Source organism: Pseudokineococcus sp. 1T1Z-3 (genome assembly GCF_037482365.1).
Classification (GTDB): domain Bacteria; phylum Actinomycetota; class Actinomycetes; order Actinomycetales; family Quadrisphaeraceae; genus Pseudokineococcus.
In genome coordinates this window covers 36,810-94,480 of the sequence record NZ_JBBHZF010000004.1, presented here as the reverse complement: position 1 = coordinate 94,480, position 57,671 = coordinate 36,810, and the positions used below count along the sequence as shown (strand labels likewise).

The following is a 57,671-nucleotide window of genomic DNA, read 5'->3' as shown; positions in this document are numbered from 1 at the left end:
GCCAAGGACGTCGCCGTCCGGCGCGAGGTCGACGGCACCGTCCGCGAGGTGCGCGTGCCCGTCGAGGAGCTGGCCGTCGGCGAGCACTTCGTCGTCCGGCCGGGGGAGAAGGTCGCCGCCGACGGCGTCGTCGTCGACGGCTCCTCCGCCGTCGACGTCTCCGCCCTGACCGGCGAGCCGGTCCCGGCCGAGGTGGGTCCGGGCGACGAGGTCGCGGGCGGCGGCGTCAACGCCGGCGGCCGGCTCGTCGTGCGCGCCGAGAAGGTCGGGGCCGACACCCAGCTCGCGCAGACCGCCGCCCTCGTCGAGCGCGCCCAGGAGGGCAAGGCCGACGTCCAGCGGCTCGCGGACCGCGTCTCCTCGATCTTCGTCCCGGTCGTCGTCGGGCTCGCCGTCGCCGTCCTGGGCTTCTGGCTCGGCGCGGGCGCGGGGTGGGCGACGGCGCTGACCGCCGCGGTCGCCGTCCTCATCATCGCCTGCCCGTGCGCCCTCGGGCTGGCGACGCCGACGGCGCTCATGGTGGGCACCGGGCGTGGCGCGTCGATGGGGATCGTGGTCCGCGGGCCCGAGGTGCTGGAGCAGACCCGCCGCGTCGACGTCGTCGTGCTCGACAAGACCGGCACGGTGACCACCGGCCGGATGTCGCTCGCCGACGTCGCCCCGGCGCCGGGGCAGGACGCCGGCGAGGTGCTCCGCCTGGCCGGCGCGCTGGAGGCCGCCTCCGAGCACCCGATCGCCCGCGCGATCACCGCTGCGGCGCAGGAGGCCGCGGCGCAGGAGGGCCTCCCGGACGTCACCGGGTTCGCCTCGCGCGACGGGCTCGGCGTCGAGGGCTCGGTCGAGGGCCGCGCCGTCGTCGTGGGACGGCCGCGGCTCCTGGCCGAGCGGGGGCTCGCCGTCGACGCGCTGGACGCGGCGCGGGCCGAGGCCGAGGCGAGCGGGCGGACGGTCGTCGCCGTGGGGTGGGACGGCGCCGTGCGAGGGCTGCTCGTCGTCGCCGACACGCTCAAGCCGACGTCGGCCGACGCCGTCCGCCAGCTGCGCGCCCTCGGGCTGCGGCCCCTGCTGGTGACCGGGGACCACGAGGCGGCCGCCCGCGCGGTGGCCGCCGAGGTGGGCGTCGAGGAGGTCGTCGCCGGCGTGCTGCCCGCCGGCAAGGTCGACGTCGTGCGCCGGCTGCAGGAGCAGGGGCACGTCGTCGCGGTCGTCGGGGACGGCGTCAACGACGCCGCGGCGCTGGCGCAGGCCGACCTGGGCCTGGCGATCGGCACCGGCACCGACGTCGCCGTCGAGGCCTCCGACCTCACGCTCGTGCGCGGAGACCTGCGCTCGGCCGCCGACGCCGTCCGGCTCTCCCGGGCGACCCTGCGGACGATCAGGGGCAACCTGCGGTGGGCCTTCGCCTACAACGTCGCGGCGATCCCACTGGCGGCGGCGGGCGTGCTGACGCCGATGGTCGCCGGCGCCGCGATGGCGCTGTCGTCGGTGTTCGTGGTGACGAACAGCCTGCGGCTGCGCCGCTTCCGCTCCCGCTCCGGCGCGGTCTGAGCCGGCCTCGGCCTGGGGACGGGCGGTGGAGAACCGGTGGGTGGGCGGGGGACGCGCGGGGGACGGCGTGTGGACGACGTCCGACACGCCCGACACGACATCTGGGGGTCCTTGCGCTGGTCGGCCCCGGATGTAGTGTCGGGGGCGCTGGAGGTCAGGCCGGTCCCCGCCGCTGGACGAGGGGTCGACCGAGGCAGCAGGAGCCTCGGGAGGCTCCGTGACCTGCCTCTGGTGCACGCGCCGGCCGGCGCGTGCGTCCGGGCCCCGCAGGCGGTCCGCGACGGCGCAGCGCACCCTGGTGCGAGGGCGTCGACGCGCCCTGCGGCCCAGGCACCCGGTCCGCGAGGAGGAGCCCGAATGACCCAGACCACCGACCGGCCGGCGGCCGCGACGAGCGGCCCGGCAGGCACGCACCCGACCCGTATCGCCGTGCTCAAGCGCGACGGCGGCGTCGCCCCCTTCGAGCCCGCGAAGATCTCCGCGGCGATGCGTGCGGCCTTCCTCGCCGTCGAGGGCCAGGGCGCCGGCGGCAGCAGCCGGGTGCGCGAGCTCGTCGACGTCCTCACCGGCCAGGTGGTCACGTCCCTCGAGCGTCGCTACGGCGCGGGCCGGTCGGTCGACGTCGAGGAGATCCAGGACCAGGTGGAGCTGGCGCTCATGCGCTCGGGCGAGCACCGCGTCGCCCGCTCCTACGTCCTCTACCGCGAGGAGCACGCCCGCCTGCGCGCGGCGGCGGCCTCCCTGCCGGAGCCCGACGACGCGGTGCGCTCCGGCGCCGAGCTGCCCCAGCTGCCGGGTGGTGCGCGGATCCCCGACCTGCAGGTCACCGCCGCCGACGGCACCCGCAGCCCGCTGGACGCCGACCGGCTGCGCCTGGTCGTCGGCGAGGCGTGCGCGGACCTCGACCCGGCCGTCGACGCCTCGGCCGTGCTCGCCGAGACCGTCCGCAGCCTCTACGACGGCATCACCGCCGCCGAGCTGGCCCAGGCGCCCGTCCTCGCCGCCCGCTCGATGGTCGAGACCGAGCCTGACTACAGCCGCGTCAGCGCCCGGCTGCTCCTGGACGTCCTGCGCGCCGAGGTGCTCACGCTGCTCGCCGGGCAGCCGCAGCAGGCCAGCCAGGCCGAGATGGCCGAGCGCTACCCGGCGTACTTCGCCGACTACGTGCGGCACGGCGTCGCCGACGAGCGCCTCGACCCGAAGCTGCTCGAGTTCGACCTCGAGCGCCTCGGGGCCGCCATCCGCCCCGAGCGGGACCTGAACTTCACCTACCTCGGGCTGCAGACGCTCTTCGACCGCTACTTCCTGCACACCCGCGGCGTGCGCTTCGAGCTGCCGCAGGCCTTCTTCCTGCGCGTGGCCATGGGGCTGGCGCTGGAGGAGGACGACCGCGAGGCCCGCGCGATCGAGTTCTACGAGAAGCTCTCCAGCTTCGACGTCATGTGCTCGACGCCGACGCTCTTCAACGCGGGCACCGTGCGCCCGCAGCTGTCCTCGTGCTTCCTCACGACCGTCGAGGACGACCTGGACTCCATCTACTCCGGCATCCGCGACAACGCGCTGCTCGCCAAGTTCTCCGGCGGCCTCGGCAACGACTGGACGCCGGTGCGCGGCACGGGCGCCCACATCAAGGGCACCAACGGGGAGAGCTCGGGCATCGTCCCGTTCCTCAAGGTCGCCAACGACACGGCCATCGCCGTCAACCAGGGCGGCAAGCGCAAGGGCGCCGTGTGCGCCTACCTCGAGACGTGGCACATCGACGTCGAGCAGTTCCTCGACCTGCGCAAGAACACCGGCGACGACCGGCGCCGCACGCACGACATGAACACGGCCAACTGGGTGCCGGACCTCTTCCTCCAGCGGGTCGAGGCCGACGGGCGCTGGACGCTGTTCTCCCCCGACGAGGTGCCCGACCTGCACGACCTCTACGGCACCGCCTTCGCTGAGCGCTACGAGCACTACGAGGCCGAGGCCGACGCCGGCCGGATCAGCGTCTCGCGCACCGTGCGGGCCAAGGACCTCTGGCGCCGGATGCTCACGATGCTCTTCGAGACCGGGCACCCGTGGATCACCTTCAAGGACGCCTGCAACCTGCGCTCGCCGCAGCAGCACGCCGGTGTCGTGCACTCCTCGAACCTGTGCACGGAGATCACGCTCAACACGAGCAAGGACGAGGTGGCCGTCTGCAACCTCGCGTCGATCAACCTGGCCCAGCACGTCACGCCCGAGGGGCTCGACGTCGAGAAGCTGCGCCGCACCGTCCGCACCGCGGTGCGGATGCTCGACGACGTCATCGACATCAACCTCTACACGATCCCGCAGGCGGAGAACAGCAACCGCCAGCACCGCCCGGTCGGCCTGGGCCTGATGGGCTTCCAGGACGCGTTGTTCACCCTCGGCCTGCCGTACGCCAGCGAGGGGGCCGTCGACTTCGCCGACACGAGCATGGAGGCGATCAGCCACGCGGCGATCAGCGCCTCGGCCGACCTCGCCGAGGAGCGGGGCGCCTACGCCTCCTTCCCCGGGTCGCTGTGGAGCCAGGGCGTGCTGCCGCACGACTCCGTCGCCCGCGTCGCGCAGGCCCGCGGCGGCGACCTCGACCAGCCCGTCACCGAGCGGCTGGACTGGGGCTCGCTGCGCGAGCGGGTCAAGCGCGTCGGCGTCCGCAACAGCAACATCATGGCCATCGCGCCGACGGCGACCATCAGCAACATCGTCGGCGTCAGCCAGTCGATCGAGCCGCAGTACCGCAACCTCTACGTCAAGGCGAACATGAGCGGCGACTTCACCGTCGTCTCCACCTCGCTCGTGCGGGCCCTGAAGGAGCGCGGGCTCTGGGACGACGTGATGGTCAGCGACCTGAAGTACTACGACGGCAGCCTCGGCGCCGTCGACCGGGTGCCGGCCGACCTCAAGGCGCTGTACGCCACCGCCTTCGAGGTGGACCCGCACTGGCTGGTGCGGGCCGGCTCGCGCCGCCAGGTGTGGATCGACCAGGCGCAGTCGCTCAACCTGTACGTGCTGGAGCCCAACGGCCGCACCCTCGACGAGCTGTACCGGGCGGCGTGGCGCAACGGGCTCAAGACGACGTACTACCTGCGCAGCTCCAGCCGCACGCACGTCGAGAAGTCGACGCTGCAGGGCACCGACGGCCGGCTCAACGCCGTCGCCGTGGCGCCGGCGGCCCCGGCGGCCGTCCCGACGCCCAGCCCGGCGCCGCCCGTGGTGGCCGCCCCGACGACGGTCTCCGCCGTCGTCCCGACCGGCGCGCCGCAGCCCGCGGCGTGCTCCATCGACGACCCCGAGTGCGAGGCCTGCCAGTGACTCTCGACTGGGACGACGCTCCCGCCCCCCAGCCCTTCGCCCCGACGACGACGCCCGTCCGGCCCTCCGTGCCCGGGGCGCGGACGTCCGGGGACGTCACCGCGACGCCGGCCGACCTGCCGGGCGTGCCGCAGCCGTCCGTGCCCGCCTCGGGCGAGACCGCGAGCAGCGGCCTCGGTGAGATCGACCGCAACGGCGGCCGGGTCGAGGTCTCCGAGAAGCGGATGATCAACGGCCGCGCCGACGTCAACCAGCTCCTGCCCATGAAGTACACGTGGGCGTGGGACAAGTACCTCGCCGGGTGCGGCAACCACTGGATGCCCACCGAGGTGTCCATGCAGGCCGACATCGCGCTGTGGAACAGCCCGGGCGGGCTCACCGAGGACGAGCGGCTCATGCTCAAGCGCAACCTCGGCTTCTTCGCCACGGCCGAGTCGCTCGTCGCCAACAACATCGTGCTCGCGGTCTACCGGCACCTCACCAACCCCGAGTGCCGCCAGTACCTGCTGCGGCAGGCCTTCGAGGAGGCCGTGCACACCCACACCTTCCAGTACATCTGCGAGAGCCTCGGCCTGGAGGAGGGCGAGCTCTTCAACATGTACCGCGAGGTGCCCTCCATCGCGGAGAAGGACGCCTGGGCGCTGCAGTACACCCAGGCGCTGGAGGACCCGGACTTCCGCACCGGGACGCCGGAGACCGACACGCAGTTCCTGCGCGACCTCATCGCCTTCTACGTCATCTTCGAGGGCATGTGGTTCTACACCGGCTTCGCGCAGATCCTCTCGCTCGGCCGGCGCAACAAGATGGTCGGCATCGCCGAGCAGTACCAGTACATCCTGCGCGACGAGTCGATCCACCTGAACTTCGGCATCGACACGATCAACCAGATCAAGGCGGAGAACCCCCACCTCTGGAGCGCGGAGTTCCAGGAGGAGGTCCGCGGGATGCTGACGACGGCGTGCGAGCTGGAGGTCGCCTACGGCCGCTCGACGATGCCGCGGGGCCTGCTCGGCCTCAACGCCGACCTGTGCGAGCAGTACATGCACTTCATCACCAACCGCCGTTGCGGCCAGCTGGGCCTCGCGCCCGTCTACCCGGCCGTCGACAACCCGTTCCCGTGGATGAGCGAGGTGATGGACCTGGGCAAGGAGAAGAACTTCTTCGAGACCCGGGTCATCGAGTACCAGACCGGCGGCGGGCTCAGCTGGGACTGACCCCTTCCCGAGCACCGACGACGACGGCCCGCCTCCCGAGGGAGGCGGGCCGTCGTCGTCCGCGGCGAGGCGGTGCGCAGACCCGGCCGTGCACGGTCGGGTCTGCGCACCGCTGCCGCATCAGGGCAGCTGGGCGAGCACCTGCGCCGTCGTCGGCGTCGCCGCGCCGCAGTTGTGGGGCAGCAGCGCCAGCGCCCGGGCCATCGGGCACGTGTTCGTCAGCGCCGAGACCGTCAGGCCCGCGGCGACGCCGCCGGCGAGCAGCCGCGCGGCCGGGACCGCGAGGCCGACCAGCATCCCGGTGAGCACGAGGGAGCCGGCGGCCAGGCGCACCTGGCGGTCCATCGCCCAGCGGGCGCGGCCCTCGACGACCGTGCCCCCCGCCGACGCGACGTCGGCCGTCCCACCGCCGAGGACCTGCAGCGTCGCCCCGGTGCCGGCGGCGACCAGCAGCTGCCGGGCGCGCTCAGCCCGCGCGCCTGCGGCGCACATCACCACGACGTCTCCGCGCAGCCGGGCGGCGACCGGGCCGGCGTCCCGGGTCAGCAGGTCCAGCGGCACGTTGACGGCGCCCTCGACGTGCGCGCTCTCGAACTCCGCCGCGGACCGGACGTCGAGCAGCGTCACCGGTCGCTGCCGACGCAGGTCCGCGACCAGCCGGGCGGCGTCGGTCCGCGTCGCGCCGGGGGTGCGGGCGGCCGGGACGGTGGCGGTCATGGGGTTGGCGGTCAGGGGGTTGGCGGTCAGGGGGCTGGCGGTCATGGGGGTGACGGTCGTCATGGTTCTCCTCGCTCGGGATCTGACGTGAGGAACGAGGCGTGGCGGGGCGCCCTTCCGCCGTCCCGCAGGGCGGGACGACCGTGCCGTCAGCGGCCGGGCCGCCGGCGACGGCTGAGCACGGCCGCCACGACGGCGCCGGCCACCAGGGCGGCGGCGACGACGAGCACGACCGGCAGCCACGGGACGTCGCCGCCCGCGGCGGTCTGCTCGGTCTCCTCGACGGTCGCGCCGCTCTGGGTCGGCGTCGGCGTGGCGGACGGCGTCGCCTCCTCCGTCGGGCTCGCCGACCCGGGCTCCGTGGGCGCCGGTGCAGGCTCGGTCGTCGGCACCGCGGCGTCGGCGGTGTCCACCGAGAAGGGCACCTCGCCGCTGATGGGGTGCCCGTCGGAGGAGGTCACGCGGTAGACCACGCGGTACTCACCGCTGGCGAGGTCGGTCGTCACCGGCAGGACGACGTCCCGCCCCTCGACGGCGGTCTGCGCCTCGGCGACGACGTCACCGCCGGCGTCCTGCAGGGCCAGGACGGTGCCGATCTCCTGCACCTCGGCGGAGAAGGTGAGCACCACCTGGGAGGGGGCGGCGTCCAGCACCGCACCGGCCTCGGGGTCGGAGCCGACGAGCCGGTCGTGCGCGGAGGCGCTGGGGGCGCCCACGAGCAGGAGGCCGGCGAGCAGCGCGAGCACCGCGGCGGCCGGGGCGGCCAGGCCCGCCCGGCGAGCGGTGCGGGTGGGCGTGGTCGGGGTGGTCATGGGTCCTCCGGAGGTGCGGTGGCGGGTGCAGGGCGGTGCGGGCTGGGTGGTGCGTGGGCCGGCGTGCTCAAGCCCCGAAGAGCCTCTCCCCGAGGACCTCGCCGGGCCGGGCGCCGCCGGGGACGGCGAAGACGGCCGAGCCGACCGCCGTCGTCCACTGGTTGAGCCGGTCCGCCTCGTCCAGCCTGCGCTGGACGGGCACGAGCTGGCGCACGGGGTCGGCCTGGTAGGTGACGAAGAGGAGCCCCGAGTCGCTGAGCTGCCCGGGCGGGGGCGCCTCGTCGTAGTTGTACGCCCGGCGCAGGAAGCGCTCGGCCGGGTCGTCGGTGCGGGCCCGGCGGACGTGCGCGGCGACGTCGATGACGGGCAGCCCCAGGTCGTCGGTGGCCTCGAGGTCGGGCTCGTCGTGCTCGCGCGTCCCCGTGAGGGGGGAGCCGTCGGACTGCCGCCGGCCCATGACGACGTCGCGGGCGTGGGGGTCCAGCTCGTCCCACGTGTCCAGGTGCATGGCGATCCGCCGGACGACGACCGAGGTGCCGCCCGCGAGCCACGCCGGGGCGTCCTCCCCGTGCCAGACGAGCGCGTCGTCCCGTCCGGGGACGAGGTTGGTGGTGCCGTCGACCTGGCCCATGAGGTTGCGCATCGTCGTCCCGGGCGCCGTCGTACCCGGCGCCCGGCGGAACCCGCGCTGCACCCAGCGGACCCGGGTGTAGGCCCGCGCCTCCTTGACGAGCAGGCGGACGGCGTGGCTCACGGCCACCTCGTCGTCGGCGCAGACCTGCAGCAGCAGGTCCCCGCCGGACCAGGTCTCCTCGAGCCGGTCGTGGGTGAAGGACGGCAGCGGCGCCAGCCAGGTGGGCCGCTGGTCCTCCAGCCCGGCGGCGGTGAAGACGCCGGGCCCGTACCCCACGGTGACGGTGAGGGCGGCGGGGACGGCGGCCAGCTCGGGCTCGGTGTCGGTGAGGCCCGGCCTGCCGTCCATGAGCCGCTCGACGTCGTCGGTCCAGACGGCCATGAGGCGCCGTAGGGCGACGCGGTCGACGCCGCCCGCCAGGTCGAGCGCGACGAAGGCGGCCGCGGACGGCGGCGGCGTGGCCACCCCGGGCTGCCGCTCGCCGCGGAAGGTGGTGCGCACCTGGCCGACGGCGTCCGGGGCGGGCGGCTGCTCCTCGGGGCGGGTGCTCGCCCACGCGGCTCGGCCGCCGAGCGCGGCGACCGCGCCGCCGGCGGCCGCCGCGCCCCCCGAGAGGAAGGCGCGGCGGCCGAGCCGGTCGCGCGAGGTCACTGGTCTGCCTCGCCGCCGCCGTCCATGTCGCCGCCGTCCATGCCGCTCATGCCGCCGGAGTGGTCGTCACCGCCGACGTACTCCTCCTGCGCCCCCGAGAAGGAGCGGGCGGGGGCCGTGACGTCGAGGGTCGAGCCGTCCTCGGCGGTCAGCGTGAGCGTGACCTCCTGGCCGGGCTGCAGGGGCTCGAGCAGGTCCATGAGCATGAGGTGGTCGCCGCCGGGCTCCAGGACGTGCGAGCCGCCGGCGGGGACGACGAAGCCGCCGTCCTTCTCGCGCATGACCATCGCGCCGTCGGCCATCGCCATCTCGTGCAGCTCGGAGACGCTGCTCGCGGGGGAGGAGACGGCGGTGATGCGCACGTCGGCGTCGCCGGTGTTCTCCAGCGTGCCGAACGCGGCGGTCATGCCCTCGTCGGCGGCGACGACCCACGGGTCGAGCACCTCGAGGACCTCGGCGGAGCCGCTGGCCCCGTCGTCCTGGGTGGCGTCGTCCTGGGTGCCGTCGTCCTGGGTGGTGGCGGGGGTCGGGTCGGTCGCCGGCTCGTCGGCGCCGCAGCCGGCGAGCAGGCCCGCTGCGCCCAGGGCGAGGGCGGCGGGCAGGGCGAGGCAGCGGCGAGTGGTGCGGGGCAGGGAGGGGCGAAGGGTGCGCATGGGGTCTCCAGGGCGAGGAAGGGGTGCCCGCGGCGGCCGGTGCTCGTGCCGGCGAGCCCGGTGACGCGCCGTCGGGGCGGGGGGAGGGAGGTGTCTGCGGCAGCGGGCACGTCGACGTCCGACGACCGGGTCCCGGCCGCGAGAGCGGAGGGACGCACGGGCCGCACGAGGCAGAGCCGCGGGCGGGTCTCGTCAGAGGGCGTCGTGGGGGTCGGTCAGGCCGCTGCGGCGGCGACCGGCGGGCCGCGGTGCGGCCGGGTCGCGACGACGTCCGCGAGCCCCGCGGGCAGGCGCCGGCGCGGTGTCGCGCGCACGCCCGGTCGCCGGCCGAGGACGGGGAGGTGGAGCAGGACGGCGAGCCCGGGGAAGAGCCGCACGAGCCAGGCGACCGCACGGGCCCACGCACGGTCGGCGTGGACCGCGGCGAGCGCCGTCACGAGCGTCGCGACGGCGTGGGCGGCGAGCATGAGCGGCGAGGCCAGGTCCGTCGACGCGTGCGCCGCACCGGTCGAGACCGTGCCCACCAGGACGCCGCCGTGCACGTGGCCGGCCGGCACCTGCCCCGTGGCCGTCGGGACGGCGAGCACGGCGAAGGCGCTGTGCAGCGCCACCTGCCCGAGGGCGAGCGCCGGGACGAGAGTCCGCAGGCGCAGCCGCCGGCGTCCGAGGGCGCTCGCGGCCGCGAGGGTGACCGACGTCAGCAGCAGGAGCACCAGCGGCGCGGGCAGCGCGCCCCCGCCGAGCACGTGCGCGCCGGCGGCGAGCGACAGGACGAGGCCGGCGAGCAGGACGGCGCGCACCCGCGCCAGCGCCCGCTCGTGCCGCTCGTCCACCCCGTCAGGCTACTGGGGCGTCCGAGGCCAGGGTGCTCGGTCCTCCACCCACCAGGGGCGAGCCCGCGGGAGTCCCCGGGCCGGCGTCTCCCGTGCGGCCCCGCCGGGTCCCTAGCCTTCGTCGGTGACCCCGACCCCCGCCGCCGCCGCGGCCACCACCCGCCCGTCGGTGCCGCTGAGGGTCGTCAACGCCCTCCTGGGCGTGCTCTCCCGCCCCCCGCGGGACGCGGCGGCGGCCGAGCGCTCACGCCTGGTCAGCCAGCGGCGGGGCCCGGCCCGGCCGGGGTGGGCCGTCCGTCGGGCCTGCGACATCTCCCGCTCGACCCTGGCTGGGCTGCCCGTCGTGACCGTCGCCCCGCGTGGGCGCACCCCCTCCTCCGTCCTGGTGTACGTGCACGGCGGTGCCTACGTCGGGCCGCCGCTGTCGCAGCACTGGGACCTCATGGCGGCGCTGGCGAAGGAGGCCGACGCCACGGTCCTCGCCCCGCTGTACCCCCTGGCGCCGCAGGGGACGGCGGCCCCGGTGGTCGCCGCGATGGTCGAGCTGCACCGGGAGCTGCTCGCCCGCGACGGCGTCGCCCCAGCCTGGGCGGGCGACTCCGCCGGCGGCGGTCTCGCCCTGGCGACCGCCCTGGCCCTGCGCGCGGCGGGGGAGCCGCTGCCCCCGCACCTCGCGCTGCTCGCGCCCTGGGTCGACCTCTCGCTGCGCAACCCGGGCATCGCCGCCTTCGCCGGCCGGGACCGCCTGCTCGACGTCGCGGCCCTGCGGCACGACGGCGACCTGTGGCGGGCGGGGCTGCCCGTCGACGACCCCCGGGTCAGCCCGGTGGTCGCGGACCTGCAGGGGCTGCCGCCGCTGACGGTCGTCGTGGGCACCCGCGACCTCTTCACCCCGGACTGCCGCCTCCTGGCGGAGAGGGCCCGGGCCGCCGGGGTCGACGTCGTGCTGGAGGAGTACGCCGAGGGCTTCCACGTCTTCCCCGCCGTGACGTGGCTCCCGGAGTCCCGTGCCGCGCGCCGGACCGTCGTGCGGCGGCTCACGGCGAGGACCTGACGGCCGCTCGGGTGGGCCGTCCCTGCTGCACGTGCGCGTCGAGGCACTCGACAGTGGCCGACGGCAGCCCTCTCTCATGCCACTGTCGAGCCGTCCACGTCGTCCACCTGGGAGGCCCGTCATGACGAGGGCTGGCTCCCGAGGACGCTGGGAGGACCACCGCGAGCGTCGCCGCGACAACCGGCGGGCGAGACGGGAGGAGCGGCGGGCGGGCCGCCCCCGGCACGCCGGTCCACCGAGCGGGTCCGAGCTGCTCGGCTGGCGTCTGGGCGACCTCTCGGACACGCCGTGGTGCCGGGGGGCGTTGGTCGCGGCTGCTCTCTACGTCTTCCTGGTCGGCGCCTCCGGCCTCGACTTCTACGGGTACCGGGGAGAGCCGGTCGAGACGACGGTCGTGGTGTCGGTCGAGATCTCCGGCACGGAGCGGGTCTCCTGCGGGCGGTCCTTCGAGGACGGGTGGGCCGAGGTCGTCACGTACGAGTCGCTGACGACGCGTCCGGGCTACCCCGACGTCTTCCGGTCCGTGACGTGCCCGGGGACGGAGGAGCAGCCCGGCGACGAGGTCACCGTGGTGCGGACGGGCGTCGGCGACGAGTACGTGTTCCCGGACCCGCTCGTCACCTACTGGCAGTGGCTCACCTGGCCGATCCCCTTCGCCCTCGTCGTCGGGCTCGTGGTCACGCTCGGCTTCGTCGTCCGAGAGGAGTGGTACGCGACGAGGTGGGCCGTGCGGCTGGCGGACGAGCGGGCGACGGAGGCGGCGGAGGAGCGCTCCGTCGAGGCGGCCGTCCGCCGGGTCGAGCTGAGGCGGCGAGGGGCTCGCATCCCACGTCCGCGCGCGTGAGCCGTCCCCCAGGGGGCGTCCGCCGGCGGCGTGCGGGTCGAGGACGCGTCCGACGGCGTCGTCGACCCACACGCCTCCGGCGCTCCGACGGGCGGCGCTCAGCCGAGCAGTGACGTCGTCGCCGGGTCCTCCTCGCCGTCGTAGTACTGCGCCAGGACGGCGCGGAAGACGCCGGCGTCCTCCCCGGAGGCGTCGGCGGCACGGGCGAAGAGGGTCGTCGACGAGCGGACCTTGAGGGCGTCGACCGGGCCGACGACCGCGACGGGGTCGGTGCCGGGCAGGGCGGCGAGGGCTGCGGCGCAGGCCCGCAGGCGCGGCCCGAGGAGCGGGTGGGCGAGGTAGGCCTGAGCCTCGTCCAGCCCGGAGATCGCGTAGTGCTGCGCCGTGGGCGAGGAGCCGAGGCCGAGCTGTGGCAGGACGAACCAGATCCAGTGCCCGCGCTTGCGGCCGGCCCGCAGCTCGGCGAGGGCCTGCTCGTAGGTCCCGCCGTCCTGGGCGTCGAGGAAGCGCTGCAGGTCCGCCATGGCTCGATGCTGGCGCACGCAGCCACCTCGGGGGCTACGCCGCGACGTCCCGCTCGGGCGCCGGCGCCATGAGGACGGCGACGCCCGTCGTGACCGGGATGGCCAGGACGAGGCCGATGGCGCCGACGAGGGTCCGCACGACCTCGGTGCCGACCTCGTCGGTCGTGGCCACCTCCAGCAGCGGACGGCCGTAGACGCTGACGAGCAGCAGCAGCGTCAGCGCCGAGCCGGCGTAGGCGAAGATCAGCGTGTACATGCTGGAGGCCACGTGGTCGCGGCCGACCCGCATGGCCGAGGCGAACAGCCGGCCCCGCCCGGCCTCGGGGCTCGTCTCGCGCAGCTCCCACACGAGGCTGGACTGCGTCACCGTCACGTCGTTGAGCACGCCCAGGCCGGCGATGACGAGGCTGGCCAGGACGACCCCCGACAGCGAGATCTCCGGCGCGAGCACGGACAGCGAGACGTCGTCCTCGAAGGCCGTCCCGGTCAGCCGCGCGCCGCCGGTCGCCCAGACGCCGATGCCCGCGGTGAGCACGAGGCCCACGAGGGTCCCCAGCAGGGCCGACGTCGTGCGGACCGAGATCCCATGCGCGAGGTACAGGACGACGACCGCGACGGCGGCCGACCCGACGACCGCCACGGCGAGGGCGTCCTCGCCGGCCAGCAGCGCGGGGACGACGAAGCGCAGGAGCACGAGGAGGCTGATGAGCGCGCCGAGCACGGCGGCGACCCCGCGCCACCGGGCGACGGCGACGACCAGCAGCACCAGGACGACGCCGAGCAGCGCCAGCGGGACGCCACGCTCGTAGTCGACGAAGACGTAGGAAGGCACGCCGCCCTCCCCGGGCCCCTCGAGCAGCTGGACGCCGTCGCCCGCGCCGATGCCCGTCTCGTAGACGGTGGGGCTGACCTGCACGCCGACGACGACCCCGCCGGCCAGCCGCACGGACACGTCGCCGCACGGACCGACGGGGATGGGGTTGCCGTCCTCGTCGAAGGCCTGCGCGTCGCAGTCGAACGGCTCGACGGCGGTGACGGTGCCACTGACGAGCTCGGCCGCCGCCGGCTCGCCCGCCGCCGGCACACCCGCGCCCTGCGTCGGCCACAGCACGACCAGGCCCGCGAGGACGGAGGCGGTGACGAGACCGACGAGCACCGCGGAGACGGCGACGACGCGCCGGCTGCTGCGCAGCGCCTGCTCGTGCCTCGGGGCAGGGGTGGGGGGTGGGGTCGACGTGGTCGGGGTCGTCTCGGGCTTGGGCACCTCCCCATCCTGGGCGCGGCCGGTGGTAGGTGCGGAACCCCCCGACGGCATCACACCTCCTCCGCTCGTGATGAGGTAATGCTCTATCTCATAATCTCGCGGCGGGCTCTTCTGGGCTTCCCCGGTCGATGCCGGTCCCCGTGCTCAGACCGGCGCGCGGTTGCCCGCGTGCCGGGCGTAGACCACGGAGCCGACGAGGAAGAGCCCGCTGCCGGCCATGAGGACGGCGGTGAGACGGGTGAGGCCGGGGGCCTGCACGCCGGCGAGCCCGAGCGCGGCGACGAGCAGCAGCGCGGCGGCGCAGCCGAGCGCCCACAGCGCCGAGGCGCGGCGTCGCGCGACCTGGCGCATGCCCGCCTCGGCGCGGTTACGGGCGAAGCCGAGCGGCCGCTTGGCCCACGCGAAGCGGCTGGACAGCACCGCGAGGCCGGCCGCGACGAGGATCATTCCGGGGCCCGGCAGCACGAGCAGGGCGACGCCCGTGAGGGCGAGCACGCCGCCGACGACGGCGACGACGACGGTGGGCATCGTGACCTCCCTCAGGGCGCGGACGCCGTCGGCGCCCGGTCCGCACAGCCTGCCAGCCCGACGCCCGGCGTCCCCCGGCCGCCGCCCGGTCCCGGCGGCGCCCGCACAGCGAGCGCACAGGACCTGCACGGACAGCGGAGAGCCGGAGGGTCCACAGTTCACCCATGGCCACAGCGACAGCCCGCGGGACCCTGCAGCGCCGGGACGGCAGCCCCCTGCGCGTCCTCGTCGTCGACGACGAGCGCAACCTCTGCGACCTGCTCTCCATGGCGCTCAAGTACGAGGGCTGGGCGGTGCAGACCGAGGGCGACGGGCTCGGCGCCGTCCGCGCCGCCCGCTCGTGGCGCCCGGACGCCGTCGTGCTCGACGTCATGCTCCCCGACATCGACGGGCTGGAGGTGCTCCGCCGGATGCGCGCCGACGGCGCCGACGTGCCCGTCCTCTTCCTCACCGCCAAGGACGCCGTCGAGGACCGCGTGGCGGGGCTGACGGCCGGCGGGGACGACTACGTCACCAAGCCCTTCAGCCTCGAGGAGGTCGTCGCGCGCGTTCGGGGGCTGCTCCGGCGGACCGCGGCGGTGGGCGCCGAGCCCGACAGCGTCCTCGTCGTGGGCGACCTCACGCTCGACGAGGACAGCCACGAGGTCACCCGTGCCGGGCAGGAGATCCGCCTGACGGCCACCGAGTTCGAGCTGCTGCGCTACCTCATGCGCAACCCCCGGCGGGTGCTGTCGAAGGCGCAGATCCTCGACCGGGTGTGGAACTACGACTTCGGCGGCCAGGCGAACGTCGTCGAGCTCTACATCTCCTACCTGCGCCGCAAGATCGACGCCGGCCGCGCCCCGATGATCCACACCATGCGTGGCGCCGGGTACGTGCTCAAGCCCGCGGCGGTGGACGCCGGCCCCGCGTGATCAGCGAGAGGGCCCGCGGGGGCCGCCTCCTCACCCGCGGCCGCCCCGGCCGGGCCGACGGCGGCGTCCCGGCGACGACGACGCGCGGCCGCGCCCGGACCCTGCGTGGCCAGCTGCTCCTGGGGCTGAGCGCCGTCCTCGTCGTCGTCCTGCTCGTCACCGGGGCGGTGACCCTGCTCGTGGTCGACCGCGTCCTCGTCGGGCAGGTCGACCAGCAGGTGCAGCAGGACGCCGCGCAGATCGCCCGCGCCCTCGACGCGACGGGCGGCGGCCCGGGAGCCGGGCCCGGGGGCGACGACGACGGCGACGTCGACCCGTCGGGCCCCGCGTCCTCCGGCACGTCCTCGGGGGCCGGCCCGGGTGGTCCCCGCGGCCCTGGCGCGCGCGAGGGGCTCAACTTCCTGCTGTTCGGCCTGCCCGTCGGGTCGCTGGGCGCGCGCGTGCAGGACGGCGCCGTCACGGCCGCGACGCTGGACGAGAGCTCGCAGGGCTTCCCCGACGTCGACGCCTGGTCGGCCGCGGAGGCCTCCGCGCTCGCGGACGTCGGGGCGGCGCCCGGCGGGGGGCCCGTGACCGTCGACGTCCCCGGCCGCGGCGACTACCGCGTGGTCGCGACCTCGGCCGGCGGGGACCAGGTCCTCGTCGGCCAGCCGCTCTCCGAGACGACCGGCGTCGTGCGCCAGCTCGCCGTCGCGGTGGTGCTGCTGGCCGCCATGGGCTTCGTCGTCGCGGTGGTCGCCAGCCGGGTCGTGCTCGACCGGGGGCTGCGTCCCCTGCGCAGGGTCGCGGCGACGGCGACGCGCGTGTCCCGGCTGCCGCTCGACCGCGGCGAGGTCGACCTGTCCGTCCGCGTCCCTGTGCGTGACACCGACGCCCGGACCGAGGTCGGCCAGGTCGGGGCCGCCCTCGACCGCCTGCTGCTGCACGTGGGGGCGGCGCTCGCGGCCCGGCACCGCAGCGAGACGCAGGTGCGGCAGTTCGTCGCCGACGCCAGCCACGAGCTGCGCACGCCGCTCGCCTCGATCCGCGGGTACGCCGAGCTGGCCGGGCGCCGCCGCGCGGAGGTCCCCGAGGAGGTGGCCCACGCCGTGGAGCGCGTGCAGTCCCAGGCGCTGCGGATGACCGGGCTCGTCGAGGACCTGCTGCTGCTCGCCCGCCTGGACGCCGGCCGCCCGCTCGACCGCGAGGAGGTCGAGCTGCCGCTGCTCGTCGTCGAGGCGGTCAGCGACGCGCAGGTCACCTCGCCCGACCACCGCTGGGTGCTCGACCTGCCCGGGGGCGACGACGACGGGCGCGAGGAGGCGGTCGGGGAGCGCGCCCCCGACGGCCAGGACGGCGAGGAGCCGCTCGTGGTGCCCGGCGACGCGGCCCGGCTGCACCAGGTGCTGGCGGGGCTGCTCGCCAACGCGCGCACCCACACCCCGCCCGGCACGACGGTGACGACGCGGCTGCGGGCCACCCCCGCCGGCGCCGAGGTGGTGGTCGAGGACGACGGCCCGGGCATCGACCCGGGCGTGCTGCCGACGGTCTTCGAGCGCTTCGCCCGCGCCGACACCTCCCGCTCGCGCGCCGCCGGCAGCACGGGCCTCGGGCTCGCCATCGCCCACGCCGTCGTCGAGGCGCACGGCGGGGTCGTCGACGTCGAGTCCCGTCCCGGCCGCACCGCCTTCCGCGTCCTCCTGCCCTGGGAGGGGACGCCCAGACCGACGCACCCGTAGTTGTCGCGTCGACCAGAAGTGACGTAGGCTCGTCGCGTCAGTAAGGGTCGCGTCGACCACAAGGGGGCGCCGTGGTGCAGGGTGGACCGGTCGCGGTCTCCGTCGCCGTGTCGACGGTGATCTTCACCCTGCTCGAGCACGACGGCGCCCTGCGGCTGCACCTGCCGCTGGTGCGGCGCACCCGCGACCCCTTCGACGGCGCCTGGGCCCTGCCCGGCGGCTGGATCGGCGAGGGCGAGGACCTCTCCCTGGCCGCCCGGCGCACCCTCGCGGAGACGACGGGCCTGCGCCCCAGCTACGTCGAGCAGCTGTACACCTTCGGCCGCGCCGACCGCTCGCCCACGGGGCGCGTCGTCTCCGTCATCTACTCGGCGCTGGTCCGCAGCCCCGAGGCCGCGCGCGTGGCCGAGGTGCACAACGTGCGCTGGGTCCCCGTCGACAAGGCGTGCGGCCTGGCGTTCGACCACGACGACGTCGTCGCGTACGCGCTGTTCCGGCTGCGCGCCAAGGTCGGCTACGCGCAGGTGGCGGTGCACCTGCTGGGGGAGTGCTTCACCCTCGGCCAGCTGCGCGAGGTGCACGAGGCCGTGCTCGGGCGCGAGCTCGACCCGGCCAACTTCCGCCGCCGCGTCGTCGCCTCCGGGGCGGTCGAGGCGACCGACGAGCACCTGACCGGCGGACGGCACCGACCGCCGCGGCTCTACCGCGCCGTCGTCCCCGAGGGCGCCGCGGGCCCGTTCGAGACGACGGAGGGGCCGGCCGCCTAGACCACCGCCGCCCGCCCCCGGCAGCCGGCGCAGGCCCCGCGCAGCACTGCCAGCACGCACGACGAGCACCAGCCAGCACCACGAGACGCGGCCGACACCGCGTCGAGGAGGACCGATGACCACCACGCCGCTGCAGCTCCGCCCCCTCCCGCGCACGTCCGACGAGTCCACCGCCCGCCTGGGCGCCGCGGGCGAGAGCCTGTGCGACCCCGCGCTCGCCGAGGGGCCCTGGGCGATGGACGCCGTCCCGGGCCTGCCCGAGCCCGAGCCCGTCTACGGGCCGGGCAGCTCGAACCACGACGTCGCGCCGCCGAGCACGCCGGTGCAGCGCCGCATCCCGCAGGAGTACCGCAGCGCGCCGGTGGCCGAGCTGGAGGCGCGGATCGCGGCGGCCAAGGAGGCGCTGGGGGACCGGCTGGTCGTCCTCGGGCACTACTACCAGCGCGACGAGGTCGTGCAGTTCGCCGACTTCGTCGGCGACAGCTACCAGCTCGCGCGGCAGGCCAGCACGACGTCGGCCGACCACGTCGTCTTCTGCGGCGTGCACTTCATGGCCGAGACGGCCGACCTGCTGACCTCGCCCGAGCAGAGCGTCGTCCTGCCCAACCTCGCCGCGGGCTGCTCGATGGCCGACATGGCCGACCTCGACAGCGTCACCGCCTGCTGGGAGCAGTTGGAGGCGGTCTACGGCACCGAGCCCGACGCCGAGGGCCGCGTGCCGGTCGTGCCGGTGACGTACATGAACTCCTCGGCGGCGCTCAAGGCCTTCTGCGGCGACCACGGCGGCATCGTCTGCACCTCCTCCAACGCCGCCGCGGTGCTGGAGTGGGCCTTCGAGCGGGGCCAGCGGGTGCTCTTCTTCCCCGACCAGCACCTGGGCCGCAACACCGGCTCGGCGATGGGCGTGCCGACCGAGCGGATGCCGGTGTGGGACCCGCGCCAGCCGCTGGGTGGCAACGACTCCCAGACGCTGCACGACGCCCAGGTGCTCCTGTGGCGCGGGTGGTGCTCGGTGCACCAGCGCTTCACGACGGCGCAGGTGGAGGCCGCCCGCGCGGCCGACCCGGACGTGCGCGTCGTCGTGCACCCCGAGTGCCCGAAGGAGGTCGTCGACGCCGCCGACGAGGCGGGCTCGACGCAGTACATCGAGCGCGTCGTCCGGGAGGCCGCGCCCGGGTCGAGCTTCGCCATCGGCACCGAGATCAACATGGTCAAGCGGCTCGCGGCCCAGTACCCCGACCGCACGGTCGCCTGCCTCGACCCCGTCATCTGCCCCTGCTCGACGATGTACCGCATCCACCCCGGGTACCTCGCGTGGGTGCTGGAGGCGCTCGTGGACGGCGAGGTGCTCAACCAGGTGAGCGTCGACGAGGGCGTCGCGCAGTCCGCCCGGGTGGCGCTGCGGCGCATGCTCGAGGTGCAGCCGTCATGACGGCCGCCGACCACGCGACCACTGATCCCGCGACCACTGACCCCGCGACCGCCTCGGGCGCACCGGTGCTCGTCGTCGGGACGGGCGTCGCCGGGATGACGACGGCGCTCGGCCTGCGGGCCCGCGGCGTGGCCGACGTCGTCCTCGTCACCAAGACGGCGTGGGACGGCGCCTCCGGCGGCGGCAGCACGGCCTGGGCCCAGGGCGGCGTGGCCGCGGTGACCGGCGCGGACGACGACGTCGCCCTGCACGTCGCCGACACCCTCGCCGCCGGTGCGGGCGCGTGCGACGAGGACGCCGTGCGGGTGCTGTGCACGGAGGGGCCGGTGCGGGTCGTCGAGCTCGCCGAGCGGGGGCTGCGGCTCGACGGCGCCGAGGCGGCCGCCCCGGTCGACCCGGCGCTCTGGCGCCGCGGCCTGGAGGCGGCGCACTCGCGCCCCCGCGTCCTGCACGCCGGGGGGGACGCGACGGGCGCGGCCATGAGCGCCGCCCTCGTCACGGCGGTCGGGGCCGCGGGCATCGCCGTCCGCGACCGCACGGCGCTCGCCGGCCTCGTCGTCGAGGACGGCCGCGTGGTCGGCGCCGAGCTGCTGGGCGACGGCGAGGGCGTGCAGCCGGTGGCTGCCCGGGCCGTCGTGCTGGCGACCGGCGGTGCGGGGCAGCTGTCCTCGTGCTCGACCAACCCGCCCGAGGTGACCGGTGACGGCCTCGCCGCGGCGTGGCTCGCCGGCGCCGTCGTCGCCGACCTCGAGCAGCTGCAGCTGCACCCCACGGTCGCCGCGACGGCTGCGCCCTTCCTCGTCTCGGAGGCCGTGCGCGGCGAGGGTGCCGTGCTGCGCGACGAGGAGGGCCGGCGCTTCCTCGCCGACCCGGCCTCGCCCCTGCACGACCCCCGCGGGGAGCTGGCGCCGCGCGACGTCGTCGCCCGCGCCGTCGCGGCCGTCGTCGCCCGCCAGGAGGGCCGGCCCGTGCTGCTCGACGCGACCGCGCTCGGAGCCGCGCTGCCGCAGCGCTTCCCGAGCATCCACCGGATGCTCGCGGCGGCCGGCGTCGACTGGACCCGCGAGCCGGTGCCGGTGCGGCCGGCCGCGCACTACTGGATGGGCGGGGTCGCGACCGACGTCCGCGGACGGACGAGCCTGCCGGGGCTGTGGGCCGTCGGCGAGGTCGCGCGCACCGGGGTGCACGGCGCGAACCGGCTGGCGTCGAACTCGCTGCTGGAGGGGCTCGTCTTCGGCGACCGCGCTGCGGCCGACGTCGCGGGCGTCCTCGCCGGTGGCGAGGCCGCGCCCGCGCCGGCCCCGGGCCTGGTCGAGGAGCTGACCTTCTCCGGCGTCCCGGACGTGCCGAGGGCGCAGGTGCAGCAGCTCGTCGACGAGCACGCCGGGCTGCTGCGCGACGCGCACGGGCTGGAGCTGGCCGCGAAGGCCCTCGACGGGTCGCCGCTCGCCGCTGGCCCGCCGGCCACCCACGCCGAGCTGGAGGACCGCTCCCTCGCCGTCTGCGCGCGCCTGCTGGTCGCGTCGGCGGCGCGGCGGCCGGAGAGCCTCGGTGCGCACTTCCGCTCCGACGCGGCCGGGTGCACCCCGCGCGGCGCGGACCACCCCGTGGTGCTGCGGAGGGCGTCGTGAGCGCGCCGGTGGTCGACGCCCCCGCGCCGCCGACGGGCGTGCGGCGCGGCGGCCTGCGCGCGGGCGACGTCGGCGCGCTGCCGGTCGCCGCGGTCGAGGCCGTCGTCGCGGCGGCGCTGGCCGAGGACGCCCCGTGGGGGGACGCGACGACCGAGGCGCTGCTCGGCCCGGACGCACGGGCGACCGCGCGGCTCACGGCCCGTGAGCCGGGGGTCCTCGCCGAGCTGGGCGTCCTCGACGCCGCGGTGCGGCAGGCCTCCGCGCTCGCCGACCCGGTCGGGGCGCCGACGCCGACGGTCCGACGACTCGTCGCGGACGGCGAGCACTTCACCGCCGGGCAGGTGCTCGCCGAGGTCGAGGGCAGCGCGCGGGCGGTGCTGCGCGCCGAACGGGTCGCGCTCAACCTCGTGCAGCGGCTGTCGGGGGTGGCGACGTTGACGGCCGCCTTCGCCGCCGAGGTGGAGGGCACGGGCGCGCGCGTCGTCGACACCCGCAAGACGACGCCCGGCCTGCGGGCCCTGGAGCGGGCGGCCGTGCGCTGCGGCGGCGGGCACAACCACCGCACGACGCTCTCGGACGCCGTGATGGTCAAGGACAACCACCTCGCCGTCCTGACGGCCGACGGCTGGGACGACGCCGTCGTCACCGCCGGGCTGCGCCGGCTGCGGGACTCGTTGCCGCACACCACGACCGTGACGGTCGAGGTCGACCGGCTGGATCAGCTCGACGCCGTCCTCGCGGCCGGCGTGGACGTGGTCCTGCTCGACAACATGACGCCCGAGCAGCTGCGCCGCGGCGTCGCTCAGGTCGCCGGGCGGGCGCTCGTCGAGGCCAGCGGGGGCGTGCGGCGGGAGACGGTCGGGGCGGTCGCGCGCACGGGCGTGGACCTCGTCTCGGTCGGGGCGCTGACGCAGGCGGCGCCGTGCCTGGACCTGGGGCTCGACGTCGTCGTGGAGCGTCCGTGATCTACCTCGACCACGCGGCGACCTCACCGCCGTCGCGGGCGGCCCTCGAGGCGCAGTGGCCCTACCTGACGCAGGTCTTCGCCAACCCCTCCAGCGCCCACGAGCCCGGGCGGGCGGCCCGCGCGGGGCTGGACGCCGCGCTCGCCGAGATCGCCGGCGTCCTCGGCTGCCGCCCGGGCGAGGTGGTGCTCACGAGCGGCGGGACGGAGGCCGACGACCTCGCGCTGCTCGGCGTGGCCGCCGCGGCCCCGCGCGGGCGGCACGTCGTGACGACGGCCGTCGAGCACCCCGCGGTCCTCGAGGCGGCGCGGGCTCTCGGGAGAGGCGCCCTGGGCGAGCCCTTCCGGGTCGACGAGATCGGGGTCGACGGCGACGGCGTGCTGGACCTCGCCGCGCTGGAGGCGGCGCTCACCCCGCAGACGACGATCTGCTCGGTGATGCTCGCCAACAACGAGGTCGGCACGGTGCAGCCCGTGCGGGAGGTCGCCGCGCGCTGCCGTGCCGTCGGCGTCCCGCTGCACGTCGACGCGGTGCAGGCGCCCGGCCAGCTCGACGTGCGGCTGGACGTCCTCGGCGCCGACCTGCTGTCGGTCTCGGCGCACAAGCTCGGCGGGCCCCGCGGCGCCGGCGTGCTGGTCGTCAGGGGGGCGGTGCCGCTGGTGCCGCGCATCCACGGCGGGGGGCAGCAGCGCGGACGGCGCTCGGGGACGGTCGACGTCGCGGGCGCGGTCGGGACGGCGACGGCGCTGCGGCTGGCCGAGGAGGGTCGCGCGACCGGCGGACCGCGGCTGGCCGCGCTGCGGGACCGGCTGGTCGCCGGTGTGCTGCAGACGGTGCCGGGAGCGGTGCTGACCGGCCCGCCGGTCGACGCCGTCCTGGCCGACGGCTCACCGGCGCGCCTACCCGGTCACGCGTCCTTCGTCTTCCCCGGCCTCGGCGGCGAGACGGTGCTCGCCGAGCTGGAGGAGCGTGGCGTCGTGTGCTCCTCGGGCTCGGCGTGCGCGGCCGACAGCGACGACGCCTCGCACGTCCTGCTCGCCTGCGGCTTCGGCGAGGACGCCGCCCGCACCGCGGTGCGGCTGACCCTCGGCGCGGGCACGACGTCCGAGCAGGTCGAGGAGGTCGTCGCGCTCGTGCCCGAGGCGGTCGCCGCCGCCGGCGGGGCTGCGCTCCTCGCGGCCTGAGCCGGCGTCCGTCGTCCGTCCAGCAGCGCTGCGGGGGCGCTCAGCCGCCTGTCCGCTGAGGCGTCAGCGGCGGGCGCCCGCGACGAGCTCCTCGCTGACGTCCCACAGCGCCCGGGCGTCGTCCGCGTCCAGCGCGTGCGGCAGCACGCCGTGGATGCCCTGCAGCTCCTCGACGACCTCGGCCTCCTGGCAGTCCTCGAAGTACCGGCCGCCGACGCCGGCCACGAGCGGGGAGGTGGCGAGGAACACCGACGTCGCCGCGCCCTGCTCGGTCGACTTCATGGTGAACGCGCCCGACTCCTCGGCCTGGCGCGACTGCTCCAGCGCGGCGGCCCGCTGCTCCTCGCTCCAGTGCCGCTGCAGCGGCGTCCAGATGCCGCCCGGCATGAGGGCGTTGGCGGTGATGCCGTCGTCGGCCCAGCGCCGGCTCGCCTCCACGGCGAAGAGGGCGTTCGCCGTCTTCGACTGGCCGTAGGCCAGGTTCGGGTCGTACGGGCGGCGCTCGAAGAAGAGGTCGTCGAGGACGACGGGCGAGGCGGCGTGCCCGCTGGAGGAGACGACGACCACCCGGGCGTCACCGGCCGCCGCGAGGGCGTCGTGCAGACCGGTGGCGAGTGCGAAGTGCCCGAGGTGGTTGGTGCCCATCTGGGTCTCGAAGCCCTGCGCCGTCCGGCCCTCCGGGGTGTCCATCACCCCCGCGTTGTTGACGAGGACGTGCAGCGGGCCCTCCCACGCCGCGACGAAGGCGTCGACGGAGGCGAGGTCGGCCAGGTCGAGGGCCGCCACGTGGACGGCGTCGTCGCGACCGCTCGTGCCCCGGATGTCGGCCGCGGTGCGCTCACCCGCACCGGTGCTGCGGACGGCGAGCGTGACGTCGGCGCCGGCGTGCACCAGCGCGCGGGCCGTCTCGACGCCGATGCCGGAGGAGGCCCCGGTGACGACGGCGCGACGGCCGGTGAGGTCGACGCCCTCGACGACGTCGAGGGCGGTGGAGGTGGCGGTGAAGGGGCTGCTGATCCGCGTCACGCCACCACAGTAACCAACTAGTTAGTCACCCGCCAGGGATGTCTAGGGTGGTGTGGTGAGCAGGGACGGGGAGGCGAGCCGGCGTCGGCTGCTCGACGCCGCGACCGAGGAGTTCGCCGAGCACGGCCTGGCGGGGGCGCGCGTGGACCGCATCGCCGCGGCCTCCGGCGTCAACAAGGCGCAGATGTACGGCTGGTTCGGCTCCAAGGACGGGCTCTTCGACGCCGTCTTCGACGACCAGCTGCACCGGATCGTCGACGTCGTCCCCTTCACGGCCGAGGACCTGCCGGGGTACGCGGTCCGCCTCTACGACAGCTACCTCACCGCGCCCGGCCTCATCCGCCTCGCGAGCTGGCACCGGCTCGAGCGGGTGCGCTCTGGCCCGCTGCTGCGTCAGGGCACCGAGGTCTGGACGGACCCCAAGCACGCCAGCATCCTGCGCGCGCAGGAGGCGGGCCGCGTCGTCGCCGACCTCGCGCCCGAGGACGTCTACGCCCTCGTCATCGCCCTGGCCGGCACGTGGTCCCCCGTGAGCGGGACCTTCGTGGCCACGAGCGGGGACCCCGACACCGACCACGCCCGACGGCGGGCGGGGCTGCGGCAGGCGGTCTCCCGGGCCTTGGTGCCCTGAGCGCCGGCTGGTGGGCTCCGCGTCAGCCAGGTCGGCGGGCCCCGCCGGACGCTCGGGCTCGCGCCGGCCCGGCGTGGGCGCGCTGGAAAGGGACGCCCTCCGGGGCGCCCTGGCCGTGAAGGGTGTTGCGCCAGAGGCGTCCGCGCAGGCCTGCGCCGTCGCCACCGAGGACCAGGACGGGCCCTTCTGCCGACCTGCTGAGCCCGGGCGGCACCGCCACGTCCGTGGTCCGGGACGGGACACCTGGGCGGCCTCGTCGACGTCGCCGACGAGGCCGCCCAGGCGCCGGACGGGGGCGTCGCTCAGGGGCGGACGGCGACCTTGAGGGCCTCGCGCTGGTCCATCGCCGCGTAGGCGGAGGGCGTCTCCTCCAGGGAGACGGTGCGGTCGAAGACCGCACCCGGCTCCAGGCGGCCGGCGACGACGTCGGGCAGCACGTCCTCGAGGTAGGCGCGCACCGGCGCCACGCCCCCGGCGAGGCGGACGTTGCGGCTGAAGAGCGACGTCCCGCCGATGGGTGCCTCGTCGTACTGCGGGACGCCCACGCGGCTGATGACGCCGCCGGGGCGGACGGCGCCGACGGCCATGTCGTAGGCGGGACGCAGCCCCACGGCCTCCAGCACGACGGGCGAGCCCTGACCCTTCGTGAGCTCCTTCACCTTGGCGACGCCCTCGTCCCCGCGCTCGGGGATGACGTCGGTGGCTCCCCACTCCCGCCCCAGGTCGGTGCGGGCGGTGTGACGGCCCATGAGGATCACCGTCTCCGCCCCGAGGCGGCGGGAGGCCAGGACCGCCGAGAGACCGACCGCGCCGTCGCCGATGACGGTGACGGTGCTGCCCGGGCCCACCCCGCCCATCACAGCCGCGTGGTGGCCGGTGAGGAAGACGTCCGAGCAGGCCAGCAGCGACGGCAGCACGGGGCTGTCCTCGGCGACGTCGACCGCGACGAGGGTGCCGTCGGCCCACGGCACCCGGATGGCCTCGGCCTGGGCGCCGCCCACACCGGGCATGCCGACGCCGTAGATGCCGCCGTGCTCGCAGGAGGTCTGCAGGCCGTCGCGGCAGAAGTCGCAGGTGCCGTCGGAGAAGACGAACGGGGAGACGACGAAGTCGCCCTTGCGGACGGTGCTGACGTCCGAGCCGGTCTCCTCCACGACGCCGACGAACTCGTGACCCATGGCGGTGCCCTGCTCGCTGTCGGGCTTCGAGTGGTACGGGTGCAGGTCCGACCCGCACACGCAGGCGCGGACGACGCGCACGACGGCGTCGGTCGCGTTCTCCAGGCGGGCGTCGGGGACGTCCTCGACGCGCACGTCGCCCGCGCCGTACATGAGTGCTGCTCGCATGGTGGTGCTCCTTGTGCTCGTGGGGTTCGCGCGGACGGGGTGGGCTGGGTGTCCTCGGCCGGGTCGGCGATGGCGGCGCCGGGCCCGGGGCTCCTCGTCCGGAACTCGACGATTCGACCTCCAGGACGGCGTCTCCGCCACCTGGGGGCAGGCCGCGGAGGTGGCCCCACTAGGCGGGCCTGGTGCAGCGGGGGAAGGTGCAGGTCTGGTCGCGGGGGCGGATGGCGGTGCGGATCCGGCGAAGTGCCGTCCGGGCCCCCCACGCGCCGTCGTCGCCCGACCGGGGACGCCCAGCCGGGCTATCGGGGCCGGATCACACGGCGCCGCGTCCCCAGACGGCCGTGCCGACGCCGCCACGCGCCGACGCCGCCACGCGGGCCCGTACCGCCCCCGCCGAGCGCACGGACGACCCCTGGCCGAGCATCACCCCATGGCGACCGCTCCCTCCGGCCCCACCCGCTGGCTCTTCGGCGACCAGCTGGGTCCGCACTTCCTCGGCAGCCCGGAGAAGCCCGGCGACGACGGTGAGCAGTCGGTGCTGCTGGTCGAGTCCCGCCGGGTCTTCGCGCGGCGTCGCTACCACCGGCAGAAGGCCCACCTGATCCTGTCGGCGATGCGGCACCGCGCGGCCGAGCTGGGAGAGCGGTGCAGCTACCACCGGGTCGAGACCTACGGCGAGGCCCTCGCGAAGGTGCCGAAGAAGGCGCTGCCGCTCTCTGTCTGCTCACCGACCTCACGCCAGGCCGAGGCCTTCGTCCGCGGGCTCGACGGGTCGGGCGACCTGCCCGCCGTCGAGGTGCTGCCCCCGCGCGGGTACGCGACGAGCCGTGAGGACTTCACGCGCTGGGCGGACGGCAGCAAGCAGCTGCGGATGGAGGACTTCTACCGCCGCGCCCGCCGCGCCCACGACGTCCTCATGGACGGCGGCGAGCCCGCCGGCGGGCAGTGGAACCTCGACCACGAGAACCGCGAGCCCCCGCCCAAGGGCGCCGACGACCTCGGCCTCGCCCACCCGTGGCTGCCGACCGAGGACGAGATCGACGAGGAGGTCCGCGCCGACCTCGACCGCTGGGAGGCCGACGGCGACGTCTCCTTCGTCGGCCGCGACGGGCCACGGGCCTTCGCCGTCACCCGGCAGGAGGCCCTCGCGGCGCTCGACGACTTCGCCCGCCACCGGCTGCCCGAGTTCGGCCCCCACGAGGACGCCATCCTCGAGGGCGACGAGTGGATGGCGCACTCGATGCTCTCGGCGCCGATGAACCTCGGGCTGCTCGACCCGCTGGAGTGCGTCGAGCGCGCCGAGAGCGCCTACCGCTCCGGCGACGCGCCGCTCGCGAGCGTCGAGGGGTACGTGCGCCAGCTCGTCGGGTGGCGCGACTACATCTGGCACGTCTACTGGTACGCGGGCGCCGACTACCTCCAGCGCAACGAGCTGGCCGCGCACGAGCCTCTGCCGCAGTGGTTCTGGGACCTGGACGCCGACGCCGTCGAGGCGCGGTGCCTCTCGCACGCGCTGCGCGGGGTGCGCGACCGGGGGTGGGTCCACCACATCCCGCGGCTCATGGTGCTCGGCAACTACGCGCTGCAGCGCGGGTGGGACCCGGCCGAGCTGACGGCGTGGTTCGGCCGCAGCTTCGTCGACGGCTACGACTGGGTGATGGCCGCGAACGTCGTCGGGATGAGCCAGCACGCCGACGGCGGCCTCATGGCCACCAAGCCGTACGCCTCCGGCGGCGCCTACATCAACCGGATGAGCGACCACTGCGGCGGGTGCCGCTACAAGCCCAACGTGCGCGTCGGCGAGGACGCCTGCCCCTTCACCGCCGGGTACTGGTGGTTCCTGGACCGCAACGCCAAGCGCCTCGAGGGCAACTTCCGGATGAAGCGCCCGCTCGACGGGCGGCACCGGCTCAAGGACCTCGAGGAGCTCGTCGAGCAGGAGCGCGAGCGGGGCAGCGACGCGCCGTGAGCAACGGCACGTCGGCGACGACTCGCCCCTGAGAGGCGCGGGAGAGGGCGAGACGACGACTTGCCGCTGGGGTGCCGCCGGGGCGTCGAGTGGGTGACGACTCGCCCCGGTTCAGTGCACGTGCGCGTACCACCGGTAGCCGTAGCGGCCGAGCTGGACGGTGAGGCCGCCGCCGGCGTCGGCCTCGACCTCCTCGCGGGCGAAGAGGTCGAGCAGGTGGTCGCCCTCGGCGACGCCGTCGGCCGGCACGTGCACCTCGACCGGCTCCTCGCCCAGGTTGTGCAGCGTCGTCGTCCGCCGCCCGCCCCAGCGGCTCTCGAGGGCGACGACGGCCGAGGAGCCGACGTCGAGGAGGCGGACCTCCCCGCGGCCGAGCTCGGGGCGGTCGCGGTAGCGCGCCACCAGCGTCCGGAAGAAGTGCAGCGGGGAGCCGGGGTCGCGCTCCTGGTCCTCGACCCCGCGCCCGTCCGGCTCGGTGCCCCACCGGACGCGCGTGCGGACGGCGAGCCGCCCCGGCAGCGAGAGGTCCTCGTCCTGCGCCAGCTCCTCGCCGTAGTAGAGGACCGGCGTGCCGGGGACGGCGAAGGCCAACGCGTAGACCATCTCCAGGCGCTCGCGGTCGTGCCCGAGCATCGACGGCGCCCGCAGCCGCAGGCCGCGCCCGAAGATCTGCTGGTCCTCGTCCGGGCCGAAGGCGGCGAGCACCTCGGCCAGCTCGTCCTCGGCCAGCTGGTCGAGCGTCAGCTCGTCGTGGTTGCGCACGAAGACGCCGAAGGCCTTGCTGTCCGGCAGCTCGGGGCGCTCGCGCAGCGTCGCCAGCACCGGCCCGGCGTCCCGGCGGGCCAGCGCCAGGTGCATCCGCTGGTTGAGGACGAAGTCGAAGTTCATCGTCATGCGGGCGTTCGGCCCGCCGAAGAACGACGTCTGCTCCTCGTAGGGGGTGTTGACCTCGCCGAGCATCACCGCCTCGGCGCTGCGCCGGGACAGGAACGTGCGCATGAGGTCGAGCATCGCGTAGGACTCCGACAGCGCCTCGCGCTCAGGCCGGGGCCGCCCGTCGGCCCCGTCGTCGTCGGCATCGCCCTCGCGCGTGGCCGTCTCCAGGAAGTACGGGACGGCGTCGACCCGGAACCCGCTGACGCCCAGGGCCAGCCAGAACCCCATGATCCGGCGGATCTCGTCGCGCACCTGCGGCTCGGAGGTGTTGAGGTCCGGCTGGTGGCTGTAGAAGCGGTGCCGGAAGAACTGCCCGGCCGCCTCGTCGTAGGTCCACACCGAGTCCTCGGCGTCGGGGAAGAAGAGCTCGGCGTCGTCGTCGGCCGGGTCGGGCTCGTCGCGCCAGACGTACCAGTCGCGGTGCGCGGAGTCGCGGGAGGAGCGCGCGTCCTGGAACCACGGGTGCTCGACCGAGGTGTGGTTGACGACGAGGTCCACGAGCACGCGGATGCCGCGCTCGCGCAGCGCCCGCACCACCTCGGTGAAGAGCCCCAGGTCACCCACCTCGGGGTCGACGGCGTAGTAGTCGCTGATGTCGTACCCGTCGTCGCCCTCGGGGGAGGGGTAGAAGGGCTGCAGCCACACGAAGGTCACCCCGAGGCGGGTGAGGTGGTCCAGGTGCTGGCCCATCCCGAGCAGGTCGCCGTGCCCGTCGCCGTCGCCGTCGGCGAAGCGCTCCAGGTCCAGGCAGTACCCGACGCCGGTGCGCCACCACTCGTCGGCGGTCGCGGTGAGCATCATCGGGTGCGCTCCGCGAGCGCCGTCGCGGTCGTGCCCGCGCCCGTCGTGCCGACGAGCGGCTCGGGCGCCGTGACGTCGAGCTGGGGCAGCACCGAGGTGCCGGCCGCGTCCAGCCACGCCTCCTGGTCCTGCCCGACGTGGTGCAGGTAGAGGCGGTCGAAGCCGACGTCGCGCATCTCGACGAGGCGCTCGACCATCCGGCCCAGGTCGCTCTCGACGACGACGGGCCCGTCCACCCCGGGTGGCGTCACCTGCCGGCCGATGTCGTCGAACTGCTCGACGGTCGCGACGTCCGCGAGCACGTGCGAGCCGAAGACGTTGGTGCGCCACTGGTGGTGCGCCGTCGCGAGGGCCTCCTCGCGCGTCGGGGCCCAGCTGACGTGGACCTGCAGGCACGCCGGCCCGCGACCGCCGGCGTCCCGGTAGGCACCGAGCACGGCGCGCAGCTCCTCCACCGAGGAGTTGACGGTGATGAGCCCGTCCGCCCAGGTCCCGGCCCACGCCGCCGTGCGCGGGGTGATGGCCGCGGCGAGCAGCGGCGGCGCGGCCTCGACCGGCGGGCGGCTCCAGACCTTCGCGCGGTCGACGACGACCCGTCCGTGGTGGGTGACCTCCTCGCCGGCGAGCAGACGGCGCATGACGTCGACCGACTCGGCCAGGCGCGCGTCCCGGTCGGCCTTCTCCGGCCAGCGCTCACCGGTGACGTGCTCGTTCATCAGCTGGCCGGTGCCCAGCGCGGCCCAGAAGCGCTGCGGGAACATCTCTCCCAGGGTCGCGACCATCTGCGCGCTGACCGCTGGGTGGTAGCGCTGCCCCGGGGCGTGGACGACGCCGAAGCTCAGGTCGGTGCTGGCCAGCGCCGCGCCGAGCCAGGTCCACGCCATGCCCGACTGGCCCTGGTCGCTGCTCCACGGGGTGAGGTGGTCCGAGCACATCGCCGCGCTGAAGCCGACCTCCTGCGCGCGGACGACGTCGCGCAGCAGGCGGCTCGGGGGGGATCTGCTCGTGGGAGGCGTGGAAGCCGACGACGGTCACGGGGGCTGACGCTAGGGCTTGCCCTCCCGCAGCGCAGCGAGAGCCGGGCCGGGACGGCGGCCAGGACGCCGCCGCGGCGGCAGGCCAGGGCGACGCCGGGCCACGTCGGTCTCGACACGCGGGGCGCTGTCGCGGTGTGGTCGAGTGAGCCTCGACGTCGACACCCGCCGGAACCCGTCCGGCCGAGGTCTCGTGAAGGAGGACCCCATGGCGCAGTCGCCGCAGACCCCCACCCAGTACCCCCTCGAGGGCGACGGCACCGACCCCGACAGCCCGCCGCGCATGCCCTTCCTGCACATGTGGACCGACCTGGACGGTGTCAGCCACATCGCCGACTCGCTGATGGCCGGTTTCGGCCGCAAGAGCGTCGGCGGGCCCGCGGCGCCGCAGTGGCTGCGGCCCTTCCCGGGCCAGGTGTCGGCCGTCGCCTTCGCCGTCCTGCCCGTGGGGTGGGTGGGGGCCTGGCACGAGAGCCCGGCGCCGCAGTGGGTGGTGCCGGTGAGGGGCCGCTGGTTCATCGAGACCCAGGACGGCGTGCGGGTCGAGATGGGCCCCGGGGACATCCACCTCGGCCAGGACCAGGGCACCACCGAGCGCGACGGTCGGCAGGGGCACCTGTCCGGGTGCGTCGGTGACGAGCCGTGCTTCCAGATGATCGTGCAGTTCGCGCAGTCGCCGGCGGCGTCGACGCGTCACCCGTTCTGAGATGACCGGACGACCCGGCCCCCTCTTCCCGCACCTCGCCGGCGGGCCCGTCCGGCTGCAGCAGCCGTGCGGCCCCGAGGTGCTCGACCTCCCGGCGGTCCGGGTCGACGACGAGCGCCTGGCCGACGCCCTGGACCCGACGTCTCGGATGGTCCGCCTGTACTCCCATGCCATCTGGTCCGAGGGCCCGACGTGGTGGGAGCGCGAGCGCACCCTCGTCTTCTCCGACGTGCGTGGTCGGCAGGTGCTGGGCCGGCGTGAGGACGGCGCGGTCGACGTGCTGCTCGACGCCACGCCCTACGGCAACGGCAACGCGGTCACCCTCGACGGTGCGCTCGTCCACTGCGAGCACGGCCGGCGCGGGATCAGCCGGACGACGGGCGGCAGCACGGTGGTGCTGGCCGACCGCACCGCCGGCGGACGGCTCAACTCGCCGAACGACGTCGTCGTCGCCTCCGACGGCGCCGTCTGGTTCACCGACCCGGTCTTCGGCCTCACCCAGCCCGAGGAAGGGTTCATGGAGCCGGCGGAGATCGACCACGAGAGCGTCTACCGCTACGCCGACGGCGCCCTGACGCGGATGGCCGACCTGGACGGGCCGAACGGGCTGGCCTTCTCGCCGGACGAGAGCGTCCTCTACGTGTCCCAGACCCCGCCCGGGGGGAGCGCCGAGATCGTCGCGTTCGACTGGGACGGGCGGACGCTGTCGGGCCGCCGACCCTTCGCGGAGGTCGAGAGGGGCATCCCCGACGGCTTCACCGTGGACCGCCGTGGCTGGCTGTGGTCCAGCTCTGAGGTGGGTGTCCAGGTGCTCGACGAGCGCGGGGCCACCCTGGGCCTGGTGCCCGCCCCGCACGTCGTCAGCAACTGCACCTTCGACGCCGGAGGGTCGCGGCTCTTCGTCACCGGGGGGTCGGACCTGCTCATGCTGGTGCTCCGACCCGGACCCCGTCACCCGGGCTCGGCGGCGACCACGACGACGTAGCCGGCGGCGAACCGGTCGTGGAGCCGCTCCTGTCGAGGGGGCGACGCGGTAGGAGGGCACGCGAGCTCGTGCCGGCGCGGTCCCGCTCGGCGAGACAGGCGACCACGCCCACGGTCTTGAGGTGCACGATAGATGCATCATGAGTCCTGCCGAGGCCGTGGCTGCCGAGCTCCCGAGGCCGCCCGAGCCGGCCTCCGACCGGGTCTTCGCCGTCCTCAAGCGCGGGATCCTCGACGGCACCTACCCCGGGGGGACGCTCGTCACGGAGGGCGAGGTCGCCGAGCGCGTCGGGGTCAGCCGCACCCCGGTGCGCGAGGCGCTCCTGCGGCTGCAGGCCGAGCGGCTCGTCGAGCTGTTCCCCAAGCGCGGCGCCCTCGTCCTGGCCGTCAGCGACGCCGAGGCGCGCGACGTCCTCGAGGCGCGCGAGCTCGTCGAGACGTGGGCGGCGCCGCGGGCCCTGGACCACGCGGACCAGCTCGTCCCCGTCCTCGACGGCCACGTGCTGGCGATGCGACGGGCGCGCGAGGGCGGGGACACCGCAGGCTTCGTCGAGGCCGACCGCTCCTTCCACGAGGCCGTCGTCGACGCCGCCGGCAACGCCGTCCTCGCGCGGCTGTACTCCTCGCTGCGGGACCGCCAGCTCTGCATGGGCGTGGCGACGATGGGGCTCGGCGCCACCCGCATGGACCGCGCCGTGCGTGAGCACCAGGCCCTGCGCGACGCCCTGGCGGAGGGTGACGGGCGCGCCTTCGACGCCCTGACCCGCGAGCACGTCCGCGGGGCGCGCGACGTCCTGCGCGGCGACCGGCGCGCGCCGTGACTCGGCCCGAGCGCGACGAGAGCACGCCGGACGAGGCGGGACTGGACGAGGTGGGGCTGGACGAGGCGGGGCTGGACGAGGGAGCGCCCGTCGACGCCGGTCCCGGCGTGGTGCCCCCGGAGGGGCCGCCGGCCGCGGCCCGCGCCGCGACGTCCGCCGCAGGGCGGGTGCGCCGGCGCCCCCGGGGAGGCGCCTCCGTGGTGTGGGCGGTCGGCGTGCTCGCCTACGTCGTCGCCGTCTTCAACCGCACCTCGCTCGGTGTCGCCGGACCCGCGGCGCTGGAGCGGTTCTCGACGGGCGCGGCGGTGCTGTCGGCCTTCGCCGTCGTCCAGCTCGTCGTCTACGCCCTCATGCAGGTGCCGGTCGGGGTCCTCGTCGACCGCTTCGGCACCAAGCGGCTGCTCGTCTGCGGTGCCCTGCTCATGGTCGTCGGCCAGGCGGTCCTCGCCGTCGTCACCGACCTGCCGGGCGCCTTCGCCGGCCGGGTCCTCGTCGGCCTCGGCGACGCCATGACCTTCATCAGCGTCCTGCGGCTCGTACCCGCCTGGTTCGCGGCCCGCCAGGTCCCGGTGATCACCCAGCTGACCGGGATGCTGGGGCAGCTGGGCCAGGTGCTCTCGGCGATACCGCTCACGGCGCTGCTCGCCGGTCCCGGCTGGTCCGTCGCCTTCGGCGGGGCCGCCGGGGTGGGGGCCCTCGTCGCGGTGCTCGTGCTCGTCGTCCTGCGCGACGCGCCCCCGGACGTCGCCGTGGTCCGCCGGCGCCGGTCCCTGGCCCAGGTCCGTCGCGAGGTCGCCCTCGCCTGGCGCGAGCCGGGCACGCGGCTCGGCTTCTGGTCCCACTTCACGTCGCAGTTCTCGGGCATGGTCTTCGCCCTGCTGTGGGGGTACCCCTTCATGGTGCAGGGGCTCGGGCTCCCGCCGGTGACCGCCGGCGCGATGCTCACCCTGCTCGTGCTCGGGGCCGTCGCGACCGGCCCGGCGGTCGGGCGGCTCACCGCCCTGCACCCGCTGCGGCGCTCGACCATCGTGCTCGCCATCGTGGGGACGACGGCGGTGGCCTGGGTCGTCGTCCTGGCCTGGCCCGGGGGCGCCCCGCTGCCGCTCGTCGCCGCCCTGGTGCTCGTCCTGGCGGTCAACGGGCCCGGGTCGATGGTCGGCTTCGACTTCGCCCGCACCTACAACCCGCCCGACCGCCTCGGCACGGCGACCGGTGTCGTCAACACCGGCGGCTTCACGGCCTCGCTGCTGACCATCTTCGGCATCGGCGTCGTGCTGGACCTGCTGGCCGGGGCCCAGACGCCGTCCCTGGCCGACTTCCGGGTCGCCATGAGCCTGCAGTTCCTCGTCTGGGCCGTCGGCGTGGCCATGCTGCTGCGCACCCGGCGCGTGGCACGCCGGGACCTGCTCGCCGACGGCGTCCAGGTGCTGCCGCTCTCCCGGGTCTGGCGGACCCGGAGCCTCTGGCGCTGAGGGGGAGCCCGGCCGGCCTGCGGGAGCGCGTCAGCGGGCCGGGACGCCGTCGTCCGTGCTGGCCTCGGCGCGCCGCCGACGGCCCAGGGCCCAGCTGAGCAGCAGCACGGCCACGACGCCCGCGGCGAGCAGGACGACGGCGACCAGTCGCACCCAGTCGAGCGCCCCCTGGCACGCCTGCATCCCGACGATGGCGCCGCCCATCCCTCCGACTCCGTCGAGGCCCGCGGACAGGTCCGCCAGCCGCGGCGGCCCCGGGACCGCGGCGGACCCGCAGCGGAAACCGCCCCACGTCACCGGCACGAAGAGGAGGACGGCGCCGACGGCGGCGGCGAGGAGGCTGGCGACGCGGGCTGCTCGCATGGCCCGACGCTAATGGCGGGGCCGGGAGGCGTGCCAGGTCGCGAGGCGCCCTGCGGCGCCGCAGGATCGACCCCTGTGACCTCACCCCGCTCCCGCCCGTACCCCCTCGGCGCCACGTGGCGCGACGGCGTCCTCGACGTCGCCGTCTACTCCGAGACCGCCGACGCCGTCGAGGTCTGCCTGTTCGGCACCGCCGAGGAGCCCTCCGAGGAGCGGCGGGTCCGGCTCACCGAGCGGACCGGCCACGTCTTCCACGGCCTGGTCGACGACGCCGGCCCCGGCACCCGCTACGGCCTGCGCGTCCACGGGCCCTGGGACCCGGCGCAGGGCCTGCGGCACAACGCGCACAAGCTGCTGCTCGACCCCTACGCCCGCGCCGTCGAGGGCATGTGGGCCTGGGGCGAGGAGGTCTTCGGCCACCACCACGACGCGCCGGAGACGCTCAACGAGGCCGACTCGGCGGCGTCCTGCCCGCGCGGGGTCGTCGTCGACGACGACTTCGACTGGGGCGAGGACGCCCCGCCGCGCACCCCGATGGCCGAGACCGTCGTCTACGAGGTGCACGTCAAGGGCTTCACCCAGACCCACCCCGACGTGCCGGAGGAGATCCGCGGCACCTACGCCGGGCTCGCCCACCCGGCGGCGGTCGCGCACCTGCTCGACCTCGGCGTCACGGCCGTCGAGCTGCTGCCCGTGCACCAGTTCGCCCAGGACAGCCACCTGCTGCAGAAGGGCCTGCGCAACTACTGGGGCTACAACTCCATCGGCTTCTTCGCCCCGCACAACGAGTACTCCTCGGCCGGCGACGGCGGCGCGCAGGTCGCCGAGTTCAAGGCGCTCGTCAAGGCGCTGCACGCCGCGGGCCTCGAGGTGATCCTCGACGTCGTCTACAACCACACGGCCGAGGGCAACCACCTCGGGCCGACCCTCTCGCTCAAGGGCATCGACAACGCCTCGTCCTACCGCCTGGTCGAGGAGGAGCCCGAGCACTACTTCGACACGACCGGCACGGGCAACAGCCTCAACGTCGGCCACCCCTTCGCGCTGCAGCTCATCATGGACTCGTTGCGCTACTGGGTCACCGAGATGCACGTCGACGGCTTCCGCTTCGACCTCGCCACGACGCTCACGCGCCAGGACGGCGACGCCGAGAAGCACAGCGCCTTCCTCTCCCTCGTGCACCAGGACCCGGTGCTCGCGCGGGTCAAGCTCATCGCCGAGCCCTGGGACGTCGCCGGCTACCAGGTGGGCGGCTTCCCGGCGCGGTGGTCGGAGTGGAACGGGAAGTTCCGCGACGACGTCCGCGACTTCTGGCGCGGGGAGGACGGCGCGCTCGGCGCCCTCACCCAGCGGCTCACCGGCAGCCCCGACCTCTACGAGGGCGACGGGCGCTCGGCGCTGTGCAGCGTCAACTTCGTCACCGCCCACGACGGCTTCACGCTCGCCGACCTCACGATGTACGCCGAGAAGCACAACGAGGCGAACGGGGAGGACAACGCCGACGGCGAGAGCGACAACCGCAGCGACAACAACGGCGCCGAGGGTCCCACCGCGGACCGGGAGGTCGACGCCCAGCGGGACCGCCAGCGGCGCAACCTGATGGCGACGCTGCTGCTCTCGGCCGGCGTCCCGATGCTCCTCGGCGGCGACGAGATCGCCCGCAGCCAGGGCGGCAACAACAACGCCTACTGCCAGGACGACCCGATCTCGTGGTTCGACTGGGACGAGGCCGACCGCGAGCTGCAGGCCTTCACCGCCGAGCTCGTCACCCTGCGGCGCGAGAACGCCGTCCTGCGCCCGCGCTGGTACGGCGACGAGGGCCCGGGGACCCGCACGGTGGGCCTGCTGCGCGCCGACGGCGCCGCCATGCAGGCCGGCGACTGGGAGGACGCCGGCGCCAAGTCGATCGCCGTCCGCCTGTCCCCGGGCGAGGGGGCCGAGCCCGGCGCGTCCTTCCTGCTGCTGCTCAACGCGGCCGACGGCCCGGTCGACTTCACGGTGCCCGAGGCGCCGGGCGGGCGCTGGACGCTCGCGATCTCCAGCGACCCCGAGCAGGAGGTGGGCCGCGAGGTCGAGGAGCTCTTCGTCCGCGACCGCTCCTTCACCTTGCTGCGCTCGGCCTGAGAGGGCGCCGTCCGCCGTCTGCCACGAAGTCGGGCGACGGCGGACGGGGCGGCGGGCAGGATGACGGCGTGCTGCTCACACTCACGGCGACGTCGTCACCGGCCCTGCCCGACGCGAGCGACCTGGGCTACCTCCTGCACAAGCACCCCGCGCGGGTGCAGGGCGCGGACCTGCCGGTCGGGCGGGTGACCGTCTTCTACCCCGAGGCCTCGCCCGAGCGGTGCACGGCGGCGCTGCTGCTCGAGGTCGACCCGGTCGAGCAGGCCAGGGGTGCGGGGCGTCCGGGCTGGGCCCTGGGGCGCTACGTCAGCGAGCGCCCGTACGCCAGCTCCTCGGCGCTCGCGGTGGCGATGGCGCGGGTCCTCGCCACGGCGCTGCGCGGACGCTGCGACGCCCGCCCCGATCTGGTCGGCGCCGAGCTCGACCTCGATGCGCACGTGCCGGCCGCCGCGGCAACCGGCGCGGGCGGCGGCGGCGCAGACCTCGCCGAGCGCCTCTTCGCCCCGCTCGGCTGGCACGTCGACGCCGCGGCAGTGCCGCTGGACCCGCAGTTGCCGCGCTGGGGGGACGCCGGCGTCGTCGACCTGCGCCTGCGGGGCCGGCTGCGGCTGGCCGACGCGCTCACCCACCTGTACGTGCTGCTGCCCGTGCTCGCCGGCGCCAAGCACTACTGGGTCTCCGCCGAGGAGGTGGACAAGCTGCTGCGGGCGGCGGGGACGTGGCTGCCGCAGCACCCCGAGCGTGAGCTGGTGACCCGGCGCTACCTCGCGTCCCAGCGCTCCTACGTCGACGACGCCAGCGCGCGGCTGGCCGCGCTGGAGGGGGTGCCGGACGCCGACGACCCCGCCCCGGGCCGCTCGGCGCCGGAGGTCGACGGCGACGCGCCGCGTGCGCGTCCCCTCGCCGTCCTGCGGCGGGAGGCGGTGCTCGCGGAGCTGGAGCGGCTCGGGGCCGCGCGGGTCGTCGACCTCGGCTGCGGCGAGGGCGCTCTCGTCGCCGACCTCCTCGCCCGGCCGTGGGTGCGCGAGGTGGTCGGAGCCGACGTCTCCGCCGCCGAGCTGGACCGTGCGGCCCGGCGGCTGGACCTCGCGCGGATGCCGGACCGCCAGCGCGAGCGCGTCCGGCTGCTGCAGTCCTCGGCGACCTACCGCGACCGCCGGCTGGCCGGGTACGACGCGCTGGTGCTGGTCGAGGTGCTCGAGCACGTCGACGCCGAGCGGCTGCCGGCGCTCGAGCGCGCCGTCCTGGCCGCCGCCCGCCCACGCGCCGTCGTCCTCACCACGCCCAACGTCGAGCGCAACGCCGGCTACGGGCTGGCCGAGGGCCAGCGCCGTCACCCCGACCACCGTTTCGAGTGGACGCGGGCCGAGCTGGCCGCCTGGGCGCACCGGGTGGGACAGGAGCACGGGTACTCGGTGGCGCACAGCGGGATCGGCGACGACGACCCGCAGCACGGCCAGCCGACCCAGCTGCTCGTCCTCCAGCGGGAGGACGCCGCGTGAGCGGCGAGGGACCGGCCGAGCCGGCCGAGGCCCCGCGCGAGGCGCCCGTCCGCGAGCTGGCCGTCCCCGAGACCTCGCTGGTCGTCCTCGTCGGTGCCTCCGGCTCCGGCAAGAGCACCTTCGGTCGCGAGGCGTTCGGCCCCTACGAGGTGGTCTCCAGCGACGTCTGCCGCGGGATGGTCAGCGGCGACGAGAACGACCAGGCGGCGACGAAGGACGCCTTCGACCTGCTCTCGTACGTCGTCGCCAAGCGCCTGGCCGCGGGCCGGCTCACCGTCGTGGACGCCACCAACGTCCAGCGGGAGGCCCGGCGCCACCTCGTCGAGCTGGCCCGCGCCCACGACGTGCTCCCGGTGGCCGTCGTGCTCGACGTCCCCGAGCAGGTGTGCCTGCAGCGCAACGAGCTCCGCGCGGACCGGACCTTCGGCGCGCACGTCGTCCGGCGGCAGCGCGACCAGCTGCGTCGTTCGCTGCGGGGGCTGGGGCGCGAGGGGTTCCGCACCGTCCACGTGCTGCGCACGCCGGAGGAGGTGGCCGGCGCGCGCGTCGTGCGGACACGCCTGCTGGTCGACCGCCGGGACGAGCGCGGGCCCTTCGACGTCGTCGGCGACGTCCACGGCTGCCGCGCCGAGCTGGAGGCGCTGCTCGGGCGGCTCGGCTACACGCTGCTGCGCGACGAGAGGGGCCGGCCGGTCGACGCCGTGCACCCGCAGGGCCGCCGCGTGGTGCTGCTCGGGGATCTCGTCGACCGCGGCCCCGACTCCCCGGGCGTGCTGCGGCTCGCGATGGGCATGCACGCCTCGGGCACGGCGCTCGTCGTCCCCGGCAACCACGAGGCGAAGCTCGTCCGCGCGCTCTCGGGCGCGGAGGTCACCACGGGGCACGGCCTCGCGGAGACGCTCGCCCAGCTGGCCGCCGAGCCCGAGGACTTCCGGGTCGCGGTGCGCGAGTGGTGCCGCGAGCTGGTGAGCCACCTCGTGCTCGACGGCGGCGACCTCGTCGTCGCGCACGCGGGCATGACCGAGGCCTACGCCGGCCGGGCGTCGGGGCGCGTGCGCTCCTTCGCCCTCTACGGCGACACCACGGGCGAGACCGACGAGCTCGGGCTGCCCGTGCGCTACCCGTGGGCCCGCGACTACCGCGGCGCCGCGACCGTGCTCTACGGGCACACGCCGGTGCCCGAGCCGGAGTGGACGAACCGGACGATGTGCCTGGACACCGGCTGCGTCTTCGGCGGCTCGCTCTCGGCGCTGCGCTGGCCCGAGCGCGAGGTCGTGCAGGTACCCGCCGAGCAGGTCTGGTACGAGCCCGTGCGGCCGCTCGCCCCGCCGGGCGACCCGGGCGCGGAGGGCGCCGCGCAGGACCGCGGCGAGGACGAGCTCGACGTCGAGGACGTCCTGGGCCGCCGCGTCGTCGAGACGGCGCACCACGGACGGGTCTCGGTGCGCGCCGAGCAGGCCGCCGGGGCGCTGGAGGTGGTCAGCCGCTTCGCCGTCCACCCACGCTGGCTCGTGCACCTGCCGCCGACGACGGCCCCCGTCGCGACCTCCCGGCGCCCGGACCTGCTGGAGCACCCCGACGAGGCCTTCGCGGCCTACGCCGCCGAGGGGGTGGAGCAGGTGGTGTGCGAGGAGAAGCACATGGGCTCGCGGGCGCTCGTGCTCGTGGCCGCCGACCAGGAGGCGGCCACCACCCGCTTCGGTGCGCCGGTGGGGGAGACCGGCGCCGTCCTCACCCGGACCGGGCGGGCCTTCCTCCCGCGCCCGCTCGCGGAGGAGCTGCTCGGCCAGGTGCGCGCCGCCGCCACGCAGGCGGGCCTGTGGGAGGAGCTCGGGACGTCGTGGCTGCTGCTGGACTGCGAGCTGCTGCCGTGGACGGCCAAGGCCGAGGAGCTCGTGCGGGACTCCTACGCGGCCGTCGGCGCCGCCGCCCGGGCCCTGCTGCCGGCCGCGGCGCAGGTCCTGGAGACCGCGGCGGCGCGAGGGCTCGACGTCGGCGAGCTGCTCTCGCGCACCCGGGCGCGCCACCACGGGGCCGAGGCCTTCACCCGGGCCTACCGGCGGTACACCGGCGCCGACCACACGCCGGGATCGCTCGACGGCGTCCAGCTGGCGCCCTTCGCGCTGCTCGCGGCCGAGGGGCTCCTCGGTGCGACGCGCGACCACCTGCAGCACCTGGCGTGGGCCGACCGTCTCGTGGCGGCCGACCCGGTGCGGTTCCGGGCGACCCAGCGCGTCGTCGTCGACACCGGTGACGCGGCCTCGTGCGCCGCGGGCGTCGCCTGGTGGGAGGAGCTGTGCGCGGCCGGCGGCGAGGGCGCCGTCGTCAAGCCCGTCGTCGGGCTGCAGCGGGGGCCCCGCGGGCTCGTGCAGCCCGCGCTGAAGGTGCGGGGGCCGGAGTACCTCCGGCTGGTCTACGGCCCGGATTACCTGCTGCCCGAGCACCTCTCGCGGCTGCGCCAGCGCGACCTGGGCCGCAAGCGCTCCCTCGCCCTGCGCGAGCACGCCCTCGGCGTCGAGTCGTTGACCCGGCTGCTCGACCGCGAGCCGCTGTGGCGCGTGCACGAGGCGGCCGTCGCCGTCCTGGCCCTCGAGTCTGACCCGGTGGACCCGAGGCTGTAGCGCTGGGGCGGCGCGGCCCCTTGCGGCGACCGCCCGGCGGAGGCCTGGCGTCGACGCGCCGAGCAGGCGAGGGCGTCAGGGCTGGGCGGCCAGGCGCGTGAGGAGGTCGGCGACGACGGGCGCGGCGGCGGTGCTGCCGCGCTCGCCGCCCTCGACGACGACGGCGACGGCGACGCCCGCGCCGTCGGGTCCGGCCGGGCCCGTGCCGGGCTGGAAGGCGATCGTCCACGCGTTGGTCGGGAACCGGCCGTCCGGGCCGGCCTCCCCGACCTCGGCCGTGCCCGTCTTCGCGCCGACCGGCTCGCCCGGGACGTCGGCCAGCGCGCCGGCCGCCGTGCCCTCGCTGGCGACGAGACGCATGAGGTCGCGCACGACCGCGAGGTCGGCCACCGGCTCCGGCGGCGTCTGCCCCGCGGACGGCGCCGGGTCGAGCAGCAGCCGCGGCGCGACCCACGCGCCCCGCGCGATCGTCGCCGTGGCGACGGCCATGCCGGCCGGGCTCGCCAGCACCTGGCCCTGGCCGATCATCTCGGCGGCCCGCACGTCCGGCGTCGCCGCCTCCGGCACCTCGCCGGTGAAGACGGGCACGCCGAGGCCCCACCCGATCCCGAGGCCCATGGGCTCGGCCGCGGCGGCCAGCGCCCCGGCGTCCAGGTCGTCGGCGAGCGAGGCGAACGCCGTGTTGCACGACTGGGCGAAGTCCTGCGCGAAGGGCACCGGCCCCAGCTCGGCGTCGTCGGCGTTGACGAAGGTCCGCCCGTTCACCGTGATGGACGCCGGGCACGGGACCGTGTCGTCGGGGGAGAGGCCGGTGGCCAGCAGCGCCTGCGTCGAGACGGCCTTGAAGGTCGAGCCGGGGGCGTACCTGCCCTGCAGCGCCCGGTCCAAGCCCGACGCCGGCGCGGAGGAGACGGCGAGCAGGTCACCGCTCGCCGCGTCGACGACGACCAGCGCGCCCTGCCCGCCGCCTGGCGTCCCCGCCGCGAGCGCCTCGTCGGCCGCCACCTGCACGCCCTGGTCGAGGGAGACCTGGACGTCCTGGCCGTCGACGGCGTCGACCTCGTAGAGCACCTCGTCGGGGGCGTCGTCCGCCGACCCGCCGTCGCCCGACCCCGCGTCGCTCGCCCCGTCGTCGGTCGCGTCGTCGGCACCTCCGGGCACGCGGACGACCCGGGTCCCGGCGTCGCCGCCGAGCCGGCCCTCCTCCTGCAGCTGCAGGCCGGACAGGCCGACGGCGTCCCCGGCCGCGACCCGCCCGTCCGAGGCCTGGACGGCCTCGGCCGTCGCGTCGCCGACCGTCCCCAGCAGGGCGCGGGCGAAGTCCGTGGTCGGGGCCAGCGGCCGCTCGCCGGGCAGCACCTGGACGCCCGGCAGCGACCCGACGACGCCGGACACCGCGTCCCACGCCTCCTGCCGCAGGGTGATGACCGAGACCGCCTGCCCCTCCGGCGCGCTCACGACCCGCTCGGCGAGCGAGGCGGCGTCCACGCCGAGCTCTTCCGAGAGCTGCTGGGCCAGTGCCTCGGCGTCCCCGACCCGCGCCGGGTCGACCTGCACGTCGACCACGGGGCGGTCGACGACCAGCGGTGCGCCGTCCCGGTCGAGCACCGTGCCGCGCTCCGGTCGCACCCGGTCCAGCCGCAGCGCGTCGCCGTCGGTGAGCTCGGGGGCGACGACCGAGGCGGACCAGGTGGCGGTCCAGCCCGCGGCGTCGCGGTCGTCCCCGGTCGCCGTGAGCGGCAGGGTCGTCTCGCTCACCCAGGCCTCGGTCGTCCCCGGCAGGCTCCACCGCACCTCGAGGGTGGCCGCCGCCGTCTCCTCCTCGCGCTCGACGTCGACCAGCACGACGCCCGGCTGGCGCCCGCCCATGCCGGCGACGACGGGGGCGTAGGCCCTCGCGACGTCGTCGGCGGTGCCGCCGCCCTCAGGCTCGACCTGGGCCGGCGACGTCGGCCACGCGCCCCACCCGTCGACGACCGCCTGCGCGGCGGCGCGGGCGGCGGCGTCCCGCTCGGCGTCCGCCCGTCCGAGCAGGCCGACGACGCCCGCGGCGACGGCGGCCGCGGCCATCGTCCCCAGGAGGGCGATCAGGACGGTGCGACGGCGAGAGCTCTCCACGCCCGGGCACTGTGCCAGGTGCCGACGACAGCCCGCGCGCCGCGAGCAGGGCCCCGGAGAAGGGACCCGGAGGAGGGACCCGGAGAAAAGACCCGGAGCAAGGGCGGGGAGCCCGTCGCCCTCACCGCCGCTCTGCGCGAAGGCCGGTCACTCGAGGGCTTGTGCTCCAGGGTGAGGGCTCGCTGACCGATGCCCACGTAAGATCCGCTCGCGGCGAACCGTGGCCAGACGCCGAGGACCGCACCGCCGTGCCGGTGGCACGACGTGCTGGCGGCACGACCGTCGGGCGGCAGCACCCGCCGCAGCACTCCCGGAGAGCAGCACCGGGCCGAGCAAGACGCGACCACCGAGCCGAGAGGAGCCCAGCGAGGATGACCTCGAGCCGCAGGCCCGCCGGACGGCACGTGCGTCGCCGGACGACCGCCCAGCGCGTCGTCGCGACCGCGGGTGCCGTCGTCCTCGGCGCCGGCGTGGTCGGCGCCGCCGCCGCCGCGACCGTGGTCTCGCACCTCCAGGGCAACATCACGGCCATCGACGTCGACGCCGTGCTCGGCACCGACCGTCCGGACCGCCACGACGACGTCGAGGAGACCGAGCAGCAGCCGCAGCGCCAGACCCGGGCGTTGAACATCCTCGTCATGGGCTCCGACGACCGAGGAACCCTCGAGGACTCGGGCGCCTTCGGCGGCGACATCGGCGGCGGTGGCTCGGACACGACCCTCCTGGTCCACCTCGCCGCCGACCGCGAGAGCGCCGTCGCCGTGAGCATCCCGCGCGACTCGATGGTGCAGGTGCCCGAGTGCGGGACGCCCGAGGGCGCCACGCCCCGCACCCGCACGGCCATGTTCAACTCGGCGCTGGCCGAGGGAGGCCCGGCCTGCGCCATCGCGACCGTCGAGCTCAACACCGACGTGCGCGTCGACCACTTCGCCGTCGTCGACTTCGACGGCTTCCAGGCCATGGTCGACGCCCTCGGCGGCGTCGAGGTCTGCCTGCCCGAGGCGGTGGTCGACCCCAAGAGCCACCTGGACCTGCCCGCGGGCGTCAGCCGCGTGTCCGGCGACCAGGCCCTCGCCTACGTCCGCGCCCGCTACAACATGCCGGGCGCCGAGGGCAGCGACATCGGCCGGATCGGCCGCCAGCAGCAGTTCCTCTCCTCCGTCGTCCAGGAGGTCACGAGCGCCGGCGTCCTGCTGCGCCCGGACCGGCTCGTGCGCTTCCTCGACGCCGCGACCAGCTCCTTGACGACCGACCCCGCGCTCGCCAGCATGTCCGAGCTCACGTGGCTGGCGCAGAGCGCCTCGGGCCTGCGGCCGGCGGACATCAGCTTCGTGACCGTCCCCTTCGAGGAGTACGCGCCCGACCCCAACCGGCTGCAGTGGGCGCCGGAGGCGGACGCGCTGTGGGAGAGCATCCGCACCGACTCCCCGCTGCCCGGCAGCGAGCCGGAGCCCGAGCCGGCGGAGACGGCCCGGGTGGGCCCGGCGCTCACGGTGAGCCCGGCGGACATCACCGTCGAGGTCTACAACGGCAGCGGCGAGGGCGGCCGGGCCGGCGAGGCCCAGGAGGACCTGCGGCTGCAGGGCTTCACCGTCCCCGTCGCCGGCAACGCCGAGGCGGGCGTCCTCGACGGCGTCCGCGTCACCTACGCCACGGGCGAGGAGGACGCCGCGGAGACCGTCGCCGCCGCGTTCCCGGGCGCCAACGTGGTGGAGGATCCGGCCCTGTCCGGTGACGTCGTCGTCGTCACCCTCGGGACGGGCGCCCCCCACGTCGTCGAGGTGCCGAACCGCCTCGGCGACCAGCCGCTGCCCGACCGGGCCGAGCCCGAGCCGGGCCCGACCATCGAGGCCCGCTCCGGCGCCGACGACATCTGCGGCTGAGCGATCGGCCGGTCGGCCCCCGCCGCTGGTGGCCGCCGCCGAGCCCCCTTCGCGGCCCGGACACGAGCAGCGCACGTCCCGGGGGACGTGCGCTGCTCGGTGAGCGGAGGCGGCGGGATTTGAACCCGCGATGGGGTATCACCCCAAACCCGCTTAGCAGGCGGGCGCCATAGGCCACTAGGCGACGCCTCCACCCGCGAGCGTACAGACGACGGCCGCGGGCAGGCAAAGCGCTCGCCGCGTCCCCGACCGGAGCACCTGCGCGAGCGGCCGTCACCGGAAGCGATTTCGGCTGCCGCGCACGAGCGGGTACGCTCGGCCCCGCCTCAGCACGAGGCCTGCGCCCGTAGCTCAACGGATAGAGCATCTGACTACGGATCAGAAGGTTGGGGGTTCGAGTCCCTCCGGGCGCGCTCGTTGAGACAGCGACGACGACACCCCTGCCGGCAGACGTGCCGGCAGGGGTGTCGTCGTCTGGGCCCCTCACCGCTGCCTGTGCTGCTGGCGCCCGACCGGGGACGCGTCGCCGGGTCCCCGGCGACGACCCACCCGGCTGGGCGTCCCCGGTCGGAACGTCACGAGGACGTCGGGAGGTCAACGGCCCACGGGGCCGGCCGAGGGCAGCGGAAGGCCAGGGCGACCGGAAGAGGCCCCTCCCGCGGGCGGAGGGTGGACGTTACGGTGGGCGCCGGCGCCGCCACGGCGAGCCGCCGGCCATGGTCGGGGAAGACGGCCGGGGGCATGGCCGGGGAGCGACGGACCGGCGGACCGACCACGGGAGACCTGATGACGAGCACCTCACCACGCGAGGACCAGGGCGTGGTCCTCGCCGTGCCCGAGGAGTCGCTCCTGGTGCTGCGCGGCGACGTCGACCTGTCCTCCGTCGAGCACTTCGACCGGCGTCCTGCCGACGACCTCGCGTGGGTCCGCCGCATCGACGTCAGCGAGGTCACCTTCATCGACACCCAGGGGCTCGGCCTCCTGCTCCGGGTGGCCGCCCCCCGCGGCCGGCCGGCCCCGGAGCAGCGCCCGCAGCTCGCCGGCGCCACGCCGCAGGTCGCCCAGCTCCTGGAGATGCTCGGCGTCCAGGACCTCTTCGAGCCCGTCCCCGGCCCCGGGGCGACCGACGCCCCTCGCTGAAATACCCGGCTGTCCCGTCGTCGGTCCCGCTCGCCGCTGCTGAGGTCGCGCTCGGTGACCACGCTGAGCCCTTCCCGCGACGCGGTGACTACATGACGTAGTTCTTCCGGACCATCTTGTCGCCGCACATTTGTGCTGGCTGTACGTGACTCCATAGCGTCACCGCGGCGCCGCCACCCGGGCCCGCCGAGGACCTTGGAGCTGACGTGGCGCCGCTGACGAGTGCCCCCATCCCCGCCGGCGGACCGGACGCCGGCCACCGCCCACCCACGCGCCGCTCGGCGCTGCTGGGCATGGGCCTCGGCCTGGGCGTCTGCCTCGCCGGCGCAGGCGGTCTCGGCCTCGCGACGGCGCGCCGGGCCGGCGCCGCGGCACCGGGCACCTACGCGGTCGGCTCCACGCCGGTGCAGCTCAACCAGGCCTCGGACCCCGGCATCGGCATGCTCGCACCGAGCGCCGACGCCGCCGACCGCGGCATGTTCGGCCCCCAGGTGGCCTGGCCCCTCATCCCCCTGCACGTGCAGGTCTCGCGCACCGGCCACCTCACGACGTGGGGCTCACCGCTGGACGCGGCGCGCCAGGGCGGCACCTCCTACGACGACTGGGACGTGGCCGCCGGCTCGGGCCGGGGCGCCCACACCTCGACGCCGTCGATGCACCGCTACGACAGCTTCTGCAACGGGCAGATGACGCTGGCCGACGGTCGGATCGTCATGGTCGGTGGCAACTCGACGCAGATGACGATGTTCTACGACCCCGTCACCAAGGCGCAGACCATGGGCGCCAACCTCATCTACCAGCGCTGGTACGGGACGACGCTGCGCCTGCCCGACGACCGCCTCCTCGTCCTCGGGGGCGCCGACTACTACAACACCCGCGCCTACGAGCGCCCCACCGTCACCACCGGCGTCGCGATCACCCCCGAGATCGGTGACGGCACCCGGCCCTGGACCGCCCTGACCGGGGCCAGGAGCACCATGGCCTTCGGGCCGCAGGACAACCGCTGGTGGTACCCCCGTGCCTACAACGGACCGGACGGCCGGGTGCTCGGGACCTCCGGGGACCAGGTGTGGCGGCTGTCCACGTCCGGCAACGGCTCGGTGACCCAGGTCGGGACGCTGCCCTTCAACCCGAAGATCTCCGGCTCGCAGGTGATGTACGCCCCGGGGATGGTCCTCGTGGCCGGCGGCGGCCAGCCGTTCAACGAGGACAGCTCGACGGCGACCCGCGCGGCGGCGGTCGTCGACGCCTCCGGGCGCAGCCTGCGGATCCGCACCACCGGCTCGATGGCCGAGAACCGCAACTGGCTCAACCTCACCGTGCTCCCGACCGGCGAGGTGCTGGCCAACGGCGGCACCCGCGTCGGCACCCACGGCGGCGAGACGAACTCCGTCAAGCAGGCGGAGATCTGGGACCCGGCCCGGGGGACGTGGCGGCCCGCCGCGAGGGCGGCGCGCACCCGGACCTACCACTCGGTCGCCGTGCTCATGCCGAGCGGCGCCGTCTTCACCGGCGGCGGCGGGATCCCCGGTCCGGAGGACAACCTCAACGCCGAGCTGTACTACCCGCCGCACCTGTTCACCCGAGGCGGTGACGGGGTGGTGCGCTGGGCCTCCCGGCCGGCCATCACGGCCATCTCCGGCTCGGCGACGCACGGCGGACGCCTGTCCCTGACGATCGGGGACGGGCGCGCCGTCCGCTCGGCGTCCCTCATCACCGCCGGCAACGTCACGCACAGCATCAGCACGGACCAGCGGCGCGTGCCGCTCTCGGTCCGCCAGAGCGGCGCGACCGTGACGGCGACCCTGCCGAGCTCGGTCAACGCCCTGCCGCCGGGGGACTACCTGCTCACCGTCGTCGACACCGCCGGCGTCCCCTCCGCCGCCCAGCTGCTCACGATCCGCCGCGGCGCCGCCGGCCTCGTCACGGTCGGCAGCGCCTCGCAGGTGCAGGGCGGGGGGACCCCACCGGCGCCGCCGACCGGCACGGTGCCGCTGACCCCGGGCCGGGCCGTGGGCCTCGAGGCCTCGAACTACCCCGGCTACCGCGTGCAGCACGAGAGCTTCGGTGCCGTCCTGCGCCAGGCCGGCGAGGGCAGCAGCGCCGTGGTCAAGGCGGGCACCACCTGGGTCGTGCGGGCCGGGCTGGCCTCGGCCGACGGCGTCTCGTTCGAGTCGGTCGACTGGCCCGGGCACTTCCTGGCGGCGCCGGCCGGCACCGCCGGCGCGCTCGTCATGGCCCGTGGCGACGGCAGCGCCGCCTTCGCGGGCCGGGCGACGTACGCGGCCGTCGCGGGCGCGACCGGACAGAACACCTCCTTCCAGGTGTGGCGCGACCGCTCCCTGCAGCTGCGGCACCGCGACTTCAGGCTCTTCGCCGAGGCGCTCGACGGCTCGGCCGGCACTCGGGCCGACGCCACCTTCGTCGTGCGGGCCGGCCTGGCGCCCTGAGGCGACGGCCGGGCCGGGAGGCGGGCGCCGGCGTGCGCCGGCCCGTCCGACGTGGTCGGCTGCTGGGCGTCGCGGGACCGCGGCGCCCAGCACCCCGCCAGGCGGGCTGCCGGGCCGAGGTCCGGCGCGGCACCAGGTGACGGCGTCAGGAGGACGGCATGGAGTACGTGCGGCTCGGCTCGAGCGGCCTGGAGGTCTCGCGGATCGCCCTGGGGTGCATGAGCTACGGCGTCCCCGAGCGCGGTGGGCACCCGTGGTCGATGCCCGAGGAGGAGAGCCGGGCGTCGATCCGCCGGGCCCTGGAGGCGGGTGTCACTTTCTTCGACACCGCCAACGTCTACTCCGACGGCACGAGCGAGGAGATCGTCGGGAAGGCGCTGCGCGACATGGCCTCTCGCGACGACGTGGTCATCGCGACCAAGGTGCACGGCCGGATGCGCCCCGGGCCCAACGGCGCGGGGCTCTCGCGGCGGGCCATCCTCGCCGAGGTCGACCACAGCCTGCGGCGCCTGGGCGTCGACCACGTCGACCTCTACCAGATCCATCGTTTCGACCCCGCGACGCCGGTCGAGGAGACGATGGAGGCGCTGCACGACGTCGTGCGCGCCGGCAAGGCCCGCTACCTCGGGGCCTCGTCGATGTGGGCCTGGCAGTTCCAGCTGATGCAGCGGGCCGCCGAGCGCGGCGGCTGGACGCCCTTCGTGACGATGCAGGACCACTACAACCTGCTCATGCGCGAGGAGGAGCGCGAGATGCTCCCCTACTGCGAGGCCACCGGCGTGGGCACGCTGCCGTGGAGCCCGCTGGCCCGCGGCCGGCTCGCCCGGCCCTGGGACTCGACCACCGACCGCAGCGGCACCGACGAGTTCGGCAAGGACCTCTACCGCGACGACGACGGCCGCATCGTCGACGCCGTCGCGCAGGTGGCCGCCGAGCGCGGCGTCCCGCAGGCCCAGGTCGCCCTGGCCTGGGTGCTGCGCCGCCCGGCGGTGACGGCGCCCGTCGTCGGGACGACGAAGGACCACCACCTCGACGACGCCGTCGCCGCCGTCGACCTGCGGCTCTCCGACGAGGAGGCGGCGCTCCTGGAGGAGCACTACACGCCGCGGGAGAACGCCGGCTTCGCCTGAGCCGCCGGGCGTCTCGGCACGAGAAGACCAGACCCACCCACCACGAGGAGCACCGCGATGGAGCACCGCCCCCTCGGCCGCAGCGGCCTGGCCGTCTCGACCTACTCGCTCGGCACCATGACCTTCGGCGCGGAGGCCGACGAGGCCACCAGCCACCGGATGACGTCGCAGTACGTCGACGCCGGCGGCGTCGTCCTGGAGACGGCCGACGTCTACGCGGGTGGGCTGTCGGAGTCGGTCGTGGGCCGCTGGCTGGCGGCGCAGGGCTCACGCACCCGCGACCGCGTCGTCCTCGCCACGAAGGGCCGCTTCCCCTCCCGCGGGGTGGAGCCGCGCGACGCGGGAGGCTCCCGGCGCAACCTGCGGCGCTCGCTGGAGCGCTCCCTGCGGCGCCTGGGCGTCGACCACGTCGACCTCTACCAGGTGCACGCCTACGAGCAGGTCACCCCGATGGAGGAGACCGCGGGCTTCCTCGAGGACGCCGTCCGCTCGGGCATGGTCGGCTACGCGGGCCTGTCCAACTACACCGGGTGGCAGACGGCCACGATGGTCGCGCTGGCAGCCGGGCGCTTCCCGCTCGTCAGCCACCAACCGCAGTACAACCTGCTCGTCCGCGAGACCGAGTACGAGATCGTCCCCGCCTGCCGGGCAGGTGGTCTCGGGCTGCTGCCGTGGAGCCCCCTCGCCGGCGGCTGGCTCACCGGCAAGTACCGGCGCGACGCCCGGCCCACCGGGGCGACGCGCCTCGGCGAGGACCCCGGGCGCGGCATGGAGGCCTACGGCCCGCGCAGCGCGCGCGAGCAGACGTGGGAGGTCCTGGCGGCGCTGGGCGAGGTCGCCGAGGCCCGCGGCGCGACGATGGCCCAGGTCGCGCTGGCGTGGCTGCACGACCGGCCCGGCGTCGCGTCGGTGGTCCTCGGCGTCCGCACGCCCGAGCAGCTCGAGGGCAACCTCGGGGCCGTCGGCCTCCACCTGGACGAGGCCGAGACGGCCCGGCTGGAGGAGGCCAGCGCCCCGACCCCGGCCGACTACCCCTACGGCCCGGCCGGCGTCGCCCAGCGCACCCGGGCGCTGGGCTAGCTCCTCACCGCAGCGCCTCGGCGCAGAACTCGGGCGCGCGCAGGGCGGAGTAGCGGTCCCCGCAGGTCAGGCCGAAGTCCTCGTAGTCGCTGCCCGGCTCGGCGGTGGCGTACAGCTCGTCGCAGGCCACGCCGTCGCCCTCGCCGCACCGGTCCCACAACCGGTCCAGGACGTCGTCGTCGCCGTAGCGGCTCCCCTCACGGGCCGGTGCAAGGGCCTCGAGGTCCTCGTCCTCGCACCACCCGGACGCCGCCGAGCCCGACAGGCGTCCACCGCAGGTCCAGCCGAAGTCCTCGTACTCGGTGCCAGTGCCCGAGGAGTAGTAGAGGTCGTCGCAGGCGATCCCGTCGCCGGCCTCGCAGTCGTCCCAGTACGCGTCGAGGACGGGGTTGTCGCCGTAGGCCTCGCCCTCCTCGACGCCGAGGAACCCGCCCTCCCCGGCCAGGGCGTCCGCCGCGCGGGCGACCCCCCACAGCGCGGCGGCGAGCAGGCCGAGCAGGACGAGGACGCCCGCGACGAGGGCGAGCACCAGCGGCCAGCGGCGCCGTCCTCCCGCCGCGACCGGTCCCGTCATGGTCCTGCCGTGGCCCGCGGGCGGACCGCCCTGGGCTCCGGCCTCCGGCGGCCGCTCGCCCGGGCGCGCGTCGGGGGTGGGGGCGGCCCACGGGTCGGTCGTGCTCATGCGGGCTCCTCTGCCGGGCGGCGCCGTCGCGGCGCAGCCGGACCACACCACACCCGGCACGGTCCTGTCCGGCGAACGGGCCGTCCGTCACCTCTCCGGGCCCCTCCCGCCCGTCCTCGGACCTCCTGCGGGGCCGAGCGGGTGGAGGGGCAGCCAAGATCCAGGAGGTGGCCGCCCGGGCGGTCAGAGCCGCCAGGCCCCGGCCGAAGGAGGGGAGGACGGCTGCGACGGGTGGCCGCCGGGCGAGGTCGGAGGTGTGCCGTGGCTGCGCGGGTGCGCCGGGTCCTCGAGCGCCACGGGGTCGACGTGGCGCTCCTCGTCGTCGTGGTCGTCGCCGTCGCGTTCGCCGGGGCGGTGCTCGTGCTGCCCCGCGCCGGCGCGCCGGCGGCGTCCTCCGTGCTGCTCGTCGGCTCCGGCTGGGCCGCGGTCGCGGCCGTCGCCGTCGGCGTCGCGCGCCACCGTCCGCAGCGGCGCCTGCCGTGGCTCGCCTTCGCCGGCATGCTGGCGTGCTGGGCGAGCGCCCACACGCAGGCGGTGACCGGCGCCCTCGGCCCCCTGCGGCCCGGCGTCCTGCTCGTCACGGGGCAGGTCATCGGTGCCGCCCTCGTCGCCGGGCTCTTCGCGCGGCAACGGGCGCGCGGGCCGGCTCGACCCCGGGGCGGGCGGTGGTCGCGCGCAGGGGGACGCCTGGACGTCGTCATCCTCCTGACGACGACGGCGCTCGTGCTCGCCCAGGCCCTCGCGCTGCTGCTGCGCGACGGCGCCTGGGAGCAGGCGGGGCGCGGCGCGACGGCCGGGGCGGACGTCCTGCTCCTCGCCCTGGTCACCCGCTTCGTGCTGACCCGGGCCTACCTCCCCGCGGCGACGAGGCTCCTCGTGCTCGGCGCCCTGCTGAGCCTGGGCTACCACCTCGTCGAGGTCTCGACCCTCGAGCCGCCTGGCGCCGGCGGGCCCGACGCGGCGGTGGCGGTCGCCGCGTTCTGCCTCCTCGCCGGGGCCGCCCTGCTGCCGTCCATGACGTGCGCGCTGGACCTGCGCGGCCACACGGCGCGCAGGCCCGCCTCGGCCCAGCTGCTCGGGCTGGTGCCCGTCGTCGTCGCCGCGCCGCTGCTGTGGTCGGTGGGGAGCTCCCTCGGCGTCACCGGCCTCCCGACGGGCGTCTTCGTCTGCGCGGGAGCGCTGGTCGCGGCGCTCGGGATGCTGCGGGGCGTCGTCGCCCTGCGCGCCAGCGAGTGGGCCGCCGGGCACGACGAGCTGACCGGCCTGCCCAACCGCCGCGGGCTGGCCGCCGCCTTCGACGACCGGCTGCGCGACCCACGCGGCCTCGTCCTGTGCCTCGTCGACCTCGACGACTTCAAGGCGGTCAACGACACCCACGGGCACGAGGTCGGCGACGAGCTGCTCGTCGCGGTGGGGGACACGTTGCGGGCGTCGGCCGGACGCGACGCCGTCGTCGCCCGCCTCGGCGGGGACGAGTTCGTCGTCCTCCTGCGCGCCACCCCCGAGGCCCCGCCGTGCGGTGAGCCGCCGGGCGGGCCTCCTCGGTCCGTCGCCGACGCGACGCCCGCCCGCGTGCTCGCCGCGCTGCAGCGCCCCGTGCACGTCGCCGGCCTGGAGCTGCGGACCAGCGCGAGCGTCGGCGTCGTGCGCGTCGTCGCGCCGTCCTCGCTGCCGCAGGCGCTGACCCGCGCCGACATCGCCATGTACGCGGCGAAGGCGGCCGGCAAGGACGGCGTGACGACCTACCGGCCCCGGATGCGCGCGCTCGTGCAGCGGCGCCAGCGGCTCGCCGAGGACCTCAGGCTGCTGCTCGAGGGGGCGCCCGCGGCGCGGGTCGGCCGGCTGGTGCCGCACCACCAGCCGCTGGTCGGCCTGGAGAGCGGCCAGGTGGTCGGCTCGGAGGCGCTCGTGCGCTGGCACCACCCCCACCTCGGCCTGCTGCCGCCGTCGGACTTCCTCGACGTCGTCCGCGAGGGCGGTCGGGAGGTGGACCTGGACGCCCTCGTGCTCGACGCGACGCTCGCGCAGGTCGGCTCGTGGCGGCGGCTGGGCCTGCAGCCGGTGCCCGTGAGCGTCAACGTGACGGCGGCGACGCTGCTCGACGGCCGGCTCGACGTGCGGGTGGCGCGCGCGCTGCGCCGCCACGACGTCCCCGCCGGGCTGCTGCGGCTGGAGATCACCGAGCACGAGCAGGTGCCCGAGTCGGTCGAGGTCGCGCGCATGCTCGACCGGCTGGTGCGCACCGGGGTGCGCCTCAGCCTCGACGACTTCGGCGTCGGGTACACGTCGTTGACCTACCTGCAGCGCTTCCCGATCTCCCTGCTCAAGCTGGACCGCTCGCTCGTCATCGCCAGCCAGGACGACCTGCAGCTGCTGACGGGCATCGCGGCCATGGCGCGGGCGCTGGACCTGGACGTGCTGGCCGAGGGCGTCGAGACCCCCGAGCAGCGAGAGCGCCTCGTCGGCCTCGGCATCCACTACGGGCAGGGCTTCCTCTTCTCGCCGGCCCTGACCGCCGAGGACCTGGCGGCGCTCCTGCCGCCGTCACCGCGAGGAGCCCGCGGGTCCTCGCCGCGGGCGGGCGGCCCGGTCGGGGACGCCGCACCACCGGCGCAGCGCGGGGCGTCACCTCGGCAGGTCGCGCACCGACCAGTCCTATAGGATCCGGCGGGCCGCGCCGTTGCGACTCCGCTCCGGCGTCCTCGACGGACCGACGGAGGTCCCCATGACGCTGCTCGTCAACGACCCGGACCGCTTCGGCGCCGAGGCGGTGGACGGGCTCGTCGCCGCCCACCCCGCCCACCTGCGCCGCTGCCGGGGCGGCGTCGTCCGCGCCCGGCCCGGTGGCGAGGGGGCGGTCTCGCTCGTCGTCGGCGGGGGCAGCGGCCACTACCCCGCCTTCGCCGGGTGGGTCGGCGAGGGCTTCGCCGCGGGAGCGGCCTGCGGCGGCGTCTTCGCCTCGCCGTCGGCCTCCCAGATCCGCGCCGTGGCCAGGGCCGCCGGCACGGGCGGTGGTGTCCTTCTCGGCTACGGCCGGTACGCCGGCGACGTCCTGCACTTCGGCCTGGCCGCGGAGATGCTGCGCAGCGAGGGCGTCGACGTGCGCGAGATCGCGATCGCCGACGACGTCGCCTCGGCCCCGCCCGAGGAGTCCCACCGGCGGCGCGGCATCGCCGGCGACCTCGTCGTCCTCAAGGTCGCCGGGGCGGCGGCCGAGGCCGGGCTGCCGCTGGACCAGGTCGAGGCGCTGGCCCGGCGCGCCGACGCACGGACGAAGACCCTCGGCGTGGCCATGTCGGGGTGCACGCTGCCGGGTGCCGCGGAGCCGCTCTTCACCGTGCCGCAGGGGCGGATGGGCATCGGCCTCGGCATCCACGGCGAGCCCGGGCTGGAGGAGCGGGAGCTGGGGAGCGCTGACGAGGTCGCCGACCTGCTCGTCGACGGCGTCCTCGCCGAGCAGCCCGGGCGGGAGGAGGGCCCCACCGGGTACGCCGGGCGCGTCGCCGTCCTGCTCAACGGGCTCGGCGGGGCGGGCCGCGAGGAGCTGCTCGTGCTCTACCGCCGCGTCGACGAGCGGCTGCGCGACGCCGGGCTCACGACCGTCCGGCCCGAGGTCGGCGAGCACGTGACGAGCCTGGACATGACCGGGGTGTCGTTGACGGTCGCCTACCTCGACGAGGAGCTGGAGGAGCACTGGCGCGCGGCCTGCGACGCACCGGCCTACCGCCGGCCCGCGGTGGCGGCCGACGTGGAGGCGCCGGATCCGGTGGCCGACGAGGACGAGGACGGGTCGGTGCCCGAGGCCTCCGAGGACTCGCGCGCGGCGGCCGCCCGGGTCGCCGACGGCGTCGAGGCGGCCCGTGACGTCGTGCTCGCGGCCGCCGACCGCCTCGGCGAGGTCGACGCCGTCGCCGGGGACGGCGACCACGGCATCGGGATGGCGCGGGGGATGCGGGCGGCGGCGGAGGCCGCCCGCTCGACGGCGGACGCGGGTGCCGGCGCGGGCACGACGCTCGTGCGCGCCGGCGAGGCGTGGGCCGAGGGCGCCGGGGGCACCTCCGGGGCGCTGTGGGGGGCGGCCCTGACGGCGGCCGGGACCTCGCTCGGCGACGAGCGGACGCCGGGCGGCGACGACGTCGCGGCGGCGGTGCGGGCCGGCGTCGAGGCGGTGCTGCGCCTGGGCGGCGCGCAGGTCGGCGACAAGACGATGGTCGACGCGGTCGTGCCCTTCGTCGAGGCGCTCGAGGGCCCCGGCGAGGACGCGCCGCTGGCACGGTGGCGCGGCGCGGCGCAGACGGCGGCGCAGGCGGCGCAGGACACGGCCGGCTCCGCAGCCTCGCTCGGCCGGGCCCGCACGCACGGCGAGCGCAGCGTCGGCACGCCCGACGCGGGCGCGCTGTCCTTCGGGCTCGTCGTGCGCGCCGTCGTGGGGGACGTGCGCCCGGACGACGCCGCCGCGGCGGCGGGCGCTCAGGGCGGCCCCCGATGAGCGAGGCGACGGGGGCGGCTGCCGCGCAGCCCGTCCCGCTGCCGCCCCAGGGGGTCCGGTGGGTGGGCACGAGCTGGAAGATGACCAAGACGCGCGCCGAGGGGCTCGCGTGGGCGCGCGGGCTCGTCGACGGGCTGGTCGAGCGGGGCCTCGGCCCCGGTGCGGGCGCCAGCGGCGTAGCAGCGGCTGCGCCGCAGGTCTTCGTGGTGCCGCCGACGACGGCGCTGGCCGAGGTGGCGGGCCTGCTGCGCGAGCACGCGCCCGAGGTGCTCGTCGGGGCGCAGGACGCGCACTGGGAGGACGCCGGCGCCTGGACGGGTGAGGTGTCGGTGCCGCAGGTCGCCGACGCCGGGGCCCGGCTCGTCGAGCTCGGGCACTCCGAGCGGCGAGAGCACTTCGGGGACAGCGACCACCGGGTGGCGCTCAAGGTCCGGGCGGCGCTGCGGCACGGCCTCGTGCCGCTGCTGTGCGTGGGGGAGCCGACGGCGGTGCGCACCGGCGGCGGTCACGTCGAGCACGTCGTCCGGCAGGTGCGCCAGGTGGTCGACACGCTGCCCGACGAGCAGGCGGCCCGCGTCGTCGTCGCCTACGAGCCGGTCTGGGCCATCGGCTCCGCCGGGCGCCCGGCGCGGCCCGAGGAGGTCGCCGAGGTCGTCGAGCCGCTCGTCGCCGAGGTGGGCGGGCGGGTCGCGGGCGTCCTCTTCGGCGGGTCGGTGGACCAGGCCGGCGCCCCCGACCTGCTCGCCGTCCCCGGTGTCGACGGCCTCTTCGTCGGCCGCGCCGCTTGGGACGTCGACGGCTTCCTCGCCCTGCTCGACCTCGTCCGCGCCTGACGCCTGCGTCGCACCCGGCGCCCCACGGACCCGGCCGACGCCCTTCCCGGCACGTCGTCGTCGACGTGCCGGGAAGAGGCGTCGATCTCTGGCAGGTAGTCGTCGACGTGCCGGGGGCGACGAGGCCCGCGGGCGCCGGGTGACGGCGTCCGCGGGCCCCTGCGGCCGTCCGGCGGGTCGGCGTCAGTGCGGGCTGTGCGAGCCCTCGCCCTGGACGTCCTGCCGCTCCTCGGAGTGGTCCCCGCTCCAGAGCACGTGGTAGGTGCCCTCGGCGTCGACCCGCCGGTAGGTGTGGGCGCCGAAGAGGTCCCGCAGGCCC

44 protein-coding genes and 2 tRNA genes (1 of these 46 only partly in view) are annotated in these 57,671 nt (G+C 76.0%); 30 read left to right on the top strand and 16 right to left on the bottom strand.

What is annotated here, in order from left to right; all coding sequences use genetic code 11:
* From WDV86_RS02380 to WDV86_RS02370, 3 genes are all read left to right on the top strand, one after another.
* Positions 1-1,548: the 3' portion of a heavy metal translocating P-type ATPase gene (locus WDV86_RS02380; RefSeq protein WP_339565991.1), read on the top strand. The gene continues 795 nt to the left of window position 1, outside the view; 1,548 of the gene's 2,343 nt are visible here — the last part of the coding sequence; the start codon falls outside the window, past its left edge; its stop codon occupies positions 1,546-1,548.
* 357 nt (positions 1,549-1,905) lie between these two features.
* Positions 1,906-4,872, top strand: a complete 2,967-nt coding sequence (locus WDV86_RS02375; protein WP_339565990.1) for a ribonucleoside-diphosphate reductase subunit alpha — start codon at positions 1,906-1,908, stop codon at positions 4,870-4,872.
* Between the two features lie 140 nt (positions 4,873-5,012).
* The gene (locus WDV86_RS02370) at positions 5,013-6,086 is read left to right on the top strand and encodes a ribonucleotide-diphosphate reductase subunit beta (protein ID WP_445262912.1); all 1,074 of its coding nucleotides are present in this window, start codon (positions 5,013-5,015) and stop codon (positions 6,084-6,086) included.
* Between the two features lie 120 nt (positions 6,087-6,206).
* Here WDV86_RS02370 and WDV86_RS02365 read toward each other — a convergent pair whose 3' ends face one another.
* The 5 genes from WDV86_RS02365 to WDV86_RS02345 all read right to left on the bottom strand — a co-directional run bounded on the left by WDV86_RS02365 (position 6,207) and on the right by WDV86_RS02345 (position 10,386).
* Entirely contained in the window at positions 6,207-6,866 is a 660-nt protein-coding gene (locus WDV86_RS02365; protein WP_339565988.1) for a rhodanese-like domain-containing protein, read from the bottom strand.
* Positions 6,867-6,952: 86 nt separating this feature from the next.
* A complete protein-coding gene (locus WDV86_RS02360; protein ID WP_339565987.1) occupies positions 6,953-7,615 on the bottom strand; it encodes a copper resistance CopC family protein in 663 nt (220 codons plus the stop codon).
* A 67-nt stretch (positions 7,616-7,682) separates the two neighbouring features.
* Positions 7,683-8,900, bottom strand: a complete 1,218-nt coding sequence (locus WDV86_RS02355; protein ID WP_339565986.1) for a Dyp-type peroxidase — start codon at positions 8,898-8,900, stop codon at positions 7,683-7,685.
* A complete protein-coding gene (locus WDV86_RS02350; RefSeq protein ID WP_339565985.1) occupies positions 8,897-9,553 on the bottom strand; it encodes a copper chaperone PCu(A)C in 657 nt (218 codons plus the stop codon). Before WDV86_RS02350 ends, WDV86_RS02355 begins: the two co-directional genes overlap by 4 nt.
* Before the next feature lie 215 nt (positions 9,554-9,768).
* Entirely contained in the window at positions 9,769-10,386 is a 618-nt protein-coding gene (locus WDV86_RS02345; protein WP_339565984.1) for a hypothetical protein, read from the bottom strand.
* A gap of 124 nt (positions 10,387-10,510) precedes the next feature.
* Here WDV86_RS02345 and WDV86_RS02340 point away from each other — a divergent pair, with 124 nt between their 5' ends.
* The gene (locus WDV86_RS02340) at positions 10,511-11,440 is read left to right on the top strand and encodes an alpha/beta hydrolase fold domain-containing protein (RefSeq protein WP_339565983.1); all 930 of its coding nucleotides are present in this window, start codon (positions 10,511-10,513) and stop codon (positions 11,438-11,440) included.
* Positions 11,441-11,561: 121 nt separating this feature from the next.
* Positions 11,562-12,284 (top strand): hypothetical protein, encoded by a 723-nt coding sequence (locus WDV86_RS02335; RefSeq protein WP_339565982.1) that lies wholly within the window; start codon positions 11,562-11,564, stop codon positions 12,282-12,284.
* A 98-nt stretch (positions 12,285-12,382) separates the two neighbouring features.
* Here the strand turns inward: WDV86_RS02335 and WDV86_RS02330 are convergent, their stop codons facing one another.
* From WDV86_RS02330 to WDV86_RS02320, 3 genes are all read right to left on the bottom strand, one after another.
* Positions 12,383-12,808 carry a DUF1810 domain-containing protein gene (locus tag WDV86_RS02330; protein WP_339565981.1) on the bottom strand — a complete coding sequence of 142 codons (426 nt, stop codon included), beginning with the start codon at positions 12,806-12,808 and terminating at the stop codon, positions 12,383-12,385.
* A gap of 34 nt (positions 12,809-12,842) precedes the next feature.
* A complete protein-coding gene (locus WDV86_RS02325; RefSeq protein WP_339565980.1) occupies positions 12,843-14,072 on the bottom strand; it encodes a YibE/F family protein in 1,230 nt (409 codons plus the stop codon).
* 144 nt (positions 14,073-14,216) lie between these two features.
* Complete coding sequence (locus tag WDV86_RS02320; RefSeq protein WP_339565979.1) at positions 14,217-14,600, bottom strand: PGPGW domain-containing protein; 384 nt, start codon at positions 14,598-14,600, stop codon at positions 14,217-14,219.
* 164 nt (positions 14,601-14,764) lie between these two features.
* Between WDV86_RS02320 and WDV86_RS02315 the strand changes: the two genes are divergently transcribed.
* The 7 genes from WDV86_RS02315 to WDV86_RS02285 all read left to right on the top strand — a co-directional run bounded on the left by WDV86_RS02315 (position 14,765) and on the right by WDV86_RS02285 (position 23,211).
* The gene (locus WDV86_RS02315) at positions 14,765-15,514 is read left to right on the top strand and encodes a response regulator transcription factor (RefSeq protein ID WP_339565978.1); all 750 of its coding nucleotides are present in this window, start codon (positions 14,765-14,767) and stop codon (positions 15,512-15,514) included.
* Positions 15,511-17,232, top strand: coding sequence for a sensor histidine kinase (locus WDV86_RS02310; protein WP_339565977.1), 1,722 nt, complete (start codon positions 15,511-15,513; stop codon positions 17,230-17,232). Before WDV86_RS02315 ends, WDV86_RS02310 begins: the two co-directional genes overlap by 4 nt.
* A gap of 71 nt (positions 17,233-17,303) precedes the next feature.
* Positions 17,304-17,999, top strand: coding sequence for an NUDIX hydrolase (locus tag WDV86_RS02305; protein WP_339565976.1), 696 nt, complete (start codon positions 17,304-17,306; stop codon positions 17,997-17,999).
* A 115-nt stretch (positions 18,000-18,114) separates the two neighbouring features.
* Complete coding sequence (nadA, locus tag WDV86_RS02300; RefSeq protein ID WP_339565975.1) at positions 18,115-19,431, top strand: quinolinate synthase NadA; 1,317 nt, start codon at positions 18,115-18,117, stop codon at positions 19,429-19,431.
* Positions 19,428-21,062, top strand: a complete 1,635-nt coding sequence (locus WDV86_RS02295) for an L-aspartate oxidase (protein WP_339565974.1) — start codon at positions 19,428-19,430, stop codon at positions 21,060-21,062. Before nadA ends, WDV86_RS02295 begins: the two co-directional genes overlap by 4 nt.
* Positions 21,063-21,115: 53 nt before the next feature.
* Entirely contained in the window at positions 21,116-22,027 is a 912-nt protein-coding gene (gene nadC, locus WDV86_RS02290; protein ID WP_445262911.1) for a carboxylating nicotinate-nucleotide diphosphorylase, read from the top strand.
* Positions 22,024-23,211, top strand: coding sequence for a cysteine desulfurase family protein (locus WDV86_RS02285; protein ID WP_339565972.1), 1,188 nt, complete (start codon positions 22,024-22,026; stop codon positions 23,209-23,211). The genes nadC and WDV86_RS02285 overlap by 4 nt, the downstream gene beginning before the upstream one ends.
* Positions 23,212-23,274: 63 nt before the next feature.
* On the opposite strand, the gene WDV86_RS02280 is transcribed toward WDV86_RS02285, so the two are convergent.
* A complete protein-coding gene (locus WDV86_RS02280; RefSeq protein ID WP_339565971.1) occupies positions 23,275-24,237 on the bottom strand; it encodes an SDR family NAD(P)-dependent oxidoreductase in 963 nt (320 codons plus the stop codon).
* A 55-nt stretch (positions 24,238-24,292) separates the two neighbouring features.
* Here WDV86_RS02280 and WDV86_RS02275 point away from each other — a divergent pair, with 55 nt between their 5' ends.
* Positions 24,293-24,868, top strand: a complete 576-nt coding sequence (locus tag WDV86_RS02275) for a TetR family transcriptional regulator (RefSeq protein ID WP_339565970.1) — start codon at positions 24,293-24,295, stop codon at positions 24,866-24,868.
* A gap of 302 nt (positions 24,869-25,170) precedes the next feature.
* Here the strand turns inward: WDV86_RS02275 and WDV86_RS02270 are convergent, their stop codons facing one another.
* Positions 25,171-26,214 carry an alcohol dehydrogenase catalytic domain-containing protein gene (locus WDV86_RS02270; protein ID WP_339565969.1) on the bottom strand — a complete coding sequence of 348 codons (1,044 nt, stop codon included), beginning with the start codon at positions 26,212-26,214 and terminating at the stop codon, positions 25,171-25,173.
* 430 nt (positions 26,215-26,644) lie between these two features.
* Between WDV86_RS02270 and WDV86_RS02265 the strand changes: the two genes are divergently transcribed.
* On the top strand, positions 26,645-28,183 hold the full coding sequence (locus WDV86_RS02265; RefSeq protein ID WP_339565968.1) for a cryptochrome/photolyase family protein: 1,539 nt from the start codon (positions 26,645-26,647) through the stop codon (positions 28,181-28,183).
* A 111-nt stretch (positions 28,184-28,294) separates the two neighbouring features.
* On the opposite strand, the gene WDV86_RS02260 is transcribed toward WDV86_RS02265, so the two are convergent.
* Complete coding sequence (locus tag WDV86_RS02260; RefSeq protein ID WP_339565967.1) at positions 28,295-29,920, bottom strand: alpha-amylase family glycosyl hydrolase; 1,626 nt, start codon at positions 29,918-29,920, stop codon at positions 28,295-28,297.
* Positions 29,917-30,900: a TIGR03885 family FMN-dependent LLM class oxidoreductase gene (locus WDV86_RS02255; protein ID WP_445262910.1), complete on the bottom strand. Its 984-nt coding sequence runs from the start codon at positions 30,898-30,900 to the stop codon at positions 29,917-29,919. The genes WDV86_RS02260 and WDV86_RS02255 overlap by 4 nt, the downstream gene beginning before the upstream one ends.
* A 262-nt stretch (positions 30,901-31,162) precedes the next feature.
* On the opposite strand from WDV86_RS02255, the gene WDV86_RS02250 reads away from it, so the two are divergent.
* The 4 genes from WDV86_RS02250 to WDV86_RS02235 all read left to right on the top strand — a co-directional run bounded on the left by WDV86_RS02250 (position 31,163) and on the right by WDV86_RS02235 (position 34,937).
* The gene (locus WDV86_RS02250; RefSeq protein ID WP_339565966.1) at positions 31,163-31,660 is read left to right on the top strand and encodes a hypothetical protein; all 498 of its coding nucleotides are present in this window, start codon (positions 31,163-31,165) and stop codon (positions 31,658-31,660) included.
* A gap of 1 nt (position 31,661) precedes the next feature.
* Positions 31,662-32,645, top strand: coding sequence for an SMP-30/gluconolactonase/LRE family protein (locus WDV86_RS02245; RefSeq protein WP_339565965.1), 984 nt, complete (start codon positions 31,662-31,664; stop codon positions 32,643-32,645).
* Between the two features lie 139 nt (positions 32,646-32,784).
* Positions 32,785-33,465, top strand: a complete 681-nt coding sequence (locus tag WDV86_RS02240; protein ID WP_339565964.1) for a GntR family transcriptional regulator — start codon at positions 32,785-32,787, stop codon at positions 33,463-33,465.
* Positions 33,462-34,937 (top strand): MFS transporter, encoded by a 1,476-nt coding sequence (locus WDV86_RS02235; RefSeq protein ID WP_339565963.1) that lies wholly within the window; start codon positions 33,462-33,464, stop codon positions 34,935-34,937. The genes WDV86_RS02240 and WDV86_RS02235 overlap by 4 nt, the downstream gene beginning before the upstream one ends.
* 30 nt (positions 34,938-34,967) lie before the next feature.
* Here the strand turns inward: WDV86_RS02235 and WDV86_RS02230 are convergent, their stop codons facing one another.
* The gene (locus WDV86_RS02230; RefSeq protein WP_339565962.1) at positions 34,968-35,300 is read right to left on the bottom strand and encodes a hypothetical protein; all 333 of its coding nucleotides are present in this window, start codon (positions 35,298-35,300) and stop codon (positions 34,968-34,970) included.
* A 75-nt stretch (positions 35,301-35,375) separates the two neighbouring features.
* Between WDV86_RS02230 and glgX the strand changes: the two genes are divergently transcribed.
* The 3 genes from glgX (at position 35,376) to WDV86_RS02215 (ending at position 41,547) form a co-directional block, all read left to right on the top strand.
* Entirely contained in the window at positions 35,376-37,424 is a 2,049-nt protein-coding gene (gene glgX / locus WDV86_RS02225) for a glycogen debranching protein GlgX (protein WP_339565961.1), read from the top strand.
* Positions 37,425-37,492: 68 nt separating this feature from the next.
* The gene (locus WDV86_RS02220; protein ID WP_339565960.1) at positions 37,493-38,926 is read left to right on the top strand and encodes a 3' terminal RNA ribose 2'-O-methyltransferase Hen1; all 1,434 of its coding nucleotides are present in this window, start codon (positions 37,493-37,495) and stop codon (positions 38,924-38,926) included.
* Complete coding sequence (locus WDV86_RS02215) at positions 38,923-41,547, top strand: polynucleotide kinase-phosphatase (RefSeq protein ID WP_339565959.1); 2,625 nt, start codon at positions 38,923-38,925, stop codon at positions 41,545-41,547. Before WDV86_RS02220 ends, WDV86_RS02215 begins: the two co-directional genes overlap by 4 nt.
* A gap of 75 nt (positions 41,548-41,622) precedes the next feature.
* Here the strand turns inward: WDV86_RS02215 and WDV86_RS02210 are convergent, their stop codons facing one another.
* Entirely contained in the window at positions 41,623-43,665 is a 2,043-nt protein-coding gene (locus tag WDV86_RS02210; protein WP_339565958.1) for a penicillin-binding transpeptidase domain-containing protein, read from the bottom strand.
* 371 nt (positions 43,666-44,036) lie between these two features.
* Between WDV86_RS02210 and WDV86_RS02205 the strand changes: the two genes are divergently transcribed.
* Complete coding sequence (locus WDV86_RS02205; protein ID WP_339565957.1) at positions 44,037-45,548, top strand: LCP family protein; 1,512 nt, start codon at positions 44,037-44,039, stop codon at positions 45,546-45,548.
* 104 nt (positions 45,549-45,652) lie between these two features.
* On the opposite strand, the gene WDV86_RS02200 is transcribed toward WDV86_RS02205, so the two are convergent.
* A tRNA-Ser gene (locus WDV86_RS02200) sits at positions 45,653-45,740 on the bottom strand.
* 148 nt (positions 45,741-45,888) lie between these two features.
* Between WDV86_RS02200 and WDV86_RS02195 the strand changes: the two genes are divergently transcribed.
* The 5 genes from WDV86_RS02195 (at position 45,889) to WDV86_RS02175 (ending at position 51,348) form a co-directional block, all read left to right on the top strand.
* A tRNA-Arg gene (locus tag WDV86_RS02195) sits at positions 45,889-45,961 on the top strand.
* Between the two features lie 373 nt (positions 45,962-46,334).
* Complete coding sequence (locus WDV86_RS02190; RefSeq protein WP_339565956.1) at positions 46,335-46,688, top strand: STAS domain-containing protein; 354 nt, start codon at positions 46,335-46,337, stop codon at positions 46,686-46,688.
* 206 nt (positions 46,689-46,894) lie between these two features.
* Entirely contained in the window at positions 46,895-49,138 is a 2,244-nt protein-coding gene (locus tag WDV86_RS02185) for an AbfB domain-containing protein (protein ID WP_339565955.1), read from the top strand.
* Between the two features lie 158 nt (positions 49,139-49,296).
* Positions 49,297-50,268 (top strand): aldo/keto reductase, encoded by a 972-nt coding sequence (locus WDV86_RS02180; RefSeq protein WP_339565954.1) that lies wholly within the window; start codon positions 49,297-49,299, stop codon positions 50,266-50,268.
* A gap of 57 nt (positions 50,269-50,325) precedes the next feature.
* The gene (locus tag WDV86_RS02175) at positions 50,326-51,348 is read left to right on the top strand and encodes an aldo/keto reductase (RefSeq protein ID WP_339565953.1); all 1,023 of its coding nucleotides are present in this window, start codon (positions 50,326-50,328) and stop codon (positions 51,346-51,348) included.
* Between the two features lie 4 nt (positions 51,349-51,352).
* Here WDV86_RS02175 and WDV86_RS02170 read toward each other — a convergent pair whose 3' ends face one another.
* Positions 51,353-52,030 (bottom strand): hypothetical protein, encoded by a 678-nt coding sequence (locus WDV86_RS02170; RefSeq protein WP_339565952.1) that lies wholly within the window; start codon positions 52,028-52,030, stop codon positions 51,353-51,355.
* A gap of 261 nt (positions 52,031-52,291) precedes the next feature.
* Here WDV86_RS02170 and WDV86_RS02165 point away from each other — a divergent pair, with 261 nt between their 5' ends.
* From WDV86_RS02165 to WDV86_RS02155, 3 genes are all read left to right on the top strand, one after another.
* Positions 52,292-54,691, top strand: coding sequence for a putative bifunctional diguanylate cyclase/phosphodiesterase (locus tag WDV86_RS02165; RefSeq protein WP_339565951.1), 2,400 nt, complete (start codon positions 52,292-52,294; stop codon positions 54,689-54,691).
* 64 nt (positions 54,692-54,755) lie between these two features.
* A complete protein-coding gene (locus WDV86_RS02160; protein ID WP_339565950.1) occupies positions 54,756-56,519 on the top strand; it encodes a dihydroxyacetone kinase family protein in 1,764 nt (587 codons plus the stop codon).
* On the top strand, positions 56,516-57,352 hold the full coding sequence (locus WDV86_RS02155) for a triose-phosphate isomerase (RefSeq protein WP_339565949.1): 837 nt from the start codon (positions 56,516-56,518) through the stop codon (positions 57,350-57,352). The genes WDV86_RS02160 and WDV86_RS02155 overlap by 4 nt, the downstream gene beginning before the upstream one ends.
* Positions 57,353-57,671: the final 319 nt, after the last annotated feature.

Excerpts from the sequence above, each read along its gene's own strand:
- WDV86_RS02375 (WP_339565990.1), top strand. The coding sequence starts at position 1,906 with ATGACCCAGACCACCGACCGGCCGGCGGCCGCGACGAGCGGCCCGGCA.
- WDV86_RS02365 (WP_339565988.1), bottom strand. The coding sequence starts at position 6,866 with ATGACGACCGTCACCCCCATGACCGCCAGCCCCCTGACCGCCAACCCC.
- WDV86_RS02360 (WP_339565987.1), bottom strand. The coding sequence starts at position 7,615 with ATGACCACCCCGACCACGCCCACCCGCACCGCTCGCCGGGCGGGCCTG.
- WDV86_RS02350 (WP_339565985.1), bottom strand. The coding sequence starts at position 9,553 with ATGCGCACCCTTCGCCCCTCCCTGCCCCGCACCACTCGCCGCTGCCTC.
- WDV86_RS02335 (WP_339565982.1), top strand. The coding sequence starts at position 11,562 with ATGACGAGGGCTGGCTCCCGAGGACGCTGGGAGGACCACCGCGAGCGT.
- WDV86_RS02330 (WP_339565981.1), bottom strand. The coding sequence starts at position 12,808 with ATGGCGGACCTGCAGCGCTTCCTCGACGCCCAGGACGGCGGGACCTAC.
- WDV86_RS02320 (WP_339565979.1), bottom strand. The coding sequence starts at position 14,600 with ATGCCCACCGTCGTCGTCGCCGTCGTCGGCGGCGTGCTCGCCCTCACG.
- WDV86_RS02315 (WP_339565978.1), top strand. The coding sequence starts at position 14,765 with ATGGCCACAGCGACAGCCCGCGGGACCCTGCAGCGCCGGGACGGCAGC.
- nadA (WP_339565975.1), top strand. The coding sequence starts at position 18,115 with ATGACCACCACGCCGCTGCAGCTCCGCCCCCTCCCGCGCACGTCCGAC.
- WDV86_RS02295 (WP_339565974.1), top strand. The coding sequence starts at position 19,428 with ATGACGGCCGCCGACCACGCGACCACTGATCCCGCGACCACTGACCCC.
- WDV86_RS02270 (WP_339565969.1), bottom strand. The coding sequence starts at position 26,214 with ATGCGAGCAGCACTCATGTACGGCGCGGGCGACGTGCGCGTCGAGGAC.
- WDV86_RS02265 (WP_339565968.1), top strand. The coding sequence starts at position 26,645 with ATGGCGACCGCTCCCTCCGGCCCCACCCGCTGGCTCTTCGGCGACCAG.
- WDV86_RS02260 (WP_339565967.1), bottom strand. The coding sequence starts at position 29,920 with ATGATGCTCACCGCGACCGCCGACGAGTGGTGGCGCACCGGCGTCGGG.
- WDV86_RS02250 (WP_339565966.1), top strand. The coding sequence starts at position 31,163 with ATGGCGCAGTCGCCGCAGACCCCCACCCAGTACCCCCTCGAGGGCGAC.
- WDV86_RS02245 (WP_339565965.1), top strand. The coding sequence starts at position 31,662 with ATGACCGGACGACCCGGCCCCCTCTTCCCGCACCTCGCCGGCGGGCCC.
- WDV86_RS02240 (WP_339565964.1), top strand. The coding sequence starts at position 32,785 with ATGAGTCCTGCCGAGGCCGTGGCTGCCGAGCTCCCGAGGCCGCCCGAG.
- WDV86_RS02230 (WP_339565962.1), bottom strand. The coding sequence starts at position 35,300 with ATGCGAGCAGCCCGCGTCGCCAGCCTCCTCGCCGCCGCCGTCGGCGCC.
- WDV86_RS02205 (WP_339565957.1), top strand. The coding sequence starts at position 44,037 with ATGACCTCGAGCCGCAGGCCCGCCGGACGGCACGTGCGTCGCCGGACG.
- WDV86_RS02190 (WP_339565956.1), top strand. The coding sequence starts at position 46,335 with ATGACGAGCACCTCACCACGCGAGGACCAGGGCGTGGTCCTCGCCGTG.
- WDV86_RS02180 (WP_339565954.1), top strand. The coding sequence starts at position 49,297 with ATGGAGTACGTGCGGCTCGGCTCGAGCGGCCTGGAGGTCTCGCGGATC.
- WDV86_RS02175 (WP_339565953.1), top strand. The coding sequence starts at position 50,326 with ATGGAGCACCGCCCCCTCGGCCGCAGCGGCCTGGCCGTCTCGACCTAC.
- WDV86_RS02170 (WP_339565952.1), bottom strand. The coding sequence starts at position 52,030 with ATGAGCACGACCGACCCGTGGGCCGCCCCCACCCCCGACGCGCGCCCG.
- WDV86_RS02160 (WP_339565950.1), top strand. The coding sequence starts at position 54,756 with ATGACGCTGCTCGTCAACGACCCGGACCGCTTCGGCGCCGAGGCGGTG.
- WDV86_RS02155 (WP_339565949.1), top strand. The coding sequence starts at position 56,516 with ATGAGCGAGGCGACGGGGGCGGCTGCCGCGCAGCCCGTCCCGCTGCCG.